This window comes from Streptomyces boluensis (assembly GCF_009908195.1).
Taxonomy (GTDB): domain Bacteria; phylum Actinomycetota; class Actinomycetes; order Streptomycetales; family Streptomycetaceae; genus Streptomyces; species Streptomyces boluensis.
Window position 1 is genome coordinate 1 of sequence record NZ_JAAAHS010000019.1, and the last position, 42,486, is coordinate 42,486.

The window sequence follows — 42,486 nt, forward strand, 5'->3', positions numbered from 1 at the left end:
GCGGGGCGGGGACGGGGGTGCGGTCGAAGGTCAGACGGGTCACGGCGGGAGCAGCCCCGGGCCGGTCGCCGTCGATCACGGCTTCGGCGGGCAGCGGATGGCCGAGGAAGGCGACGAGGCTCGCGCTGAGCCCGTACGCGCCGACGTTCGGTACGGCGACGATGTCGCCGGGGCGCAGCGCGGGCAGTTTCGCGGCCCGCGCCCAGGTGTCGAGGGGCGTACAGAGCGGCCCCGCGACCAGGGCGTTCAGCTCCGGCTCGGCCGAAGGCGCGCTGCCGGAGACCAGGTGCGGGTTGAGCTGCGGCAGCCGGCGGAGCCCGGACATGCCGCCGAGGTGGTTGATGCCGGACTCCAGGACGACGACGTCCTTGCCGTGCGACCGCTTCACGTCCAGGACGCCCGTCACCAGGACACCGGCGGTGCCCACGAGGTAGCGGCCGGACTCGAAGACCACGCGGGGCCGTTCACCCCCGGGCAGTACGGGCAGTTCCTCCTCCAGGAGCGCCGTGAGCCGCGGCCGCAGCCCGCTCAGGTCGATCCGCTCACCGGCCGTGGCGAAGGGGGCGCCGAACCCGCCGCCCAGGTCGAGGACCCGGAGCCGCACCCCGTGCTCCGCGAGCGCCGCCGCGAGCGTACGGGCGGTACGCAGCGAGCGCGTGAACTGCCCTACCAGCGCGTCGACTTCACCGAGGTTGGTGCCCATGTACAGGTGCAGGCCCATCACTTCGGCATGCGTACGGCTCGCGAACCGCCACGGCTCGTCCAGGACCCAGCGGGTGTCGGCCCCGAACTGCGACGCCACCCCGGTCATCGCCAGGCCCTGGCCCGGCACCGCCTGGTCGTCGTTGATCCGCAGCAGACACCGGGCGGCGACACCGGCGGCGCCCGCGACCCGGTCCAGCTGCTCGATCGCGTACGCGGAGTCCACGGAGAACAGCCGCACACCCCGGCGCAGCGCCCCGTCGATCTCCTCGTCCCGCTTGCCGGGCCCGTTGTACAGCACGTCCGCGCCGGGCCAGCCCGCGGCGAGCGCCGCGTCCAGCTCACCCGTCGAGCACACCTCGGGCAGCGCCCCGCGCTCGCGCAGCACCCGCAGGAGCGCCGGGTGCGCGTTGGCCTTGAGGGAGTAGTACAGGCCGGAGCCCGCGGGCAGGGCGGCCAGCAACGCGTCCTGGTTGCGGCGCACTTCGGCCACGTCGTACACGTACGCGGGGGTCGGCACCGCCGCCAGCACCTCGGGCGGTACCGGCAGGGCGGGCAGCACCTCGGGCGGTACCGGCGGGGCGGGCAGCACCTCGGGCGGTACCGGCGGGGCGGGCAGCACGGAACTACCGGACTCGGACACGGTCGGCCTCCTGTGCCGTCGCGGCCAGCGCCTTGCGGTCGACCTTGCCGTTGCCGGTCAGCGGCAGCGCGTCGACGACCACACAGCGCCGGGGGATCTTGAACTCCTCGATCTGCTCGCGCAAGCCCGTGAGGACCTCGGCGGGGGACACCTCGCCGGTCACGAACAGCCGTGCGGGCGCGTCCTGTTGCGGCGCGAGGACGGCGGCCGCGCCGACGCCGGGCACCCGCCGGGCGGCGGCCTCGACCTCGGTGGCGCTGACGCGGAAGCCGTTCTCCTTGTAGATGTCGTCGCGGCGGCCGTCGAAGTACAGGAAGCCCTCCTCGTCCACCCAGCCGAAGTCGCCGGTGTGCAGCTGCGGGAAGAGACCCTCGGCGCGGTGGAAGCGCTGCGCGGTGAGCTCGGGGCGGCGCCAGTAGCCGGACATCACGTTCGGGCCGCGGACCACGATCTCGCCGATCTCGCCGGGCGGCCGGCGCCGGCCCTCGTCGTCGACGACGAAGACCTCAGTGCCCGGCAGCGCGACACCGCTGGAGCCCGGCCTGGTCAGATCCCCGTCGGGCGGCATGATCGTGGCGCGTTTGCACTCGGTCAGGCCGAACATCAACTGCACCGAGAGACCGGGCAGCGCAGCGCGCAGCGCCCGCAGCGTCTCACCGGGCATCGCCGCACCGGTGTTGGTAAGGAGGCGCAGCGGCGGCCGGTCCGCGCGGGCCCTGCGCAGCAGCCGGGCCAGCGCGTCGGCCACCGCGGGCACCGCCGCGAGGACGGTGGCCCCGGCCCGTACGAGGTTGCCGAGCAGCGCGGGCCCGACCTCCGCGGGACGGCCGAGCCAGAGCCGCGCACCCGCCGCCGTCGCCAGGAACAGCTGGTAGAGGCCGTAGTCGAAGGAGAGCGGCAGCGGGCTGTAGACGACGTCGTCGGGGCGGTAGCCGAGCACCGACCGGATGGCCGCCACGGAGAACACCAGTTGCTGGTGGGTGGTGACGACGGCCTTCGGCAGCGATGTGGTGCCCGAGGTGTAGATCAGGCAGACGGCGTCCACGGCCAGCGGACCCGGCGGCGGCGCGGTCGCGGACCCGGCGGCGGAGGCGGAGGCGGAGGCGGAGGCGAGCGCCGCCACCGCCGCGACGGTCGCGGTGCGCACCCCGCGGCGCTGCGCGGCGGCCTGCGCGTCGGGGTCGTCGGTGACGAGCAGCGCGGGCTCGCAGTCGTCGAGGACATGGTCGAGCTGGATGCCGCGCACCTGCTCGTGCAGCAGCGAGAACGCCACCCCGGCGCGCGAGGCCGCGTACACGAGCGCGGGCAGGGCGACATGGCCGGGCGCGCAGATCACCAGGCGGTCGCCGCGCCGCAGCCCGCCCGCGTGCAGCCAGGCCGCCAACCGGCGGGATGCGGCGTCGAGTTCGCGGTACGTCAGGGTGTGCTCGCCGCTGGTCACGGCGGGCCGCTCGGGCCACTGTCCGGCGGCCCGGTCGAGCAGCTCGTGCAGCAGCGTGGTGTGGGTGGACATCAGATCCCTCCGAGGCGGGCGGCGGCCGCGGTCCGGGCGCGCAGGACGATGCGGCAGATGCCGTCGACGTGGTGCAGGTTCTCCGGGACGAGGTCGTCCGCGTCGAACTCCAGGGACAGCTCGCGTTCGAGGCGCTCGACGATCTCCACCACGCGGAACGAGGTGAAGCCGGGCACGTCCGCGAGCGCGTACCCGTCGAGCAGCGCCACCGGGTCGGCGCGGAGCACCGCGCCCGCGGCGGCCGCGACCGAGGCCCGGAGCGCGTCCGGCACCGGGGCGTGCGGGGCGGCGGCGCTCCGCTCGGGCACCCGGACCGGTGCGGAGCCGAACACCTCGCGGTCGTGGTGGAGTTGCTCGGCCAGGCGCACGGTCAGGTCCCGCGCCTCCGGCCGGCCCCGCTCGGCCCGCCGGTAGCCGAGGTAGATGCTCTCGGCGAGCGTCTCCCAGGCCTGGACGTGCGCGTGCGCCGCCGCGTCGTCGGGCAGCGCGCCGCGCCCGGCGAGGAACCGGGCGTGCAGCTTGCGCGCGCGGGCGAGGAGCCAGGTCTCCAGGGTGAGCCGGTGCAGGGCGGCCACCCGGTCCTCGTGCTCGGCGTACGCGGCCACGTACTGACCCGTCAACTCCTCGTCCGCCAGGTCGAGTTCGGGCTCGTGCGGGCTCGGCGGCAGGGCGTCGGGGGCGAACGTGACGACAAGGGCGCCCGCGGGCACGGCGGCCGCCACGCCCGCCTCGTCGAGCGGCCGGCGCACCGGCCGCGCGCTGCCCCAGGGAGTCTCGTTGTGGTAGCCGTCCACGACGACGGCGCCACCGTCGGCGGCCGGTTCGAGCAGGAAGCTGTGGTCCATGTGCCGCTGCCCGAAGTACGGCACCCACGGCAGGTGAAAGGCGTCGGCCACCACATAGCGGCCCTCGGCCGGGGCCGGCACCTCGCCCGCCCCGGCCGTACGGCGCGTACGCACCGTCAGGCCGAGCGCGCCCGCCGCCCGCTCCAGCTGGACGGCCGCGGGCTCCTCCACCGTGGGCAGCGAGCCAGTCCCCGGAGCGGGACGGAAACGCAGGGCGGCGCCGAGCCGCAGATGGGTGCCGGGCCCGTGCCAACGGTCCGCGAGCACCGCCAGGTTGACCTGGACACAGTCGAAGAGGCGGCCGTCCACCGTGCCGGTGGCGTCCGCCGCGAAGTCAACGGACATGGCCGGCTCCGGCGCCCACTTCAGCGAGCCGCTCCACCCGGTCCAGGTCGCCCATGGCCAGGCGCAGCGCCCCCGGATCGGGCGCCTCGTCGCTCAACTCGCCGTCCATCAGCTGCTGATAGGCCCCCAGGTCGAGATAGCCGTGACCGCTGACGCACACCACCACGCCCTTCTCGGCGCGCAGGACCTCACTATTTCCCTTGGCGCTGTTGCCCTCGGCGCCCGCGCCCGCCAGGCGCGCCGCCGCGGCCAGCGCGTGCCCCGACTCCGGTGCGGGCAGCACCATCTCGCCCCGGGTGAAGATCCGGCCCGCGTCCAGCGCCTCGACCTGACCGACGGCCGTGGCCGCGATCTCGTCGCGGTGCCGCATCGCCGAAATGACCTTGGCCGCACCGTGGAAGCGCAGACCGGCCGAGTGCGAGTCGGGGATCGGGTAGGAGCTGCCGATGGTGTACATCGCCTCCATCGGCCCGGTGCCGGTGGCGTCCGTACGGTCGTAGGCGTACGTACCCCGGGTGAGCTTGGGCGTCGTGCTGGACTCGGCGGCCACCAGGAGCGGTGGCTCGGTGCCGGCCTCGGCGGCGGCCGCGAAGAACGGCAGCGCGATCCCGCCGAAGTTGGAGCCCGCCCCCACACAGCCCACGACCGCGTCGAACTCGGCGTCCAGAGCGGCGAGTTGGCCGGCGGCCTCCAGGCCGATCACGGACTGGTGCAGGATGCTGTACGTCTCGCCGCTGCCGATGCAGAACGCCGCGCCGTCGGTGCGGGCCGCGTACTCCACGGCCTCACCTATCGCCAGGGACAGGCTGTTGACCCCGGCGTCGGCCTGCCGGGCCACCTCGGTCAGACCCGAAGGGCTGGCGTGCACGGTGGCGCCGAGGGTGCGCATCAGGGTGCCCCGGTAGGGCTTGCGGCGCAGACTGGTGCCCACCATGAAGATCGTGCACTTCATGCCGAACATCGCGCACGCCGCGGCCAGGGCGGTTCCCCACTGGCCCGCTCCGGTGCCGCTCACCAGCTCCTTGACCCCGGCCCGCGCGTAGTAATAGGCCTGCGCGAGCGCCGTGTTGAGCTTGTGGCTGCCCGAGATGTTGCCGCCCTCGTACTTCACGTAGACCGGCACCCGCGCGCCGACCGCACGCTCGAAGCCCCGCGCCCGCCACAGCGGGGTGGGCCGGAACGCCCGGTAGGCGTCCACGACCTCGGCCGGGATGTCCCAGAACTCCTTGCGCTGCACGCTCTGCCGCACCAGCTCCATGGGCAGGTTGACCTGCACACCGTTACCGCCCGCGGCGGCCTGCGGGGTGTGGTCGGGCGGCAGCGGCTCCGTCAGGTGCGGCAGGACGCTGCGCCAGCGGGTGGGCGGCTCGGCGGCGCTCATCGGGACACCTCGGCACCGGCGAGGACGACCTCGATCAGGTCCTGCACGGTGTGGAAGCTGCGGCCGACGAACAGGTCGTCGGGCAGCACGATGTCGAGCTCGTCCTCGAGGAGCACCAACATGCCCACGAAACCGAGGGAGTTGACGCGCAGCATCTCCCCGCTGAGCGGCTCGTGGTCGGCGATGTCGGACGGCTGCAGGGAGAGCCGGGACTCGGCGATGACCACGCGCTTGACGGACTCGGTGACCGCGGCACGGTCAAGGCCGGTGAGCATGGGTTCCTCCAGGAGGGGTCGGGGTTCAGGAACGGGGTGCGGGGACGGAACTGCGCAGCGTGCCGCGCGCCTCGACGACCCAGCTGTGCGTGATGAGGGCGCCGAGCGTGACCGGGCCCCGTACGTGCATGCGCCCGGTGCTGATGGAGATCTCGGAGCCGAGGCCGAGCGTGGGCCCGTCGTGCAGCCGCAGCGAGCCGTTGACGACGATCGCGGCGGCGTCGACGCGGCGCGTGAACTCCTCGGCCACGGCGGTGTCGGCGGCGATGACGCCCTCGGTGTGCGCGGAGCCGTACCGCCGGATGTGCGCGACCGCCTCGTCCAGGCCCGCCACCGGGTACACGCCGATGGTGGCGTCGAGGAACTCCCGGCCGAAGTCGTGCTCCTGGAGCGCCTCGACGCGCCAGCAGTGACCCTCGCCCTCGCCCTCGGGCCGTGGCACCCGCGCGTCGAGCCGTACGGTCACCGGCCGGCCGTCCCGCTCGGCGGCGGCCACGACCTCGGCCACGAAGCCGGCGGCGACGCTTTCGTCGACGAGCATCAGCTCGGCGGTGTTGCAGGCCGTCGGCTCCGGCAGCTTGCTGTCCAGGGCGGCCTCGGCCGCGAGCGTCAGATCGGCGCTGCGGTGCACATAGACGTGGTTGACGCCGCCGCCGCTGGCGATCACCGGGATGGAGCTGGCGCCCCGGCAGTAGTCGATCAGGGAGGGGCTGCCGCGCGGCACCAGGACGTCCACGGCGTCGGGCCGCTTGAGCAGCGCCCGCAGCTGTCTGCGGTCCGGGTCGTCGAGGACGGTGACCAGGTGGGCCGGGAGCCCGGCGGCCTCCAGGGCCTCGCGCGCCACGGCGGCCAGGGCCGCGTTGGTGCGGGCGATCTCCTTGCCGCCGCGAAGGAGGACGGCGTTGCCGACCGCGACGGGCAGCAGCGCGCCCTCGACGGTCACGGTGGGCCGCGCCTCGAACACCATGAACACCACGCCGAGGGGCTTGGGCGCACGGCGCCGCACCCCCCAGTCGCCGATGGGCACACCCGGGCCGGGCGCGGTCACCTCGGCGAGTTCCGCGTGCACCGTCGCGGTGAGGCGGCGCAGTTGGTCCAGGTGGGCGTCGGTCAGCCGCAGCCGGTCGAGCAGCACCGGCGGCAGGCCGCGCTGCTCGGCGTGTGCGACGTCGTCGGCGTTGGCCTTGAGCACGGTCGGCCAGTGCTCGGCCAGGAGCGCGGCCAGCTCGTGGCAGTAGCGCGCGTACGCCGGGTCGCCGGTCGGGGGAGCGGCCGCCACGGCTGCGCGGGCGGACGCGAGTATGTCGTCTATGTGCTCGGACATTGAGTCTCCTACCACATGAACTGGCCGCCGTCGACGATCAGTTTCTGACCGGTGACGTAGCCGCTGAGCGGGCCGACGAGGTATTCCAGGGCGTCGGCGATGTCTTCGGTGGAACCGATGCGCCGTTGCGGGATCTCGGAAAGGACGGCGGCCCGGCGCTGGGGGTCGTCAAGGCGGAATCGGGTGATGAGCTCCTCGGTCTCGGTCATGCCGGGGATCAGACAGTTGACCCGGACCGTGGGCGCCAGCTCCAGCGCGAGGCACTTGGTGAGCTGGAGCAGTCCGGCCTTGGCGGCGGCGTAGTTGACGCCGTTGGCGCGGGGGCGGATGCCGGTGGTGGCACCGATGTTGACGACGCTGCCGCCGCCTGCGGCGAGCATGGCCGGGGCGAGCGCCTGGGTGAGGTGGAAGGGCCCGGACAGGTTGGTGTCCAGGACGCGCTGCCAGTCGGACGCGGTGAGGTCGAGGAAGGGGCGGTCGATGTTGATGCCGGCGTTGTTCACAAGGACGTGCGGGGTGCCGTGCTCGGCGAGGATCCGCTCGGCCGCCCGCCGCACCGATCCGGGCTCCGCGACATCCGCCCGTACGGCGATCAGACCGTGCTCGGCGGCGGCCGCCCGCGCCGCGTCCTCGTCGACGCGGTAGAGGGCGACGGTGCGGTGCCCGAGCCGGACGAGCCGCCGCGACAGGGCGAGCCCGATGCCGCGGGTGCCGCCGCTGACGACGGCGAGCGGGCCTGCGGCGGTCATGAAGTCGTCTCCTCACGGGATACGTCGACGAGCGAGCCCCCACGGGGTAGGTCGACAAGCTCGGCCAGGAACGCGTCCCGGAACGTCTCCAGGAACGCGTCCAGGTGCCCGAGCAGGGCCGGCTGAGGTCCGGGGTCGAACACCTCGAAGTGCCCGCAGTCCAGGTCGCGTACGGTCAGCCGGTCCGCCAACTCCCGCCAGTGCGCGACCTGTTGCTCGCGGCGCGAGCCCGCGCAGGCGACCAGGAGTACGGGTGCGGCGCAGCGGACCCGGGTGCGGTGGGCGGCGCTCGCGGTGAAGTGTGCGTGGGCGGTGGCGCGGGCCCGGTCGGCGTCCTGCCCGCTCAGGGTGCTGACGGACCGTTCGATCTCGGCGAGCACCCCGGCCCGTACGCCGTCGTCGGCGGCATCGAGGGCGGCGAAGCTGTCGACGAGGACGACGGCGGGCGCCGGTCCGTCCTCGGCGAGCCGGGCCGCCAGCTCCCAGGCGAGTACGCCGCCGAGGGACCAGCCGACGAGCACCCGCGGCCGCTCCGGCAGCCCGGCGATCAGCCGGAGGTAGTCGTCGGTCATCGCCGTGACGCTGTCCTGCGGCTCCTCACCGGGCAGCAGCCCGGCGGCCCGGATGCCATGCACGGACCCGTGCCGGGCGAGCCGCCCGGCCAGGGTCAGGTACTGGCTGAGCCCGCCACCGGCCGGATGGATAAGGACGGCGGGCAGCGGTCCCGTCCGTCGGGCGAGCGGGATAAGCAGCGGCGCCGGGGGCGCGGCCGCCGTCACCGGACGCCCTGCGCCGGTACGAGCAGACCGTGCAGCCACTGCCGCAGATCCGCGACGGTACGGACGGCGGCCAGACCCGTGGGGTCGATCTCCTGCTCCGGATCGGTGATCAGCTCGCCCGCGATCCGCAGCACGGACAGCGAGTCGAGGCCGACCTCGGCGAGCGGAGAGGTGTCCACGAACGGCACGCGTACGTGCCGGGTGATGACCGAATCGATGTCACTGCCGGTCGCTTCGTCCGTACGGCTCATTACGCAGATCTCCTCGGGCAGCTGTCACTCTTCATGACGCCCGCTGGATGATTCAGGAAAGGCGAAAGAGCGGTCAACGGAGGATTTGCGGAGCCATCAACTAACGTAATGGCGGGGCGAATTCGGTATTCGATGTTCTCGATTAGCCCTATAGAGAATTCTGTACGACGGGGCTGAAGTCATGGCACTGTCCTGCGCCGATTGCTGAGGTTGTACGGGCGCACTCCACATGGCGGCAGTACACGAATCGCCAGGCAGCGGCGCAGTCGGACAGGACCTGCCAGGTCGTCGTTTCAGCCCCGCCGGGCCGCGCCCTCCGGCCACACCACATCGACGGGAAGGCCGGCGTTCCGGGCCTCGACGACCACGTCAGCCGTGCCGCCGCCCTTCCCCGACGGCGGTTCCCCGTTCCACACCGCGACGAGTCGCTCGGCGCGCTCAAGCAGCGTTAGGTTCGCGGACTCGTACGCCTGCCGGTTCGCCGTCTCGTACGGCATGACGAGCACCTCGTCGGCCACCTCTACGAGTCGGTCGAAGGTCTCGGCGTGGTCCGGCTTGACCTTGGCCTGCCGGTAGTCCTGCGAGGGCAGCACAACGACGAGCCGCCCGTCGGCTTCGAGCAGGGCCTCGGCGAAGAGGGAGTCGGAACCTGCCGCGATGCAGGAAATCCCGGTCAACTCGTCGGCCGAGTAGGCCTTGAGGAGATCAGCCAGTGCGGCACGCACCAGCGGCACGGACTCGTGCGTCAGGTCCATGTGTCCGGTCACGGCAATGGTGGTCACGGTCTACCTCTCACGTACTGAACAGGGTTTGCTATCAGCTAGTCGCGAGTCGCGCCCTCAGGCCACACCACGTCGACAGGTACGCCGGTACGCCTCGCGTAGGTCACGACGTCGGCCGTTCCGCCGTAGCCGCGAGCCGGTTGTCCGTCCCATACCGCGACCAGCCGGTCGACCAGGCCGACGAGGATTTCACTCCCTGCCATGTGCGCCTGCGATGTCGACTCGCGCATGCCCGTGTGGTGCACCTCGCCGGCTCGCGCGAGCAGCCTGTCGTAGGTGGCACGGTGCGACTCGGGCAGTCCGTCGCGGTACTGCTCGGCGGGCACGACGACCTCGATCAGGCCTCCGCCGTCGAGCACAGCCTCGGCGAACCAGGCGTCCGGCCCGTCGGCGATGCACGACACCCCGCACAGCTCGGTGGCCTCGTACTGCTGCAACTCCTTGTCGAGGGCGTCGCGAACCATCTGCTCAACTCGGGCGGACAGTCCACGGTGCCCGGTGATCCCCAAACGCACAGTCCATCCCCTCTCAGGCCCGGTACGTCAGGCGTCGGGTTGCGTCAAGGGCCTTCCGCCAGGGGAACGCCTCCGGGCTCCCGTGCTTCGGTGGGTGCGACACGTACCCGTCCGGCCCGTCGAGGACGAGAACGCCCTGGCTGCGGAGAGCCGTGATCGACCGGGCGACCGCGGGTTGTGCGCCCTGGGCCTGGTTGAAGTACGGCATCGCCGCGACCGGCACTCCCATGTTGGCCGCTTCGGACGGCAGGCCGATCGCGAGCGTGTCGCTGATGCCCGCGCCCCACTTGTTCAGCGTCGTGCACGACATCGGCGCGACGAGGATCGCCGTCGCCTTCGGCAGCGCGTCGGACTCCCAGGGCAACTTGTACTGCGAACGCACCGGGTGCCCGGTCAGCTCGACCAACTCGCCCATGCGCGGCTCCCACCAGCGGGCCGCCGACGGCGAAAGGACCAGGCACACGTCCCACCCGTCGTCCTGGGCGGCGCACACACCGTCGTCGATGTACTGCGTGGGGCCGGCGGCGCAGGCGATCAGGTACAGAACGGGCTTTGTCATGCCCGGAGTCCACAGCGTTGCGCCAGTGCACGCAACTGCCCGTCGGGTCTCGGGGTCGCGCCCACCACGTCCTTGACCAGGTTCACCGCGTCCGGTCGCCCCTCGACTTCCTCGGGTGCGAGTTCGGCTGCCGCGAGAAGTTCGGTGGTGGCGGCTTCCCTGCGTCGTGTCAGAAGTGCGGCGCGCGCCATGGAGACGTGGTGGCCGGCCCGCCGCTCCCGCGTCATATCGGCCAACGCCGCCCCGTCCACGCCGTTGGCGGCTTCGAGAGCGGACCACCCGTCCTCGAAACGAACCAGCATGTCGACACGGTGCAGGGTTACGTTGGTCGGGCCGAACATCGTCCAGTCCTCGTTGAGATCTGCTCCCTGCCGATCCGCGACGTCCTTCGCCTCATCCACAAATCCTGTTGCAGCGTTCAGACGAGCGGTGGTGCGTTCCTGATCCGACGCCGCCAGTGCTGCCGACAGGTACAGCATTCCGAGCGTGGACAGGCCGAGAGTGCCTTGCTCGGTCAGTCCATCGGCCAGGCGGCGGGCCGTGGACGTGGCGAACGCGACAGCGGCCTGTGGGTGCTTCTGGTGGACGAGGCTCTTGGCGACGTGTCGGGACGACGCTCCGATCTGCACAGGATCCCCCGACCGTTCGGCGGCGGCGAGCGCACGGTCGGCGGCGAGTGCGGCCTGAATCGCGGTCGCCGCCCCGTACTTGTGCAGGTACGACGTCACCAACTGGTACACGCGGGAGAGCACCGCCTGTGCCTCCGACTGCCGGTCCTCCGGCGCACTGTGCGCGGCCTGCATGGCGCCGACGACGAGTAGGGGCAACTCACGGGCGAGCGCGGCGTAGTGGCATGCCTGGAACGCCTCACAGCAATAGCCGAGCCTTCGTCTCAGGAGGGCGATCGTCGGCGGGTCTGTCGACACCGGTCTTGCGTAAAGGGCGTCCACGACGCTCAGTACATCGGCCGGTGCGGTGCTGCCCGGGGGTGGCTCGGGCGCGCGGTCGGACAAGAGTTGCTCCAGGGGGATGCGCAGGGCTTCGGCCGCGCGCACCAGTACCGACAGGCGTGGATCCTGTTGCCGCTTCCCGCCCTCGATGTCCTGTACCCATCGCTTCGTCTGCCCCATGAGGCGGCCGAACTCGGTCTGGGTGAAGCCGCGCCGGTCCCGCCAGTAGGCGATGCGTCGGCCGATGCCGGAAGTGTCCACGAGCTGGCCCCCAGACAGGGCACGCACTTTGCGTGCCCACCCCAGTTGTAGCGCGTTCTACGGTCCCGTCAGAGCCGATCACGGGAAGCAGGGTGACCCATGGGCACAGTGAACGCGGTCCCACCGAGCAAGGGAGCACTTCGGATGACGACCACCCTCGCCACACCAGTGCCTGCCCGCACAAGGCCAACCGTGCACATTGAGCGGACGTTCAGGCGCAGTCGCAAGGCCGTCCCGCAAACACGCCGCTTCGTACGCGAGGCGATCACCGACCACGTACCGGACGACCGCGCCGACGACATCCTCGTCTGCACGTCCGAACTCGCGACGAACGCACTCCAACACACCCCACCCGGAAGGGTGTTACGGGTCTGCGTCACCATCACGCGCGGCACGCTGCGCCTCGAAATGCACGACGCCAGCGACAGTACGCCGCAGGTACGCGAGGCCGCCGAGGACGACGCCCGTGGCCGCGGCCTGCTGCTCGTCGCGACGCTCGCCGACGACTGGGGCACCTCACTGCGCGACGGCCCCGGAAAGATCGTCTGGGCCGTCTTCCGCCTCGCCGCTGCAAGCCGGAACGCATAGGCCTTTGCCGAGTCCGCTGTGACATGTCGATGCGCAGGCACCAGCAAGCGGCTCGCTCGCGACCACCCAGTTGCGCGCCCCATCCGTACCGGCACCTGCGAGATGGCGACCCGCCGACCGTTGCGACCGGCCGCCGAGGCGGAACGCCGACGGCCCATCCCGCCCCACGTGATCGCACGTCGACAGTCCTTGGACGGTCACGCCGTCACGCTCGTACGTCCCTACGTCCGCGCCCACGAACAAGCTTGCGCCGCTGAGGAGTTGCGCCGAATTCAGCGCGAGCGTCGCACCTGCCAACGTGCCACGTCCCGTGCCCTCTCCCCGCAGCCCGTCGCCATGACCGCCGGCTGAACCACCCAACCGAGGCCATGCCACCCAGGCGCGGCCGTCCCTGTCCCAGGAGGAATGCAGAATGAGCACAGCTATCGTGCACCCGCGGGAAGTCTTCCCGCTCGCGCCCGAGGGCGGGCGCATCACCTACAGCAGCGCGCCCCCGAGCGCGCCGGACTCCCGTCCATGGATTCTCCGATTCGCCCGCGTCCCCGACGCCGCCCACGCGACCGTGAAGCCGCCGGCCGTCTACGACAACGAGTTGCAGATGTCCCGCGGCCTGTACGACGGCCCGCTGCCCTACATGCAGACCCACAGCCCCACCATCCCCGACGGCAACCCAGGAAACCCGCCGCCGTTGGACGAGGGCGCGAAGGACTGATGCCCCCATGCCCACCGTTCTCGTGATCGCAGCACGCGATGACTGGCCGACCGACCGCGTCGTGAAGGCCCTCACGGACGGTGGAGCGGAGGTGTTCCGCATGGACACCGCCGAGTTCCCCCAGGAACTCACCCTTGCCGGGCGACTCGACGCCCGGCAAGGGTGGTCCGGTGGACTCACCACCGCTCACCGCGCCGTCGACCTCGCCGACATCTCCGCCGTCTACTACCGCGCCCCGAACCCGTTCGACCTTCCCGTGACCATGTCCGAACCCGAGCGCCGGTTCGCCGCCGCCCAGGCCCGTGCCGGCCTCGGCGGCATCATCACCGCACTTGACTGCCGGTGGGTGAGCCATCCCGCCGCCATGTCCCGCGCCGAGTACAAGCCACTCCAACTCGCCACCGCACGTACCTGCGGCCTGGCCGTCCCGCCCACGCTCATCACGAACAGCCCCGACGCCGTCCGCACGTTCTCCGGGGACGTCGGCGCCCCCATCGTCTGCAAGCCGGTAGCCACCCCCGTGTTCATCGAAGACGACCAACTCAAAATCACGTACACGCGCCGCGTCACCGAGGACGACCTCGACGACCTACGCGGTATCGACACCACCGCGCACCTGTTCCAAGCGTGGGTGGACAAGGCATACGAGGTACGACTCACCGCCGTCGGCGATCAGTTGCTCGCCGCCGAGATCCACGCCGGCAGCGACGCCGCACACGCGGACTGGCGCAGCGACTACAACTCGCTGACCTATCGGGCCACCACAGTCCCGGAACCTGTCGCCGAGGGCGTACGCCGCTACCTGAGCCACCTCGACCTCCGGTTCGCCGCGTTCGACTTCATCGTCAGCCCCGACGGTGAATGGACGTTCCTGGAGGCGAACCCGTGCGGTCAATGGGACTGGATCGAGCACAAGACCGGCCTGCCCATCGCCGACGAACTACGAGGAACCCCCGCATGAGCACCCTCGACCGGGCCCGCCCGTACATGACCGCCCTTGCCGACGATCTCAGCCGAGCCGGTGCCATCCGCACCCGCCCGTGGGCCGAGGCATTCGCGAACACCCCGCGGCACGTCTTCGTCCCTCGCTGGTTCAAGCAGGCAACCAACGACAAGGGCATCACCGTATGGCGCGAACACCGCGCCACCACCGACGACGGCCTCGCCACCATCTACCGCGACCACACGCTTGTGACCACCCTCGACCCGGCCACCGCCGAACAGGTCGACGAGACGGCATGGACCGGCGTGCCCACCTCATCCAGTACCCTGCCGAGCCTCATGGCCGGAATGCTCGAAGACCTCTCCGTCGAGGACGGCGACCGGGTCCTCGAAATCGGTACCGGAACCGGCTACAACGCCGCCCTCTTGAGCGCCCGGCTCGGCGAACACCTCGTGCACTCCGTCGACGTCGACCCCGCCCTCGTACAAGCCGCACAACAACGCCTCGCCGACGCCGGGCACTCCCCGCAACTCGTCCCGCACGACGGCACCCAGGGCTACCCCACAGGCGACACGTTCGACCGGATCATCGCCACCTGCTCCGTTCCCGCCATCCCCGCTGCATGGATCGAGCAGAGCAAACCCGGAACGATCCTCGTCACCGACATCGCCCTCGGTATCGAGGGCGGACTCGTCCGCCTCGCCGTCGACGAAGAACACCGTGCCCTCGGCCACTTCACCACCACGGCCGGCCGCTTCATGGCCGCCCGCACCGACGAACGCACCTACCTGACACTCCAACGCCCTGAACACGCTCCGGAAGCGGCCACGCGGCCAACTGCCGTCACAGCCACGGACATCCGCGGCAACTACCCGTTCCGCCTCGTCCTCGCCCTCCACCTGCCCGGAGTGGAATTCGTCTACCACGTCAACGACGACGGCGGCATGTCCATCCAGATCCAGCAGGCCGACGGATCATGGGCCCGCATCCCCACCACCGGCGATACCGGCACCGTCACCTACGGCGGCGACACCGAACTCTGGAAGCAAGCCGAGGCCGCATGGCGCTGGTGGAACGACGCAGGCCGCCCAGCACAGGACCGTTTCGGGTACGCCCGTGAAGCCGACGGAAGCGCCTACGCCTGGCACATCCCCGATGGCACCCGCTGGGCCCTGCCCGCATAGCCGGGACCCACACACCCACCATTCCCCTCTGATCACTCCACCAGTGCAGCTCCGACGGCGCCGTTGCGGATGCGGCCCGATAGTGAGGCTATGGGTGTTCCAAGCGAGCCGATTCCCCCTGGCCAGCAACGACAAGCCGGACGCAGCTGGGCGGACTGGATCACGGTGGCAGTCGCTGTGCTTGCGCTGGTCGTGTCTCTGGTGAGCTTCAACCACTCTCGACAAGCCGCGAAGGACGCCAATGAAGCCAAGAAACACGAAGATGCGATCAAGGTTGGCTTCTGGCGGCAGGACTACGCCAACCCGCAGGTACTGCACGTAATCAACCGCAACTCCTTCGACCTCGAAGACGTGACGGTCCGCTTCAAGGACGGCTACTTCATCAAGGTGGGCCTGGTCCCCTCCTGCCAGACATGGACTCTGGCCGGGTTCGACATCCCCGGCGAGCAACCCAACTCCCCGTACACCCTGAAGTTTCCGGCCCGGCTGGATTTCAAGGATCAGGAGAGCCCTCGTAACACCTGGACCATCACCGACAAGCCGCCCCAGCGACAGAAGACTCCGCCATCCCTACCCAGCGACAAGGACCTGACGGAGCAATTCCGGACGCACATGGTGGGCCCATATTTCACCGGCTGCGCAACGTAGCCCGCCCTGTACCTGAGCCTGGAGCGCGGCTGCCCCGCCTCGTACGCGGGACTCGTCGCCGCCACGTTCATGCCGCGGCCCGGCGCGCCGCTCAGGCGGCGCCCCGCCCCCGCTCGTCCTCGAAGACCCCCGCAAGCGTGCCCGGCGTGACCACGCGCAGGAACGGCACGATCGTGACGGCGGCCGCCGCGGCGAAGAGCAGGAACGCGGTGCGCATGCCGAGCCATTCGGCGAGCAGGCCCATCAGGCCGGCGCCGACGGGCATGGCGCCCCAACTGAACAGCCGGGTCACCCCGTTGAAGCGGCCCAGCATGGCGTCGGGCACAAGGCGCTGCCCGATCGTGCGGGCGTTGACCGTCCATACGGTGCCGCCCATGCCGCCGGCGAAGGCCGCGGCCGTGACGGCCCAGAGGCTGGTGGTCAGCGCGGGCACGGCCATCATCGCGAGGGTGCCGACGAGGTCGGCGAACATCACCCAGCGGCGGCCGAAGAAGCGGTTCAGCCAGGTGACGGTGGTGGCGCCGACGAGGCCGCCGATGCCGAGAGCGCTCAGGACCGTGCCGTACTCGCTGGGTGTCAGACCCATGGTCCGGGTGGCGAACAGCGGCATCAGGGCCAGCCAGGCACCCCAGCAGGCGCACAGGGCGGTCAGGATCAGGGCCATGGTGCGCAGCAGCCGCTGCTGCCACAGATAGCGCAGGCCGTCGGCGATCTGGGAGTTGACGGTCTCGGGCGCGGCGCCGCCCGCCGCGTTCCGGGCGGCCCGGAAGCGCCCGGTGAGCAGGATCAGGACGAGGGCCGCGGCGAGGTAGGACACCCAGGTCACGCCGAGGGCGACACCGGCGCCCGCGGCGAGCAGGAGGCCGCCGACGAAGGGACCGCAGAACTCGTTGCAGACCGTCTCGGCACCGGCGATCCAGGTGTTGGCGCGTTCCCGTCCGGCGGGCGGCACCACGGCCGGGATCAGGGCGGCGGCCGCGGTCAGGGCGATCACCTCGGCGACGCCGAGAACGGCACCGGCCGCGCAGAGCACGGTGATGGAAAAGGTCCCGGACAGGGCGACCTGGATCAGCGTGCCGACGGCGAGCAGCCGCAGCGCGTTGGCCCCCCACAGGAGCCGGCGGCGATCGACGCGGTCGACCAGGACACCGACGTGCAGGGCGACGAGGAGCCAGGGCAGCGACAGGCTGAGCGAGACGGCCGCGACCTGCGCGGGGGAGCCGGAGGCCTGGGTGGCGAGCAGCGGCAGGACGACCTTCGTGACGCCGTCCGCGAGGTTGGTGACCGCGGTGAACACCAGCAGGACCACGGTGTTGCGGGTACCGCGCGGAGTCTGCTTCGCCATGCCCGGCACCGGCACCGGCACCGGGGCGGCCTCGACGGGCGGCGCGTCCCCCGCCGGCGCTCCCGCGGTCTTCACGGCTTGGTCGCTCATCAAGTTCCCCTAACCGGCTAATGGCTTTACTGGTGAGACCGAGGGCATGAGTGTGGCACGGGTCCGGTTCACTTGGCTACCCGGCAAACCGTTTAGCTGGTTACATCGGGTGTAGGCTCGTCAGATACGAGTTCAGATACGAGTCGGATACGAGGAGGTGGCTCATGACCGAAGCCCCGGCATCGGCCCGACTGGTCGAGGCCTTCGCCAACACGGTCGACGTGGAGCTCGGCACCGACGACCTGGACACGGCGACTCAGCTCTCCGCCTGGCTGACCGACCGCGGCCTCCTCGACCGCGGCCGCCGCGTCACCGCCGCCGACCACGCCCTGGCCCTGCGCCTGCGCGCCGGCATCCGCGAGGAACTCGGCGTCCATGTCGGGGACACCGCCGACCCGCGACACCTCGCCGACGCCGACGAGGCACTGCGCGAACTGCCCGTGTACATCACGGTCCGCGGCGGTACGAGGCACAGCGCCCTGACCCCCGACCCGGACCTCACACCCGCCCGGCACGCCCTCGCCGAGGTCGCCGTCGCCTGGAGCGACCTGGTCGTCACCGGCGACGCCGCCCGCCTCAAACGCTGCGCCGAACACGCCTGCGCCTGGGTCTTCTGGGACGTGTCCAAGAACCGCAGCCGCCGCTGGTGCTCGATGCGGATCTGCGGCAACCGGGCCAAGGCCAGGAGGTACGCGGCGAAGCAGGCCACCACCACGGCGACCGCCACCGGCTGACCGGGCGCACGCCCGACTCAACCGGGTCGCCCGGCTCAACCGGCGGCCTGCAACGGCCGGTTGGCGTACGCGCCCTGGCGCGCACCCTCGTACCCGCCCCGGTGGCCGACCTCGTAACCGTCCTCGTACCCGTCCTGCTCCGTCATCACCTGCCGCGCCGTGGTGAGCACCGTGTGGAACAACGTGTCGTCGTCCAGGCCACGGCGCCACACACACTGCGCGTACACCTCGAACGCCGGGCGCCAGGCGATCCGCCGCAGCCGGCCGAGCCGCAGCTCCTCCGCGACCGTGACCTCGGGCAGCAGCGCCATGCCGATGCCGTCGCCGACGCTGCGCTTGACCGCGTCGACCGAGCCGAGCCCCAGCACGCAGCCCGGCTCCGCACCCACCGCGGCCAACTCCGCCTCCAGGCCGCGCTGGTAGCCGCTGCTGCGATGCGCGCAGGCCAGGGTGTGCCCGGCGAGATCACGGGTCGAGCCGATCGGCACCCCGGTCAGCGGGTGCGCCGGGTGCGCCACCAGGGCCAGCCGCTCGGGGCGAAGCACCCGGTGGTGCACGGACGACGCCGCGGGCAGCTCCGTACGGGGCCCGATGAAGAAGGCGCAGTCGACCTGTTCGTCCCGCACCAGCGCCACCGGGTCGTCGTCGAGGGCCCGCAGGGTCAGGGCGAGGTTCGGGTGGCGCAGGTGCAGATGCTCGATGAGCGGAAGCAGCCGGTACGTGGTGAGACACTCGGCGGCGCCGACCACCAGCGTGGGCGGGGCGTCGGCGGAGTCGCAGACGGACTCCTTGGCGAGCTGGCTGAGATGCACGATGCGCCGTGCGTAACGCTGCAGGCGGCGGCCCGCCGGTGTGAGCCGGGCGCCCTCGGCGGTGCGCTCCAACAGCGGGGTCTCCAGGGACTGTTCGAGCGACTTGATCCGCGTGGTGACCGTCGGCTGGGCGAGCCCGAGAAGGCGGGCGGCCTGCGTGAAACTCCGGGATTCGGCGACCGCCAGAAACGCGCTGAGATGCTTGATGTTCATCCTTCAGACCACGTCCGCGCCGCGTACGGGAACCTCGATGCGAATCCCGGCATGAACCCCGGCATGAACCCCGGCATGAACCCCGGCATGAACCCCGACACGAACCCCGGCATGAACCCCGACATGAATCCCGAACCGGAAACGAAGCATGGCAACCTCAATCCTCGGTGAAAAACCTCGGCGAAAAAACCTCGATGAATCCTCGGTGAAATCACGTACGTCGACCTGACGCGATTGCGCGGAAGTCGGGGAGTGCGTGCGAAGGCCCCGTGCGTCGATGTCGATTGTTGGGGCGTACGTGCCGCCGCGCACCGGGCGGAGGCTGTCCGCTTCGTGCCGTGACCTCGATCGGCCCCGCGCCACTGGCGAATTCGACGGGTCGCGTGCGGGTGGCGCCGGATCAGACGATCTGCAGGCCCCGCTCGATCTCCTTGACACGCGCACGGTCCCGCTGGACCTGGTCCCGGTCGGCCCCGGCGAGCACCACGCGCCCGAGGACCGAGAACACGTCCGACGTCTCGGCGACCCGGCCGTCGGCGGGAACCTCCACGGTCGAGCGGGCCGCCGTGGGGAGTTGGCCGAGGTCCGCCAGGAGGTCCGGGTTCCGCAGGACACCCGAGCGGTGCGCGGTGACGAAGACCGACATCACATGGCGCCGCAGGCCGTAGCCCGGGGCGTGGTCGTACGTCCCGCCGAAGTAGGCCGTCAGACGGTCGAGTTGACTGCGTCCGGTCGCGAGCCGGGACAGGAACGGCATCTGCCCGCCGGCCGCACGGGCGTTCAGCTCGATGAGGACCGGGCCGTCCGGGCGCAGCATGATCTCGGCATGCATCGGCCCGAACCGGACGCCCAGCGCGTCGAGTACGTCCCGTGCGTAGCCGACCAGGCCCGCGCAGACCGGGTCGTCGAGGCCGAGGAACTCGACCGAGTCGTAGATACCGACCACGGACCCGACGGACCTCTTCGCGTACCGGGTGACGCCGCACACGTCGTGGACGCCGTCGACCGAGAACGTGTCGACGCTGAACTCCGTCCCCACCGCGTACTCCTGGACGAGGACCTCCCGCTCGACGTACCCGAGCGCGTTGCGGCGGCCTGCCATGGACGCGAAGGCCGCGCGGAGTCCGGGCCCCGGACGCAGGCGCCGGACGGAGTCGGTGCCGGCGCTGCGCGCGGGCTTGAGGATCACGGCCTCGGCCCGGCCGAGTCCGGTGGCGGCCAGCCACTGTTCGACCCGGCCGAAGTCGTCCGTCCGCACCTGCCGCAGGTGGGGCAGGCCCGCCTCGGCGAGCGCCTGGTGCGTCAGCGCCTTGTCGCGGCGGGCCTCGGCGAGGCCGAGCGTGTTGGCCCGGCCGGGAAAGAGCCGGGAGCACAGCAGGTCGGCGAGCGGGCCACCGGTCTCCATACCGGTCACGACCCCCGACACCCCCGCGGCCCGCAACGCCCGGCACAGGGCCGAGCCGTCGCCGTCAGCACTGTCAGAACTTTCAGTCCCGTCAGTCCCGTCAGTGCCCTCGTGGTGGAGAACGGTGTCGAAGTCCTGCGGCCGCCAGGTGTGTGCAAGGACCGCAGGCGGCTCGCTCGCCGTGGTCACGGCCACGCACGACCAGCCGAGGTCCCGGAAAGCGGGCGCGATGAGCGCCCCCGGCCCGTACGGGTCCACGACAGCGAGCAGCGGCGGGGTGGTCGTCATCTCGGTCCCAGAGGTCGCGCGGGGCGAAAGGGCCCCGGAGCCGCCGCTCAGATGGCGGCGCGGAAGAAGTAGGTGTGACGGGTGCGGATACGGTCGCCCGCGAGCGAGTACAGGTCGCAGAACCCCTCGTCCAGGGGCACCCCGGTCCGGCTCAGGCCACGGAAGCGGCCCCGGCACACGATCGACGAGCCCTCGGCGACGACCTGGTGGACCTCGTGGCGGCCGGAGGCGATGAGGCGCTCCTCGCGGTAGAAGCGCTCGACCCGGCGCAGGCCGACGAACGGCGCGTAGCCCGGCCGTTGATAGGTGCAGTCGTCGGTGAAGACCCGGCCGAGCTCCTCCCACCGGCGCCCGTCGATGACCCCGAAGAGGCCGGTCACGAAAGCCTCCGCCGAGGGCGGAGCCAGGATCAGGTCCACGACACCACGGTCCTCTCGTCGATGAATCCGAGCATTCCGGACAGCGTGGTGCGCCGTGCCGTGGCGTCACGCTCCGGTTCCACGGCGTGCACGTGCGCCCCGTTGAAGAAGTAGATGTCGCCGGGACCGATGTCGAGGTGGCAGGTCTCGACGCCGTCGAGCGAGGCGAGGGGGTACGGCGATCCGGTGTACGTGAGCCCGAGCCGGTCCCGGGTGGCGTCGTCGGGGCGGGTGTCCCAGATCCGCAGCCGTCCGCCGCGGCCGTTCTCCAGGCACACGTTCATCGCACCGATGGGACGGCCGACGACCTGCTGGATCTCGAAGTCGGCCTGCCGCGGCTCGGTGCACTGCGCCTGGTCCTCGTGCGGGGCGAGCGCGAACTCCCCGCGCCCGTGCCAGGACCGGATGAGCGCCGCGCCCGCCTCACGGCCCGCGTGCCGGGCCGGCCGGAACGTCACACCGTCCTCGGCGAGGACCCGGCCGAGCTCCGAACGGATCAGGGTGAGCGGGTCGCCGGGGACGTCGAGGACCCGGTCGAGTTCCGCGCGGTGGGCCGCCGACTCGTCCAGATAGCCGGCCGTGGTCTTGTGGTAGTGGTAGGCGCCCAGGTAGTGGCCCGGTGCGTCGGCCCCTCTGACCCTGCGCCCGGGACTCGTACGGAAGCGTTCCGCGATCGTCGAGCAGACCGCGGCGGGAACAGCCCCGCGGAACACCACGCCAAGCAGATCGCCGCGCAGCACATCCGCGACCGCGTCGGCGCGGAACGTCGCGTACTCCTCGAACCTGAAGTAGTCAGCCATGTGAACTCCCGGTGGGGACAAGGGACTTGGAGCCGTCCACGGACAGGCGCGGCCCCGGAACCCCGGCGCCCGGCCCCGCGTCGATGCCCACTGTGTCGATGCCCACCGCGTCGACGCCCACTGAGTCGACGCGCACCGTGTCGATACGCACCGTGTCGAGCACCGCCGCACACGCCTCCTCCGCCGCCGCGACATCCGCGCCGGCGGCCAGGACGTAGCAGCCGACCCGGTCACGGGTGACCCCGTCGACGACGGCGCCGACGCTGTCGCCGACCTCGGCGCCGATCCGTATCCGCAGCTCGGGCGCGGCCGCCGTCGCTTCCTCGACGCCCGAGATCGCCACGACGCGGCCCGGCGCGGGCAGGATGTGCCGGATCGCCGCACCGCGCGTGCCCAGGTCCGTCATACGGGGCAGCGGCTCGATGCCCAGCGGCACCGTGACGGAGAGCCGGGTGACGTCGAGCCCGAACGCCATCTCCATCAGCTCGTGGAGGCGCTCGCCGCCCATGCGGTTGTGCGACTCGATGATGCGCGGCCCGGACGGGGTGAGCCGCACCTCGGAGTGGGTGGGGCCCTCGGTGAGCCCCACCGCGTCGAGGAGCTCCGCGACGACCTCGTGGATCTGCCCGGTCACCTCGGGTGGCAGAGCGGCCGGCATGGAGTGGCCCAGCTCGTAGAAACCGTCGCTGAGCAGCGTGTTGGTGATGGCGACGACATGATGCCGGCCCTCCCAGAGGAACCCTTCGACGCTGAACTCCGGCCCCTCGAGGAACTCTTCGGCCAGCGCCTCGCCACGGCCCAGGGCCCGCAGCCGCGCCCAGCCCTCCCGGATCCCGTCCAGGTCCGCCGCCCGGAACACGCCGATGCTGCCCGCCGAGTCCGTCGGCTTCACGAACACCGGACCGTCCAACTCCCGCCAGAACTGCACGAGTTCACTGCAACTGCGCACCACCCGGTGGCGTACGGCGGTGCCCGCGCCCCGTTCGGCGAGCCTGCGCCGCATGGCCGCCTTGTCCTTGAGGAGTCGCACGGATTCCACGGAGTTCCCGCCGAGGCCGAGCAGCGCATTCAGCCGCGCGGCCGGCACGAGGCCGTTCTCCGTCAGGGAGAAGACCCGGTCGAAGGGGCGCTCCCGGTGCCGCTCCACGACGAGCCGCTGAACCGTCTCGTAGTCGTTCTTGAAGTCGGCTTCGAGGATTTCCGTGCAGTACTTCTCCGACCCCGGTGCGGCCCCGCCGGGGTTGTGCACCAGGACCACCTCGAGCCCCGCCTCGTGGGCGGCCCGCAGGATCTCGACGATGCCGCCGATGACCACTATCCGACCGTGCATGACCGTCGCCTTCCGTCCTTGGGGAGTTGGGGCGCGGCGCTCAGGAACGCGCCGATACGGGCCGCGAGTTGGGGCAGCTCGAGGATCGCCGCGTCGTGCCCCGCCTCCGTCTCGGTTTCGTGGTGGTGTTCGGCGCGGACGCCGCGCTCGGCGAGCCCGCGCGCCATGTGCACGCTGTGCTCACGGCCGAACCGCCGGTCCCCGCGCAGACTGGCGAGCAGGACACCCGGAACCTCCGGAACGCGGCCGAGCACCGAGGGGCGGGCGAACGCGTCGAAGCGGTCCATCGCGTCGAGCAGAGTCAGATACGAGTTGGCGTCGAACCGGTCGACGAACTTGGCGCCCTGATGGTCCAGATACGGCGCGATCGCCGCAGGACCCGAGCGCGGCCCGGACACCTCGTGGCCGAAGCGCCGCTCAAGCTCGGGCTCCGAGAGGTACGTGAGGTGCCCGATCATCCGGGCCGTCGCAAGGCCGGACCGCGGGCCCGCGCCCGGCGCGTAGTGGCCGCCGCGGAAGTCCGCGTCGTGCCGCACGGCGGACCGGGCCACCGCGTTCCAGCAGCGGTTGTCCGCCGAGAGCCGCGCCGTCCCGGCGACGGCCACGAACGTCGCGGCGTCACCGGGACGGTCCAGAAGCCACTGGAGCACCTGGCTGCCGCCCATGGAAGGACCGACGACCGCGTGCAGACGCCCCACGCCGAGCGCGTCGAGGAGCCTGCGGTGCACCGCGACCATGTCGGCGATGTCGACGGCGGGAAAGCCGGGCCCCCACCGCCGGCCGTCCGCCCGCGGTGACGTGGGCCCCGTCGTGCCCGAGCAGCCGCCGAGCACATTGGCGCAGACGACGAAGTACCGGTCCGTGTCGATGGTGCGTCCGGGGCCCACCATCGCGTCCCACCAGCCCGGCCGGTCACCCGGACCGTGCGCGGCGACATGCGCGTCGCAGGTCAGCGGATGGCAGACGAACACGGCATTGGTGCCGTCGTACGACCCGTACGTCTCATAGGCGACGTCGACCCGCTCCAGGCTCTCCCCGGACCGCAGCACCAGCGGCTCGCTCCGGTCAGCCACGCGCAGCAGCCTTGATACGTACGGGAGTTGAGGGAGCGCTTCCGGCGGTGGCAGCGGCGAATTCAGCGCGGGTGCGAGGCTGGGTGCGAGGCTCATCGTCACCGGCCCCCCTGCCCGCCCGCGCCCGCCGACCGGATCTGCTCGGCGAGCGACGCGATCGTGGGGCTGCGGAAGAACGACCTGAGCGCGATCTCCACCCCGTGCTCCTCGCGTACGCGGGACAGCGCCGTGAACACCATCAGCGAGTGCGCGCCCAGCTCAAGGAGCGACGCGTCGCGCTCCACCGACTCCACCGCGAGCAGCTCGGCCCACATCGCGGCGAGCCCGCGCTCCACCGCATCGGTGTGCACCACGGCGGGCCCGGCGGTACCACCCGGCGTACGGGCGGCGGTGAACTCCGCCTCGTGGCGGGTGAGCAGCGCCGCCCGGTCGACCTTGCCGTTGGGCGTCATCGGGACCGCGTCGGCCCACACCATCCAGCGCGGCACCATGTAGTCGGGCAGGCGGCCGACCAGCGCCTCCTTGACCGTGCCGAGCACCCGCTCGGGGTGCGCACCGTCCGACGCGACCAGGAACAGCGCCAGTTCGGGCCCGGAGGCCGTGCCCTTCACCGCGGCGACCGCCTTGGCGACACCGTCGACGGCGAGCGCGGACGTCTCGATCTCCCCGAGCTCCACCCGGTACCCGCGGATCTTCACCTGCTCATCGGTACGCCCCAGGAAGTGCAGCACCCCGTGCTCGTCCCGGACGACCTGGTCGCCCGTCCGGTACACCCGGCCGCCCGGCACGCGCGGGTCCGCGATGAAACCGCGGGCGGTCTGCTCCGGCGCGCCCAGATAGCCCTTCGCCGGGCAGACCCCGCCCAACTGCAGTTCCCCGCGCACCCCGGCGGGCGCGAGGTGCCCGGTGACATCCACGACGTAGCCGTGAACTCCCGTGATCGGCAGGCCGATCGGCGCATGCGCGGGCCAGTCGGTGTCCGCCGCCATCCGGTGCGTCGTCACGGCGTGCGTCTCGGTGGGCCCGTACAGGTTGACCAATTCCAGGTGCGGCCGGGAGCGGAAGAACGCGCGCACCACGTCGTCCACGAACAGCTGCTCACCGGAGACACACACATGCCGCAGCCGGGTGAGAGGCATGTCCCGGTCGGCGGCCGCCTGCACGAACGGCCGCAGCGCCGCCACCGGCAGGTACACATGGGTCACCGCCGACTCCTCGACGCGCGCCACCAGTTCGGGGAAGTCCCGGCGGTCGGCGTCCCCCCGCGAGATCACCGTGCCGCCCGCGGCGAGCGTCGGGAAGATCTCCTGGAACGACACGTCGAAGCCCATCGGCGCGTACTGCAGGAACCGGGTCGACGCGTCCATGGACAGCGCGTCGAGCTGCCAGGCGGTCAGGTTCAGGAGCGGCCCCTCGCCCATGTCGATGGCCTTGGGGCGGCCCGTCGAACCCGAGGAGAACATCACGTACACGGACCGGTCCTCGGCACGCTCCGGCAGCGCGTGGTCCTGGGGTCCGGCGCCCTCGCCGAGCGCCGCGAGCTCCGCGGGCGCCACCGTGCGTACGCCGAAGGCATCCCCTGAGTCCTCCGACACGACGAGCCGGCACCCGGCCGCGTCCAGCATGTACGCGATGCGGTCCGCGGGCAGGCCGCGGTCGCAGGGCAGATACGTCGCGTCGGCCCGCAGCACCGCCAGGATCACCGCGACGGTCCGCGCCGCACTCCCGGACGTGACCCCGACGACCTCGCCAGGACGCACCCCGGCCCGCCGCAGCCCCACCGCCAGACGGGCCACCTCGTCCTCCAACTCCCCATGCGTCAGGCTGCCTTCGGGCCCCTCCACGGCGACGGCGTCCGGCGCGGCGAGCGCGGCCTGCCGCAGCCACGTCGTCAGTGAACCGGCCGCGGGCACCGGCCACGCGCCCTCGGCGGGCGCGGCCGGCACCGGCACCGGGGCGTCGTCGAAAAGCGCGGACACCGGCGCGGCGGGGCGCTCGGCCGCGCGCACAAGTGCGGTACGCAGCGAGGCGATCAGGCCGTCCGCCACGGCGTGAGGGATCAGCTCCGTGTCGTACTCCAGCTCCAGACGGCGGCCCTCGCCGACGGGCGTCACCCCCAGCCAGAGGTCGAACTTGGCGGTGCCGTTGCCGTGTTCACGTACCGCGACGACCTGCCCGCCCGGCGCGGGCGACAGGTCGTCCTGCATGGCGAGCATGCTGGAGAACACCGGGTTGCGGTTGCTCGAACGGTCCGGCTGGGTGTGCTCGACGATCTGGTTGAAGCTCACCGCCGAACGCGAACGGGCCGTCGCCACCACCGGCCGGACCGTGCCGCGGGCGTACGCCTCGAACGGCCGGTCCCAGTCGACCGCGAGCCCCAGCGGCAACGTGTTCACGAAGAACCCGCACAGCTCGAACGACCCCACCGTCCTGCGGGCCGTGAACGGGCTGCCGATCACCACGGACTCCGCGGCCGCGTGCCGGGCGACGACCGCGCCGTAGACGGCGAGCAGGAACTCGTACTCGGTCAGCTCCAGTTCCTTCACGGCCCGCGCCAGGGCGGCCGTCTCGGCCGGGTCGAGCAGCCACTCGCGGCGCGCCCCGGCGAAAGAGGTCTCGGCGGGGCGGTGCGGCACCGGGTTGAGGACCGTCGCGGTGCCCGGCAGCTCCGCCGCCCAGGCACGGGCGGCGGCCGCCGTCTCCGGCTCGGCACTCACCCGCCGCTGCACCTCGGCCTCCCGCACCAGGGCGTCGGCCCTGCGGCGGGCGAGCCGGGCGACGTCCGCGGCCGTGCGCCGCCCGGCCAGGGCCTCTTCGAGGTCCTGTACGAAGGGACGTACGGAGATCGCGTCGAAGACCAGATGGTGCACCACGAACAGCAGCACCGTCCGCGCGGGCGAACACAGCAGCGCGAAGCGGTACAGCGGCCCGTGCGCCAGGTCCCAGGTGTGCGCGCCGAGCTTCGCCACCGCCTCGGCCACCGCCGCGTCCGACGCGTCGGCACCGGACTCGAACGGCAGGCTCCACACATCCGGTACGGGAGCGACCCGGGCGTGCGGTTCCGGCGCACCGTGGAACGTCTGGCGCAGCGCGGGCTGCACCGTCACGACGGCGGCGAGCGCGGACCGTACCGCGTCCGGGCCGGTACCGGGGGCCAGCTCCAGCTCGAAGACGCTGTTGTACAACTGGCCCACCGGCACCAGCTGGTCGACGACGAGCAGGCTGCGCTGGGACTCCGTGACCGGCACCCGCAGCAGGGGCGTCGTCGGGGAGGCGGACTGGTCCACGGCGTACTCCAAGGTGTCGGGCCCGGCCGTCAGGCCCGTGCCCGGTCGGGAACCAACGTGCCGAGCGGCAGGTCGGGTTGCAGGGCGAAGGCCGCGGTCAGCTCGGTGAAATCGGCCATCCAGCGGCGCATGATCTCGGGGCGGAACAGGTCACGGCGGTAGAGCGCGAACCCGTCGATGCCGTCGTCGGACTCGGTCAGCGTCAGCACCAGATCCGTCAACGCCACCTGCACCGACTCGAAGTGCAACCGCGCCGACACACCGGGCAGGCCGGCCACCTTGTCGAAGTCGAAGGTCTGCATGGCGACGGCCGCGCACGGCGGCCGCGTCGTGGTCCAGCCGTCCTCCTCGACCAACGTGTCCAGGAGGTCCATCACGGGCAGCTCCGTGTGCTCCAGGGCGTCGAAGAACCGGTCGGCCGTCCGCTCGACCAGGGCCTTGAACGTGTCGCCCTCGCGGATCTCCACCAGGAGCAGGATCGGCCCCGAAAGGCAGGTCACCGCCCGGTCGTCGGCCGCGGAACGGTTGAAGAACGGGACGGAGAGCACCAGGTCGCGCTGCCCGGTGAGCCCGGACAGGAACGCCGCGACCGCCGACGCCGCGGCCACGAACACCGTCGCCCCGCACGCCGCGGCCGTCTTCCGGAGCGCCTGGTACACGTCCCGGCCGATCCGCACCGGCTCCGTGGCACCGGCCCCGATGAAACCCTCCGGACGCGGCAACTCGCCGGGCAGATCCAGGACTTGGGTGTGCCCGCGCAGCACGTCACGCCAGTAACGGATGTTGTCCCGCGCCCGCCGCTCGGCGTCCTCGGTGCGCTGCAGCCGCGCACAGTCCGCGCTCTGCACCGGCTCGGGCAACGCGCGCGGCTCCCCGCCGCCCAGGCCGTTCGCGTACAGCACGGCCAGCTCCTCCAGCATGACGCGCAGCGCCCAGCCGTCGACGGCGATGTGGTGGTAGGCGAGAAACAGATGCCACACGTCGGCGTCCGTGCGCAGCAGCGCCGTACGCAGCAGATGGCCCTCCTCGATGTCGAACGGCTCCCCGTTCATCCGCTCGGCGAGCCGCCGCACCGCGTCGGCGCGCTCCGCCACCGGCAGCTCCGTGACATCGATCAGCTCGAACCGGGCCGGCCGCGGCGCGTCCACCACCTGCTGCGGCGGCCCGTCACCACCGGCCAAGTAGCGGCTGCGCAAGGCATGGTGACGGATGATCAGCCCGTCGAGAGCGTCTTTGAGCGCCTCGGGCCGCAGCTCACCGGTCAGCTCCAGACGCACGACGGTGGTGTACGAGGTGGGGTACGGGCAGTCGCGCATGCGCCGCATCATCTGGCGCTGCTCGTTGGTGAGGGGCGCGGCGTCCTGAGTGAGGGGCGCGGCGTCCGGGGTGAGGGGCGCGGTGTCCTGGTTCATACGGCCTTCTCCTCGGCAGTCGCCGGCTCCGCGGCGGGTGCTTCCTCGTCGGGTGGTGTTTTCGTCAGGTCACCGAAGATCCCGTCGAGGACCTTCGGCGTCAGCGTGCTGAGGAACGGGACGACGAGCAGCAGGATCGGCGGCGCGAACAGCGCGAGCGCCGCCCGCGGCCCGATCAGCTCACCGAGCACCCCCGCCACCCCGGCGCCCACCGGCATCGCGCCCAGGGAGAACACCCGGGCGGTGGCACTGAACCGGCCGCGCATGCCGTCCGGCACCAAGTACTGGCTGATGGTGCGGGCGTTGACGGACCACAGGACCCCGCCGAACCCGCCGGCGAAAGCGGCCGCGCCGACGACCCAGATGTTGGCGGAGAGCAGCGGCGCCACCACCATCGCGAAGGTTCCGACCAGGTCCGAGAACATCACCCAACGCCGATTGCCCAGGCGGTTCAGCCAGGCGACGCACGCCGCCCCGGCGAGACCGCCCACACCGAGCAGGCTGAGCAGCACCCCGTACTCCTCGGAGCCGAGCCGCATCTCATGCACCGCGATCAACGGCATCAGCGCGAGCCACGCACCCCAACAGGCGCACAGCACCGTGAGAACGGCCGACGTCAGACGCAACGTCCGCTGCCGCCACAGGAATTGCAGCCCCTCGACGATCTGCCGGCGCACCGGCTCGGCACCACCGCCGCCGTGCCGCTTCGCCTTCGTGGCCCCGGCCAGGAACAGCACGGTCAGCGCGGCGAACACATACGCGGCCCCGGTGGTGCCGACCGCGACACTCGTGCCGGTCGCGATGAGCAGACCGCCGACGACCGGCCCGCAGAACTCCTGCGCCACCGTCTCGATCCCGGTGACCCAGGCGTTGGTGCGCTCCCACCCGGACTTCGGGACGACGGACGGGATCAGCGCGCTGATGGCCGTGGCCGCGACCACATCCGCCACCCCCAGGACGAAACCCAGGGTGTACAGGACGGGCAGGGTCGCGCCGCCGATGGACGCGTAGCCGAGCAGGACACCCAGGCAGGAGATCCTGACCACGTTGGAGAGCAGCAGCAGGGAGCGTCTGTCGTGCCGGTCCACGAGCACGCCGACATGGAACGAGAGCAGCAGCGTCGGCAGCATCAGCATCACCGACAGCGTGCTGAGCGCCATCGGCGAGGCGGTGAGGCCCGCGCCCATCAGCGGAAGAACGACCTTGAGCACACCATCGGCCAGGTTGGTCACCGCGGTGAAGACCAGGATGGCAAGACTGTTGAATCTGTCGCTGCGAAGCGAGGTGACCACGGGATTCCCCTGGGTGGACGGCCGGATCAGAGCGCCGCGAGCCGCTTCCCCGCGGACTCGACGAGCTGGAACATCCGGTCCTTGACGATGTCCTCCTGCCACGTGGGCAGGGTGGTGAGCGCGTCGTACGACTCCGTGGCCCGGTCCAGCATGGACTGCGTGGAACCGTGCAGCCGGTACTCCAACCCGGCCTCCAGACCATGCTGGTGACGCCACGTCAGAATCTCGGTGGCGACGAGAAGGCTGTGCACCACCGCGGGCAGGGTGCGCTCGTCCTTACGGATGGCGGACCGCAGCAGCACCTGGTCCGCGCCGGCCTGGAAGTGGCCCTTGGCCCGCTCGTCGAGGAACAGCGCCGTGTGCGTGAACTCGTGCAGATACGCCTCGGCCACATCGTTCGTGTGCCAGTGCTCGTCAGGAACGATCAGGGTGGCGCCGATCGCGTTGCGCTCCGACATGGAACCCGCCCACGCGGCCGACATCGTGAACACGGTGTGGGTGAGCAGCGACATCAGCGTGGCGAGCTCGGCGTCACGCTCGGCGATGAACGCGGCGCCCTCACGGCACCGGTCCAACTGCCAGGCGGGCGTGGCCGGACGGTCCGTATCCGCATGCCCGAAGACAGCACCGAGCACATCGATCTCCGGCGACGTGTCCGTGTACAGCGTCACGGGCGGACCGTCCACCCGATCTCCCGATATACGCGTCCGCAGATAGTCCGCATACGCGCCCGCGGGGGCCAGCGCCACAAGCAGCTTCAAGTAGGCGGCGCGCAGCGACTGTTGAGTCACCGCACCCTCGCCCTCGAGATACGGATGACTGAGCACGGCGGAGTTCCGCAGCACTTCCTGGCTTCCCTCGAGGTGGTACATGAGAACTCCCTTTCCAGAGGATTCCGTTGCGTCCGTTCCGGAACTCCGGTCCTACGCCGAGATCTCGGCCAGCCGCTTCCGGCACAGCTCAAGAATCTCGATCGGACGCGGCTGAAGCAGCTTCTCCAGGGGGAGTTCAAATACTTCGTCGAGGCTCGCCGCGACACCGTCACGGAGTTCATCGCTCTGCGGATGCAGACTGAGCACGGTGTCCGCGTAGCCCGGAATACGATTGTCCTGACGAGCAAGGAGAACCTCAGTACCCACCACAATGCTGTGCAGCACCTTGTCGAGCGGCCGCCGGTCCTTGCGAATAGCGGACCGGGTCAGATACTGATCCTCCATCAGGAGATCCATGTTCCGGTAGAAACCGAAACGGCGCTCCTCGAGAAACAGCGTGTGGTGAATGAATTCGTGCAGCAGAAACTCCTGCACATCGATGCTGTTCCAGTGCTCCTTGGGCGCGAGCCACAGCACACCGAGCACCGTGCTCGACGTACCGCCGGCCAGACCACCGTCCGGCGCGTAGAGCAGCACGGGCACGAGCAGCTCGTACAGGGCCCGGAACTCGGGCCAGTTCTCACCGACGACCTCGAGCGCGTCAGTGATCTGCCGCCGCTTGGCGGCCAGTTCCTCCGCGCCGAACACCTGCTGCTCACGGAAGATGTCGTAGTCGACCGACGCCTCCTCCGCGATGCCCTTGAGGAAGGCGTTCCGCAGCCCCTCGTGCTCCTTGCCGTCGATCACGGCGACGGGGTACTCACCCGCCGCCTCGAAGACATCGCGCAGCACCGGCTGCATATCGCTGATCATGAGCTGGTAACCGGCGCGAAGGGCGTCGAACTGGCTCTCGGCGACCGGGAATTGCTGCTGTGTCCTGCTGGCGTGAGCGGAGGAGACCACATAGGCAGTCTCAACAACACTCTGCGGGCCTTTCAGGGAAATCATTGAGATTGTCCTCGTGGTGGGTGAGTGGGCGAATTAACGGTGATCGGCCCCGTGCGGCCCGCCCTGGTCACAACCAAAACCAGGCCGAGCCGCACCGGAAGGGCAGTCAGACTGTCGCTCAGACCTTGGCGTCGAGCGCGAACATCTGAACCGGACCGAAGGTCATGCGGTCCTCTTCGAGGTTCTCGCTGACGGCCGCGGCCTCGGTGACGTCCTCGGCCGAGATCTGGCCGATGACGGAGTTGACGATCTCGTCCATCTTGAGAGAGCCCATAGCAATTCTCCTCAATAATTCGGGGATTGTCTTTCGGGTTTGCCCTTTCGAGCTGACAAGACAGTAGCGCCCACAAATAGAACCGGATGTGACCCAGGTCACACCAAATGCGGGCGCATAGAGTTTCCCAATATGAGGAGCACGGGGGCCCGTTCAGGCAGGCCTACGAGGCAACCGCGCCGGCCCCCGCCACTGCCCGCGCCCCGGCCACCCCGCTGGCCACGGCAGCCAGAGCTGCGATGCCCGCGGCGATCAGCAACGTGCCGGAGAACGTAAGAGCGTCACTCAACGGCGCGCCCACCGCTCCGGCCACCGAAATCCCGCAGAACAGCGCGCTGTTGTTCCAGCCCATCAACGCCCCCGCACTCTGCGGATAGCGGTCGAAGAGACGCCGCTGCTGAGCCGGGAAGGTCGCATAGGCGGCCAGCGCGAAGAACAGCACCACCAGCGCGAAAAGCCACGCCCGGTCGAGGTGGAAGACCCAGGCGGCGAGCGCTTCCACCACGGCGGCCGCAAGCAGAGACCCCGTAGCAAGCCGGGCAGGCCCGAGCCGGTCGGCCAACCGCCCACCCAGCATGCTTCCGGTCACCGCACCCACCCCGTAAGCCACCAGAGTCAAAGGCACCGCCGTACTGTCGCCCCGGCTCGTCAACTCCGTGCCGAGGAAGGTGTACAGCAGATACACGGCCAGCGCCCACAGCGCTGTGATCACGACGAGCACCGGACCACCCCGCGGCCTCCCCGCCCCGCGCCGCTGACCAACAGCCGCCTCCGCACTGCTGCTCGGTACCGGAACCTCCCGCCACACCCGCCAGTTCGCCACGGCGAGCAGAACCGTGGAGAAGGCAAGAACAGCGAACACGGACTGCCACCCCAGATGACGACCGAGAACATCACCCAGCGGGGCACCCGCCCACAGCGCGGACAGCAGCCCCGAACCCACAAGCGCGAGGTGAGTGGCACGCCGGTTCGCAGGAGCCGTGGCGCTGGCGAGCGCGTACACCGTCGGCCCCGTACCGGCCGCGGCCACACCCGCGACGACCCTCGCCACCACAAGCAGCGGATAGTTCGGCGCCAACGCCGTAGCGACATTGGCGACGCTGAACAACAGCAGCGAGACAACGAGCACCCGCCGACGACCGACACGGTCGGCCAACCTGCCGAGCAGCGGCGCCGTCACGAGGTAGGCCAGCGAGAACGCCGTCAGCGTCATCCCCACCGCCCCGGCCGACACGGAGAAATGCTGCTCAAGCCGGGGCATCAGCGGTGAGACGACAAAGAGATCCGTCCCCACCACGAATTGCGTCAGCCAGGCGGTGACAAGCCGCGCCTTCGCTCCGCCGTTCCGGGTACGCATCGGGTCTTCAGGCCGTTGACTACTCATGGAGCTCCTGGGGCGGCACCGGGGCCGGCGGCCACCGAGTTCGAGGCGTTCGATCTACGACGTAGCGGTACGGGCCTGCCCTGAACGAAGCTGTCCCAGCTCCTGCACGAGGACGAAATTCAGCCCTTACCCCGCTGCGGCCATATCCGGTCGAGCTTGCCCCGTATGAACGACGACATCTGCGCGTCAAGGCGCAGATGCAATTGGGTATTCCCGCAGGCTACGCAGATATAGGCGTCGAACACCGGCTTCCGCGCCCCGAATTTCCCCGCCCCCGGCCGACGCAGCCCGGCCTGCGCCACGTACTCCCCCCAGCGGACCTCACCACCGCCGCACGCCCCACAACGTCCGCTGCGCATATCCCCATCGGCCATGGGGACGAGCCTAAGGGTTCCCCCGTAATCAACGTCCTGGACCGGGGCACCGCTCACAACACGGTGCCGTTGCCCTGGAGGCGTTCCAGGTCGCTGGCTCGTGTCTGGATGACCAGGAGGGCGATCAGAGCGGCGATGACCGCGAGGATGGCGGCGACGACGAACGCACTGGAGACACCCGCGGTGAGTACGTGATCGCTCCAAGGCGCCGGGAGGTCCCCGGTCCTTTGGAAGGCGAGCTTCTGGGCCGGGGTCGCCTCCGCGAGGAACTGGGGGATCTGGTCCTCGGCCTCGTTGCGGCTGGCCGTGCCGAAGACCGTGACCAGGATGGACAGGCCGAGTGAACCGCCCACCTGCTGGGTGGCGTTGAGGACTCCGGAGGCCGCCCCCGACTCGTGCGGCGCCACACCCGACACCGCCATCAACGTCAGCGACACGAACTGCATCCCCATGCCGAAGCCGAAGACCAGCATGGGGCCGAGCAGGCTCCCCGCGTACGTACTGTCGACATCGGTCAGCGTCAGCCAGCCGAGCCCCAGCGCCGCCAGGATCGCGCCCCCGAGCATGAAGGGCTTGGGGCCCCATCTGGGCAGCAACTGCGAGGCGAACCCCGCGCCCAGCGCGATGATCGCGCTCACGGGGAGGAAGGCGAGACCGGCCCGTAGCGGGCTGAAGTGCAGCACGTTCTGCACGAAGAGGGTCAGGAAGAAGAACATCCCGAACATCGCCGCGGCCAGGCTCAGCATCATCCCGTACGTGCCGGCGCGGTTGCGGTCGCTGAACATCCACAGGGGCGTGATCGGCTGCTTCGACCGGCGCTCGATCGCGAGGAACGCGGTGAGGAGCGCGACCGCCACGCCGAAGGCCGCGAGGGTCACCCCGTCGAGCCAGCCGTCCGACGCCGCGCGGATGAAACCGTAGACGAGAGACACCATCCCCACGGTGGAGGTGAGCGCGCCGAGGAGGTCGAAGTGGCCCGGATGCCGCTCGGACTCCCGGATGTAGCGCGGCGTCGCCAGCGCGATCAACAGGCCGATGGGCACGTTGACGAAGAGAACCCAGCGCCAGTCGAGCCACTCCACGAGCAGTCCGCCCGCGAGCAGACCGATGGCGCTCCCGCCCGCCGACACGGCGGCGAACACGCCGAACGCCCGGTTCCGCTCAGGTCCTTCACGGAACGTCGTGGTGATCAGAGCAAGCGCGGTCGGGGAGGCGATGGCACCTCCGACACCCTGCAGCGAGCGCGCCGCGAGCAGTTGCCAGGATTCCTGCGAGAGCCCGCCGAGGAGGGAGGCCAGGACGAAGATCAGGATGCCGGCGATGAAGACTCTCCGGCGGCCCAGAATGTCGCCGAGACGACCGCCGAGGAGCAGCAGACCGCCGAAGGTCAGGGTGTAGGCGTTGATCACCCAGGACAGGTTCTCGGTGGAGAAGCCCAGCGAGGTCTGGATGTGCGGAAGGGCGATGTTCACGATGGTGATGTCGAGGACCACCATCAGCTGACACGAGGCGATGACGAGAAGCGCGATCCCACCGCCGCGCCCCCGCTCCGGGGATTCGCCGGCCTTCTGCACAGGTGTGGAGTCGGGGTCCGCCATGGGATTGCTTGCAGCTCAGAGTCAGCGGTGAACGGAAATGCTCACCCCATCGACGGTAGTCCGGGCCCTGCGGCCTCGCGAGTCGATCAAGGCAGCCCGGCAGGAGCCGGCAGGAGCTGGTTTCGGCTGGAACACCGAGGTCATGCGGTGCCGGCAAGCCGTTCTCGGCGAATCGTCCAGTGACCCGGGGCCGGCAGGCCTAGCGTCGGCACATTCATAGGTGCCCGGACCGGGATCGGAGGACTGCACGTGACGGACGCAGCGAACACACGAGGAGCCCACGCGACGGCGGCTGCCCAACCGGCACCCGTCAGCGGCGAAGCCGTCCTCGCCCTCAACACCGCGATGACGGAGGTCTACGACGACGCACTGGCCGTCCACCACGAGCGGATGCTCGCCACCACCCCGGTGATCCTGGGACTGTTCGACGGAGCCGGCGGCCGCATGCGCCTCTACCGTCCCGGGCAGCCCGTGGAGGAGGCACCGCCCGTCCCGGTGCGCTACCAGTACTTCAAGTCCGTGGCCCACAGCACCCTCGCCATCTACGAGATCGTCGAACGCCACGGTGACGACCCCGGCGCCCTCGGCCCCGCGCTCGACGCGTTCGGTGACGCCAACCACCTGGCCCTGGACCGGCTCACCGAACTCGGCCTGGCCACTGCCGAACAGGGCGTACTCGCCTCGGTGCTCCACCGCAACCGCCACTTCCTCGAACACGCCACCACCCCGGACGTCCCGGTCCGGGCGGAGCTCGCCGCGTACGCCCGCGCGTCCACCCCCGACCTCCTGGACCTGATCGACCTGGCCGCCGAGACCCAGGTCTCGCACTGGATGGCCCGCCTCGACCACTGGCGTAGCACCTTGGCGGACTCCTGGACACACGTGCACGCCGTCGTGAACACCCTCTACGTGACCCGCCAGCAGAACATCCTCTTCACGCTCCTCGCGCAGTTCATGGGCGAGGAAGCCATCGGGGACCGGCTGCTGCTCTTCGAGACCTCGAACTTCACAAGCACCCCCGCTGAGATGCTCGACCTCCTGGCGCGTGTGCACTCCGACCGGGAACTGGGCCGTACCTTCTTCGGCGACCACCACGCGATGAAGGACGCCGACATCCTCGGCGACGCCACACGGCAGGTGATCGAGAAGGAAGCGGCACGCCGAGGCATCACCCCCGTCCTGCCGCCAGTAGCGCCGCTCGACTCCCAGGCATGGCCCTGGCCCACCGACCCCGCCAGCGGCACCGGCCCGTCCACCCTCCGCGAAGCCTCAGGCTGTCCGGCCACCCGCCCCGGCAGGTGAACCTGCCACGCCCGGCCTTGAGCAGGCGACTGTGTAACGGTTGATCACCGCCGCTGTTTTCGCGGAGCGTTGATGGTCTCCTGTTGCCCTCACCAGCGATCTGAACGCCCAAAAACACTCTGCCCAACCGCCGTTGGCACCGAGGAGAAGCCGAATGCCGAACGATGTGCCACCCGCCGATGCGATGCCGCAGGCGAGCGCATCAGCGGACTCCCACGATCGGCCTCTGCCACCCATCGACTGGGCGGCCGTCAGGGAAAGAAAGGATCGCCTCCGCAAGCGACGCAGAATAATCGGCGGAACTGCCGGAGCCACCCTGATCGCCGCCGTATCGATCGGCACCTGGATCACCGCGGGGGACGAAAAGAAGCAGCCGATCAAGCACACGGCCGAGCTGCCGACCGAGTTCGCTGACTATCGACTCGCAGGCCAGGGCCAATCCCTTTGGGACAAGACGGGTACGGGTGAGAACCTCGACCCGTCGTCAAGGACCGCGCATGCAACCTATGTGCGCGCGGACAGCAGGAAATCCTTCATGATCACTCTGGATCTCGACCCGTCCATCGACATGTCAGATCCAGGCGAGGGCGACGATGCCGTCTCGGCGCTCCTCGGCACCTCCGTCGAATCGGGCGAGGCGAAAAGCTACGACCCCGGTCCCATCGGAGGCAAGCTGCGCTGCGTGCGGTACGAGGTCGCCAACACGACCAGCTCACGCTGCATCTGGGGCAACCACGCGGCCACCGTCACAGCCCAGCCGGTCATCACCTCCGGCCCGAGACCGGCCCCGCGTCAAACAGCGGCAGAAGTACGGACCTTCCTCGCCGAACTACACGTACGCGCAGTGAAGTCACGGTAGTTCGGCTGGTGAGTCTGCGGCCATCGAGATGTGACGTCGCTCCGCAACCCACAGTCCTACGGGGCTTCGTGCTGCTGGTACGCAAGCACCGGCACGTGAGGGGCGAACGTGTCCACGGCGCGTTGCAGGCGCTCGAGGTCGAGTCGCCAGAGATTGACGGGCCGACTGGCAAGAAAGAGCTCGTGCTCCACATGGGGAGCGAGTTCGGCCGTCTTGTCGGGCCCGAGCGCGCTGTTCATACCCGCCAGACGCGGCGCTCCGGGGCGGCGATGAACGCCGACGTAGTCCATTGACGGCCCAGCCATGCGCTGCTGCCACACGACCACCGACGTGACGTCCTCCCACGGCACGAACGCCGTCTGGGCTTTATAGCGGGCCGGTGCGCCCCCGAGCAGCACACCCGTACCGTCGACCCGAAAAGCGATCAGACGCTTCCAGCCCGCGCCTCCCAGCAACTGAAAAGGCGTGCGCGTGAAGTACGCCTCGTACACCGCAGGATGAAGATCAGCCATGGCCGGAGGCTACCGGGACGGCCTTTCCACACCGAAGGCGCCCTGCGACAGGTACGCGAACGAACTGCGCTTCGAACTTGATCGCCCAGATGGGCATGTGGTGGGCCAAGAGCCTGTGCGTCCTGGCCGATGGGACGCTCGCCGCAACCGGGGCCGAAGATCAAACTCACTTGATCACCGCGGATCTCACGGTGGTGACCGCACGCCAGACCATGCTCCACCGACAGCACGAGGACGGACCGCGCGACCCGTTCGCCTCGTCGATCAGTACCACTCCGGCCAGCCGACTGCTGTGCACGACCGGCGAGTTCGGGCTCTACAACTACGGTTCCCTGCTCGACAACATCGTGTCGACCACCGAGCAGCCGCTCACGCCCACCTCAAAGCCGACCCTGCAGGCCCTGGCCCCATGGATGCCGACCCCGTCAAGCAGACCGCCTACGTCCTGCACCATGGCCGCTTCTACCGAAGGCCGTGGAGAGGCCGACGGCCGCGAGTTCGTTGTTCATCGGAAAGCAGAGAGCTCTCGCTCCAGCTCGGCCTTGGGCTTGGCGCCGACGAGGGTCTGTACCACGTTGCCGTCCTGGTAGACGTTCATCGTCGGGATGGACATCACGCCGTACCTGGCCGCGGTAGCAGGGTTCTCATCGATGTTGAGCTTGACGACAGTGATCCTCTCGCCGTGCTCTGCGGCGATCGCTTCCAGTGAAAAGGCGCCATCATCCTGCATGGCCCGCACCACTCCGCCCAGAACTCCACCAGGACGGGCTTGGTGCTCTTCAGCACCTTCTCTTCGAAATCGGCGTCAGTCGCGGTGACGGTCGCCCCTGCCGCTGGCGGGCGGGGTCGTGCGGTGGGACGGTTTCGTGGTCAGCAGGTGTTGGGTGCTGTCTTGTTGGTGAAGCGGTCCTTGAGCCAGGGGGCGGCTGTGCTGCTGGTCGCGGCAGCGGCGGCGATGTGTCCGGGGACGTGGTTGCTGGTGTACTTCACCGTGGCGCCGAGCCGGCACCAGTCGGAGGCGAGCTTCTCGCCGACCTTGTGGGGGACGACATCGTCGAGGCGGCTGTGGGACACCAGAACCGGCACGGCGGGCCTTTGGGTGCCGAGGCGCTGGTCGGCCACAATCTTCTTCCAGGGCGCGGACTTGAGGCGCTCGGTCAGCGGCCGGCCGTCCATGGTCAGGGAACGAGACTGCAGGAACGGGTACTTGGCGATGGCCTGGGTCGTGCAGTGGTTGTCCCGAAGGTCGCCCGTCACCCGCTTCCCGTGCCGTGTGAGGTAGGGCTCGATGTCGATGCCGTACGCGGCACCGAGCCCGGACAGGGAGTAGTTGAAGAACGCCCCGTAGGCGGAGCCGTCGAGGTTGGCCGCCACTGCGTCGAGGTCCGCGGGCGGGGCGCCGACCACCGCGCCCTTGATCTTCAGCTCCGGGGCGTAGGAGGGCGCGAGTTCGGCCGCGGCGGCGCTGGCGCCGCCGCCCTGGGAGTACCCGTAGAGGGCAACCGGCCCCGCATTGGGCAGGTGGGCTCCTTGTAGCCGCTGGGCCGCCCGCAGGGAGTCCAGGACCGCACGTCCCTGCGCCTCGCGGGCCATGTAGGTGTGGACTCCGGGAGTGCCCAGGCCCTGGTAGTCGGGCACCACGACGGCCCAGCCCTGGTCGAGGAGATGCTTGATGGGCAGCGCTTCGTACTCGGTGCCTTCGGCCATCTGCCGCGACGGCGCGCACTTGTCCGCGAGCCCCTGCGTGCCGGGGGCGAAGGCGACGATCGGCCGCGGCCCGGGGTGGGCCTTCTTCGGTGTGAGTACGGTGCCGGTGACCGCGATGGGCTTCCCGGTGTGGTCGGTGGTGCGGTACATGATCCGCTCGACGCTCGCGTCGGCCTTGATCAACTTCAGCGGGTCCAGGTGGAAGGCCGCCCGCTCGGAGCGGATCACGTCACCGTTGCGTGTGGGCAGGGTGGCCGGCGGTTCGTAGAACGCCGGCCGGTCCGCGGCCTTGGCCACCCGTGGTGACGAGAGGGCGTCGGCGGACTGCGCGCCGGGGGCCAGACACCAACTCGAACAGGCGGTCAGGACAACAACGGCCAGGCTCGGCAGGACCTTCACGGATGCGTACCCCTCTCGAACAGCGGCCCGCACACCGGACCCTGATCGCGATCTTGAACGCCAGAAGCGCACCCACGAGGCACGCCAAGCGGACAGGTCACCTGATCGGGGGCCTGCCACGACTTTCCGGCGCGGGAAGCTTCTCGACCCGGCCGACCTCGTCCTCCGTGACCGCCCACACTGCGGTCAGCGCGAGGGCGGCAGCGCGGGCCAGGGGCGGCGTTGACCCCGCCTTCATCGAGCCGCACCAGCACGTCGCCGCCCGCGTTCGAGGCACCCTCTCCAACCGGAAATGAGGGCCGAGTGAAGTGACGCAGACTCGACCTCGGCGGACGAGTTGCCGGGCTCGCAAATCCTGCTAGCGAGAAACAGCGCAGCCTCTAGTTATCGACCCGTTGTCGAACGCCCTCGAAGCAGAAGTACGGCCGGCCTTCACCTGATCCTTGGGAAGGCTCACCCGGAAGGCACTCGCACGCGAGCCCGAACACTCTCGGGGGTTGGTCTGCCCTTATGACAGCAGACATGGACGACACGGGTGCATACCTGTCGGAGCGGCTCTGCTCGGGCGGTCACGAAGCGAGCATTCGTGCTGTTCACCTACCCTGTCCGCCATGAGCCGTTGGGAAGAGTTGACCGGTGGGACGTCCGGAGAGGATTACGCTGCCAGGTTCGCGGCGCTGGCCGGCGGTGGCAAGGACATGCACGGTGAGGCACGGTTTTGCGCCGGGCTGGTGCCCGCCGGGGCGCGGGTGCTGGACGCCGGGTGCGGCACCGGCCGGGTCATGATCCGGTTGGCGGAGCTCGGGTACGACTGCGTCGGGGTCGACCTCGACGAGTCCATGCTGGCCGTGGCACGCAGGCAGGCACCGGAACTCCCCTGGATCCAGGCCGACTTGGCCACGTTCAACCCGGCGGACCTCCCTGGCGGCGCCGGCTTCGACCTCGTGGTCGCCGCCGGCAACATCTTCCCCCTCCTCGCGACGGGCACCGAGGCCACGGTGGTCGGCCGCCTGGCCGCGGCGCTGCGCCCGGGCGGCCTGTTGGTCGCCGGATTCGGCCTGGACCGAGCCCATCTGCCGGTACCACCCAGCATCACCCTGCCGGAGTACGACGCCTACTGCGCCGAGGCCGGCCTCACCTTCGTCGACCGTTTCGCGACGTGGGATGCTCACGCCTATGAGGGCGGCGGCTATGCCGTCAGCGTTCATAGGGTGCATCGCGATTGAACGCACGTGGCCGCTGTCACCCAAGCATCGTGGTTTCGCTTGCCCTGGCCGGGGTTTGATGGTGCTTCTGTTCCGGTATTCCATAGGGTTCTTGAGGGTGTTTCAGCCGGGCTATGGTGATGACCAGTTGGAGGCCTCAGCGGAGCCGGTCCGTCTGTATGGGTGTGCGTGTCTATTCCAGAAGCTAGCTGGGCTCTATTTTTGACGCACACGGGTTGGTGGGTATGAGCTGTATCGACCGGTCAGGTCGGATGGATTTCGCATGGTTCACCGGTTTGCTCAACCTCCAGCAGCCGGAGGGGACTTCAGGCCTCGGAAGAGGACCTGCTCGGTTCACACCCCTCCCCAAAGGCAGACCGGAACTGAGATCCGGTCAGGAACGGGAAGTTAAAAACCAACCGACCCCCATTCACCAGCCAGCGCCTTCAAGGAATTCACGGAGTGAATTCCTCGGCCAGAATTGCGGAGCAATTCTGGCCCCGGGCAACGGAGTTGACCGGGAAGAATTCAGGCGGAGCCTGAATTCCCGCGCGGAGCGCGGCAATTCACCCGTCGCGTAGCGACGGCGCGTCGTGTCTGCGG

The 42,486-nt window shown here is 70.4% G+C and carries 41 protein-coding genes and 1 pseudogene; 10 read left to right on the top strand and 32 right to left on the bottom strand.

Features of this window, described 5'->3' with window-relative positions:
• The 13 genes from GUY60_RS04660 to GUY60_RS04720 all read right to left on the bottom strand — a co-directional run.
• Nucleotides 1-1,345, bottom strand: a 1,345-nt coding sequence (locus GUY60_RS04660; RefSeq protein WP_223178662.1) for a type III PLP-dependent enzyme domain-containing protein, incomplete at its 3' end; no start/stop codon positions are given.
• On the bottom strand, nucleotides 1,329-2,858 hold the full coding sequence (locus GUY60_RS04665; RefSeq protein ID WP_161694050.1) for a class I adenylate-forming enzyme family protein: 1,530 nt from the start codon (nucleotides 2,856-2,858) through the stop codon (nucleotides 1,329-1,331). The genes GUY60_RS04660 and GUY60_RS04665, both read right to left, overlap by 17 nt.
• Entirely contained in the window at nucleotides 2,858-4,048 is a 1,191-nt protein-coding gene (locus GUY60_RS04670) for an acyl carrier protein (RefSeq protein WP_161694052.1), read from the bottom strand. The genes GUY60_RS04665 and GUY60_RS04670 overlap by 1 nt, the downstream gene beginning before the upstream one ends.
• Nucleotides 4,038-5,429 (bottom strand): TrpB-like pyridoxal phosphate-dependent enzyme, encoded by a 1,392-nt coding sequence (locus GUY60_RS04675; RefSeq protein WP_161694054.1) that lies wholly within the window; start codon nucleotides 5,427-5,429, stop codon nucleotides 4,038-4,040. Before GUY60_RS04675 ends, GUY60_RS04670 begins: the two co-directional genes overlap by 11 nt.
• Entirely contained in the window at nucleotides 5,426-5,704 is a 279-nt protein-coding gene (locus GUY60_RS04680; protein WP_161694056.1) for an acyl carrier protein, read from the bottom strand. Before GUY60_RS04680 ends, GUY60_RS04675 begins: the two co-directional genes overlap by 4 nt.
• A gap of 25 nt (nucleotides 5,705-5,729) precedes the next feature.
• On the bottom strand, nucleotides 5,730-7,028 hold the full coding sequence (locus GUY60_RS04685; RefSeq protein WP_161694058.1) for a glutamate-5-semialdehyde dehydrogenase: 1,299 nt from the start codon (nucleotides 7,026-7,028) through the stop codon (nucleotides 5,730-5,732).
• 8 nt (nucleotides 7,029-7,036) lie between these two features.
• Nucleotides 7,037-7,777, bottom strand: coding sequence for an SDR family NAD(P)-dependent oxidoreductase (locus GUY60_RS04690; protein ID WP_161694060.1), 741 nt, complete (start codon nucleotides 7,775-7,777; stop codon nucleotides 7,037-7,039).
• Complete coding sequence (locus tag GUY60_RS04695) at nucleotides 7,774-8,556, bottom strand: alpha/beta fold hydrolase (protein ID WP_161694062.1); 783 nt, start codon at nucleotides 8,554-8,556, stop codon at nucleotides 7,774-7,776. Before GUY60_RS04695 ends, GUY60_RS04690 begins: the two co-directional genes overlap by 4 nt.
• Nucleotides 8,553-8,807 carry a phosphopantetheine-binding protein gene (locus tag GUY60_RS04700; RefSeq protein ID WP_161694064.1) on the bottom strand — a complete coding sequence of 85 codons (255 nt, stop codon included), beginning with the start codon at nucleotides 8,805-8,807 and terminating at the stop codon, nucleotides 8,553-8,555. The genes GUY60_RS04695 and GUY60_RS04700 overlap by 4 nt, the downstream gene beginning before the upstream one ends.
• Nucleotides 8,808-9,100: 293 nt before the next feature.
• A complete protein-coding gene (locus GUY60_RS04705) occupies nucleotides 9,101-9,589 on the bottom strand; it encodes a hypothetical protein (protein WP_161694066.1) in 489 nt (162 codons plus the stop codon).
• A gap of 38 nt (nucleotides 9,590-9,627) precedes the next feature.
• Nucleotides 9,628-10,104 carry a hypothetical protein gene (locus GUY60_RS04710; protein ID WP_187369930.1) on the bottom strand — a complete coding sequence of 159 codons (477 nt, stop codon included), beginning with the start codon at nucleotides 10,102-10,104 and terminating at the stop codon, nucleotides 9,628-9,630.
• Between the two features lie 13 nt (nucleotides 10,105-10,117).
• Nucleotides 10,118-10,663: a flavoprotein gene (locus GUY60_RS04715; protein ID WP_161694068.1), complete on the bottom strand. Its 546-nt coding sequence runs from the start codon at nucleotides 10,661-10,663 to the stop codon at nucleotides 10,118-10,120.
• Nucleotides 10,660-11,874 (bottom strand): helix-turn-helix domain-containing protein, encoded by a 1,215-nt coding sequence (locus GUY60_RS04720; RefSeq protein ID WP_161694070.1) that lies wholly within the window; start codon nucleotides 11,872-11,874, stop codon nucleotides 10,660-10,662. Before GUY60_RS04720 ends, GUY60_RS04715 begins: the two co-directional genes overlap by 4 nt.
• Before the next feature lie 192 nt (nucleotides 11,875-12,066).
• On the opposite strand from GUY60_RS04720, the gene GUY60_RS04725 reads away from it, so the two are divergent.
• The 5 genes from GUY60_RS04725 (at nucleotide 12,067) to GUY60_RS04745 (ending at nucleotide 15,949) form a co-directional block, all read left to right on the top strand.
• Nucleotides 12,067-12,462 (top strand): ATP-binding protein, encoded by a 396-nt coding sequence (locus GUY60_RS04725; RefSeq protein WP_312866184.1) that lies wholly within the window; start codon nucleotides 12,067-12,069, stop codon nucleotides 12,460-12,462.
• A 412-nt stretch (nucleotides 12,463-12,874) separates the two neighbouring features.
• Entirely contained in the window at nucleotides 12,875-13,174 is a 300-nt protein-coding gene (locus GUY60_RS04730) for a hypothetical protein (protein ID WP_161694074.1), read from the top strand.
• Between the two features lie 7 nt (nucleotides 13,175-13,181).
• Nucleotides 13,182-14,135, top strand: coding sequence for an ATP-grasp ribosomal peptide maturase (gene tgmB / locus GUY60_RS04735; protein WP_161694076.1), 954 nt, complete (start codon nucleotides 13,182-13,184; stop codon nucleotides 14,133-14,135).
• Nucleotides 14,132-15,301: a methyltransferase domain-containing protein gene (locus tag GUY60_RS04740; RefSeq protein WP_246234300.1), complete on the top strand. Its 1,170-nt coding sequence runs from the start codon at nucleotides 14,132-14,134 to the stop codon at nucleotides 15,299-15,301. The genes tgmB and GUY60_RS04740 overlap by 4 nt, the downstream gene beginning before the upstream one ends.
• A 90-nt stretch (nucleotides 15,302-15,391) precedes the next feature.
• Entirely contained in the window at nucleotides 15,392-15,949 is a 558-nt protein-coding gene (locus GUY60_RS04745) for a hypothetical protein (RefSeq protein ID WP_161694078.1), read from the top strand.
• Between the two features lie 91 nt (nucleotides 15,950-16,040).
• On the opposite strand, the gene GUY60_RS04750 is transcribed toward GUY60_RS04745, so the two are convergent.
• The gene (locus GUY60_RS04750; protein ID WP_161694119.1) at nucleotides 16,041-17,294 is read right to left on the bottom strand and encodes an MFS transporter; all 1,254 of its coding nucleotides are present in this window, start codon (nucleotides 17,292-17,294) and stop codon (nucleotides 16,041-16,043) included.
• Between the two features lie 254 nt (nucleotides 17,295-17,548).
• Here GUY60_RS04750 and GUY60_RS04755 point away from each other — a divergent pair, with 254 nt between their 5' ends.
• Nucleotides 17,549-18,118 (top strand): CGNR zinc finger domain-containing protein, encoded by a 570-nt coding sequence (locus GUY60_RS04755; protein ID WP_161694079.1) that lies wholly within the window; start codon nucleotides 17,549-17,551, stop codon nucleotides 18,116-18,118.
• 35 nt (nucleotides 18,119-18,153) lie between these two features.
• Here the strand turns inward: GUY60_RS04755 and GUY60_RS04760 are convergent, their stop codons facing one another.
• Nucleotides 18,154-19,143: a LysR family transcriptional regulator gene (locus tag GUY60_RS04760; protein ID WP_161694081.1), complete on the bottom strand. Its 990-nt coding sequence runs from the start codon at nucleotides 19,141-19,143 to the stop codon at nucleotides 18,154-18,156.
• Between GUY60_RS04760 and GUY60_RS04765 the strand changes: the two genes are divergently transcribed.
• Nucleotides 19,129-19,314 (top strand): hypothetical protein, encoded by a 186-nt coding sequence (locus GUY60_RS04765; protein ID WP_161694083.1) that lies wholly within the window; start codon nucleotides 19,129-19,131, stop codon nucleotides 19,312-19,314. The two genes, GUY60_RS04760 and GUY60_RS04765, sit on opposite strands and share 15 nt — an antisense overlap.
• Nucleotides 19,315-19,543: 229 nt before the next feature.
• Here GUY60_RS04765 and GUY60_RS04770 read toward each other — a convergent pair whose 3' ends face one another.
• From GUY60_RS04770 to GUY60_RS04830, 14 genes are all read right to left on the bottom strand, one after another.
• A complete protein-coding gene (locus GUY60_RS04770; RefSeq protein ID WP_161694085.1) occupies nucleotides 19,544-20,836 on the bottom strand; it encodes an ATP-grasp domain-containing protein in 1,293 nt (430 codons plus the stop codon).
• A 47-nt stretch (nucleotides 20,837-20,883) separates the two neighbouring features.
• Nucleotides 20,884-21,255: a nuclear transport factor 2 family protein gene (locus GUY60_RS04775; protein ID WP_223178663.1), complete on the bottom strand. Its 372-nt coding sequence runs from the start codon at nucleotides 21,253-21,255 to the stop codon at nucleotides 20,884-20,886.
• Nucleotides 21,246-22,055 carry a 2OG-Fe(II)-dependent halogenase WelO5 family protein gene (locus tag GUY60_RS04780; protein ID WP_223178664.1) on the bottom strand — a complete coding sequence of 270 codons (810 nt, stop codon included), beginning with the start codon at nucleotides 22,053-22,055 and terminating at the stop codon, nucleotides 21,246-21,248. The genes GUY60_RS04775 and GUY60_RS04780 overlap by 10 nt, the downstream gene beginning before the upstream one ends.
• Entirely contained in the window at nucleotides 22,048-23,385 is a 1,338-nt protein-coding gene (locus GUY60_RS04785) for an ATP-grasp domain-containing protein (RefSeq protein ID WP_161694087.1), read from the bottom strand. Before GUY60_RS04785 ends, GUY60_RS04780 begins: the two co-directional genes overlap by 8 nt.
• Complete coding sequence (gene metX, locus GUY60_RS04790) at nucleotides 23,370-24,458, bottom strand: homoserine O-acetyltransferase MetX (protein WP_223178665.1); 1,089 nt, start codon at nucleotides 24,456-24,458, stop codon at nucleotides 23,370-23,372. The genes GUY60_RS04785 and metX overlap by 16 nt, the downstream gene beginning before the upstream one ends.
• 98 nt (nucleotides 24,459-24,556) lie before the next feature.
• Complete coding sequence (locus GUY60_RS04795; RefSeq protein WP_161694091.1) at nucleotides 24,557-27,745, bottom strand: non-ribosomal peptide synthetase; 3,189 nt, start codon at nucleotides 27,743-27,745, stop codon at nucleotides 24,557-24,559.
• Nucleotides 27,746-27,774: 29 nt separating this feature from the next.
• Complete coding sequence (locus GUY60_RS04800) at nucleotides 27,775-29,157, bottom strand: condensation domain-containing protein (RefSeq protein WP_161694093.1); 1,383 nt, start codon at nucleotides 29,155-29,157, stop codon at nucleotides 27,775-27,777.
• Nucleotides 29,154-30,449, bottom strand: coding sequence for an MFS transporter (locus tag GUY60_RS04805; protein ID WP_312866185.1), 1,296 nt, complete (start codon nucleotides 30,447-30,449; stop codon nucleotides 29,154-29,156). The genes GUY60_RS04800 and GUY60_RS04805 overlap by 4 nt, the downstream gene beginning before the upstream one ends.
• A 26-nt stretch (nucleotides 30,450-30,475) precedes the next feature.
• A complete protein-coding gene (locus GUY60_RS04810) occupies nucleotides 30,476-31,321 on the bottom strand; it encodes an aKG-HExxH-type peptide beta-hydroxylase (RefSeq protein ID WP_161694096.1) in 846 nt (281 codons plus the stop codon).
• 51 nt (nucleotides 31,322-31,372) lie between these two features.
• Nucleotides 31,373-32,269 (bottom strand): aKG-HExxH-type peptide beta-hydroxylase, encoded by an 897-nt coding sequence (locus GUY60_RS04815; protein WP_161694098.1) that lies wholly within the window; start codon nucleotides 32,267-32,269, stop codon nucleotides 31,373-31,375.
• Between the two features lie 118 nt (nucleotides 32,270-32,387).
• Nucleotides 32,388-32,543, bottom strand: coding sequence for a hypothetical protein (locus tag GUY60_RS38190; protein ID WP_187369931.1), 156 nt, complete (start codon nucleotides 32,541-32,543; stop codon nucleotides 32,388-32,390).
• A 163-nt stretch (nucleotides 32,544-32,706) separates the two neighbouring features.
• Nucleotides 32,707-33,900, bottom strand: coding sequence for an MFS transporter (locus GUY60_RS04820; RefSeq protein WP_161694100.1), 1,194 nt, complete (start codon nucleotides 33,898-33,900; stop codon nucleotides 32,707-32,709).
• A gap of 146 nt (nucleotides 33,901-34,046) precedes the next feature.
• Nucleotides 34,047-34,301, bottom strand: a complete 255-nt coding sequence (locus tag GUY60_RS04825) for a hypothetical protein (protein WP_161694102.1) — start codon at nucleotides 34,299-34,301, stop codon at nucleotides 34,047-34,049.
• 53 nt (nucleotides 34,302-34,354) lie between these two features.
• Nucleotides 34,355-35,899: an MFS transporter gene (locus GUY60_RS04830; RefSeq protein WP_161694104.1), complete on the bottom strand. Its 1,545-nt coding sequence runs from the start codon at nucleotides 35,897-35,899 to the stop codon at nucleotides 34,355-34,357.
• Nucleotides 35,900-36,148: 249 nt separating this feature from the next.
• Here GUY60_RS04830 and GUY60_RS04835 point away from each other — a divergent pair, with 249 nt between their 5' ends.
• Both GUY60_RS04835 and GUY60_RS04840 read left to right on the top strand, forming a co-directional pair.
• Nucleotides 36,149-37,201: a hypothetical protein gene (locus GUY60_RS04835; protein ID WP_187369932.1), complete on the top strand. Its 1,053-nt coding sequence runs from the start codon at nucleotides 36,149-36,151 to the stop codon at nucleotides 37,199-37,201.
• Nucleotides 37,202-37,355: 154 nt separating this feature from the next.
• Nucleotides 37,356-38,060 carry a hypothetical protein gene (locus GUY60_RS04840; protein WP_161694106.1) on the top strand — a complete coding sequence of 235 codons (705 nt, stop codon included), beginning with the start codon at nucleotides 37,356-37,358 and terminating at the stop codon, nucleotides 38,058-38,060.
• A 56-nt stretch (nucleotides 38,061-38,116) separates the two neighbouring features.
• Here GUY60_RS04840 and GUY60_RS04845 read toward each other — a convergent pair whose 3' ends face one another.
• The 3 genes and pseudogenes from GUY60_RS04845 to GUY60_RS04855 form a co-directional block, all read right to left on the bottom strand.
• Nucleotides 38,117-38,572 (bottom strand): hypothetical protein, encoded by a 456-nt coding sequence (locus GUY60_RS04845; RefSeq protein WP_161694108.1) that lies wholly within the window; start codon nucleotides 38,570-38,572, stop codon nucleotides 38,117-38,119.
• Between the two features lie 505 nt (nucleotides 38,573-39,077).
• Nucleotides 39,078-39,358 (bottom strand): annotated as a pseudogene (gene trxA / locus GUY60_RS04850) (thioredoxin).
• Nucleotides 39,359-39,442: 84 nt separating this feature from the next.
• Nucleotides 39,443-40,678: a lipase family protein gene (locus GUY60_RS04855; RefSeq protein ID WP_312866186.1), complete on the bottom strand. Its 1,236-nt coding sequence runs from the start codon at nucleotides 40,676-40,678 to the stop codon at nucleotides 39,443-39,445.
• A gap of 611 nt (nucleotides 40,679-41,289) precedes the next feature.
• Here GUY60_RS04855 and GUY60_RS04860 point away from each other — a divergent pair.
• Entirely contained in the window at nucleotides 41,290-41,904 is a 615-nt protein-coding gene (locus GUY60_RS04860; protein ID WP_161694110.1) for a class I SAM-dependent methyltransferase, read from the top strand.
• Nucleotides 41,905-42,486 lie beyond the last annotated feature (582 nt).

What these genes read in the sequence shown, in the direction of transcription:
- GUY60_RS04670 (WP_161694052.1), bottom strand. Translation starts at nt 4,048, where the DNA reads ATGTCCGTTGACTTCGCGGCGGACGCCACCGGCACGGTGGACGGCCGC.
- GUY60_RS04860 (WP_161694110.1), top strand. Translation starts at nt 41,290, where the DNA reads ATGAGCCGTTGGGAAGAGTTGACCGGTGGGACGTCCGGAGAGGATTAC.
- GUY60_RS04820 (WP_161694100.1), bottom strand. Translation starts at nt 33,900, where the DNA reads ATGCGTACCCGGAACGGCGGAGCGAAGGCGCGGCTTGTCACCGCCTGG.
- GUY60_RS38190 (WP_187369931.1), bottom strand. Translation starts at nt 32,543, where the DNA reads ATGGGCTCTCTCAAGATGGACGAGATCGTCAACTCCGTCATCGGCCAG.
- GUY60_RS04840 (WP_161694106.1), top strand. Translation starts at nt 37,356, where the DNA reads ATGCCGAACGATGTGCCACCCGCCGATGCGATGCCGCAGGCGAGCGCA.
- GUY60_RS04745 (WP_161694078.1), top strand. Translation starts at nt 15,392, where the DNA reads ATGGGTGTTCCAAGCGAGCCGATTCCCCCTGGCCAGCAACGACAAGCC.
- GUY60_RS04815 (WP_161694098.1), bottom strand. Translation starts at nt 32,269, where the DNA reads ATGATTTCCCTGAAAGGCCCGCAGAGTGTTGTTGAGACTGCCTATGTG.
- GUY60_RS04800 (WP_161694093.1), bottom strand. Translation starts at nt 29,157, where the DNA reads ATGAACCAGGACACCGCGCCCCTCACCCCGGACGCCGCGCCCCTCACT.
- GUY60_RS04770 (WP_161694085.1), bottom strand. Translation starts at nt 20,836, where the DNA reads ATGACGACCACCCCGCCGCTGCTCGCTGTCGTGGACCCGTACGGGCCG.
- GUY60_RS04730 (WP_161694074.1), top strand. Translation starts at nt 12,875, where the DNA reads ATGAGCACAGCTATCGTGCACCCGCGGGAAGTCTTCCCGCTCGCGCCC.
- GUY60_RS04740 (WP_246234300.1), top strand. Translation starts at nt 14,132, where the DNA reads ATGAGCACCCTCGACCGGGCCCGCCCGTACATGACCGCCCTTGCCGAC.
- GUY60_RS04785 (WP_161694087.1), bottom strand. Translation starts at nt 23,385, where the DNA reads ATGCACGGTCGGATAGTGGTCATCGGCGGCATCGTCGAGATCCTGCGG.
- GUY60_RS04715 (WP_161694068.1), bottom strand. Translation starts at nt 10,663, where the DNA reads ATGACAAAGCCCGTTCTGTACCTGATCGCCTGCGCCGCCGGCCCCACG.
- GUY60_RS04825 (WP_161694102.1), bottom strand. Translation starts at nt 34,301, where the DNA reads ATGGCCGATGGGGATATGCGCAGCGGACGTTGTGGGGCGTGCGGCGGT.
- GUY60_RS04780 (WP_223178664.1), bottom strand. Translation starts at nt 22,055, where the DNA reads ATGGCTGACTACTTCAGGTTCGAGGAGTACGCGACGTTCCGCGCCGAC.
- GUY60_RS04700 (WP_161694064.1), bottom strand. Translation starts at nt 8,807, where the DNA reads ATGAGCCGTACGGACGAAGCGACCGGCAGTGACATCGATTCGGTCATC.
- GUY60_RS04755 (WP_161694079.1), top strand. Translation starts at nt 17,549, where the DNA reads ATGACCGAAGCCCCGGCATCGGCCCGACTGGTCGAGGCCTTCGCCAAC.
- GUY60_RS04845 (WP_161694108.1), bottom strand. Translation starts at nt 38,572, where the DNA reads ATGGCTGATCTTCATCCTGCGGTGTACGAGGCGTACTTCACGCGCACG.
- GUY60_RS04765 (WP_161694083.1), top strand. Translation starts at nt 19,129, where the DNA reads ATGCTTGATGTTCATCCTTCAGACCACGTCCGCGCCGCGTACGGGAAC.
- GUY60_RS04760 (WP_161694081.1), bottom strand. Translation starts at nt 19,143, where the DNA reads ATGAACATCAAGCATCTCAGCGCGTTTCTGGCGGTCGCCGAATCCCGG.
- GUY60_RS04750 (WP_161694119.1), bottom strand. Translation starts at nt 17,294, where the DNA reads ATGGCGAAGCAGACTCCGCGCGGTACCCGCAACACCGTGGTCCTGCTG.
- tgmB (WP_161694076.1), top strand. Translation starts at nt 13,182, where the DNA reads ATGCCCACCGTTCTCGTGATCGCAGCACGCGATGACTGGCCGACCGAC.
- GUY60_RS04690 (WP_161694060.1), bottom strand. Translation starts at nt 7,777, where the DNA reads ATGACCGCCGCAGGCCCGCTCGCCGTCGTCAGCGGCGGCACCCGCGGC.
- GUY60_RS04680 (WP_161694056.1), bottom strand. Translation starts at nt 5,704, where the DNA reads ATGCTCACCGGCCTTGACCGTGCCGCGGTCACCGAGTCCGTCAAGCGC.
- GUY60_RS04665 (WP_161694050.1), bottom strand. Translation starts at nt 2,858, where the DNA reads ATGTCCACCCACACCACGCTGCTGCACGAGCTGCTCGACCGGGCCGCC.
- GUY60_RS04830 (WP_161694104.1), bottom strand. Translation starts at nt 35,899, where the DNA reads ATGGCGGACCCCGACTCCACACCTGTGCAGAAGGCCGGCGAATCCCCG.
- GUY60_RS04685 (WP_161694058.1), bottom strand. Translation starts at nt 7,028, where the DNA reads ATGTCCGAGCACATAGACGACATACTCGCGTCCGCCCGCGCAGCCGTG.
- GUY60_RS04810 (WP_161694096.1), bottom strand. Translation starts at nt 31,321, where the DNA reads ATGTACCACCTCGAGGGAAGCCAGGAAGTGCTGCGGAACTCCGCCGTG.
- GUY60_RS04675 (WP_161694054.1), bottom strand. Translation starts at nt 5,429, where the DNA reads ATGAGCGCCGCCGAGCCGCCCACCCGCTGGCGCAGCGTCCTGCCGCAC.